The sequence below is a fragment of the Streptomyces sp. TSRI0107 genome, from assembly GCF_001905845.1.
GTDB lineage: Bacteria > Actinomycetota > Actinomycetes > Streptomycetales > Streptomycetaceae > Streptomyces.
In genome coordinates, this window is record NZ_LIVZ01000003.1 from 173,015 (window position 1) to 230,685 (window position 57,671).

General features: G+C 72.9%; 32 protein-coding genes (2 of these 32 running past the window's edge). 22 read left to right on the forward strand and 10 right to left on the reverse strand.

The window, feature by feature from the left end; translation table 11 throughout:
• Together AMK31_RS07975 and AMK31_RS07980 are read right to left on the reverse strand one after the other, a co-directional pair.
• A protein-coding gene (locus AMK31_RS07975; protein ID WP_241842577.1) for a FecCD family ABC transporter permease crosses the window boundary here: on the reverse strand, positions 1-965 show its 5' portion. Its footprint begins 70 nt before the window's first position; only the first 965 of its 1,035 coding nucleotides appear in the window; the start codon lies at positions 963-965; its stop codon lies beyond the left edge, outside the window.
• A gap of 119 nt (positions 966-1,084) precedes the next feature.
• Entirely contained in the window at positions 1,085-2,068 is a 984-nt protein-coding gene (locus tag AMK31_RS07980) for an ABC transporter substrate-binding protein (protein WP_198948448.1), read from the reverse strand.
• 92 nt (positions 2,069-2,160) lie between these two features.
• Between AMK31_RS07980 and AMK31_RS07985 the strand changes: the two genes are divergently transcribed.
• The 7 genes from AMK31_RS07985 (at position 2,161) to AMK31_RS08015 (ending at position 10,237) form a co-directional block, all read left to right on the forward strand.
• Positions 2,161-3,360, forward strand: a complete 1,200-nt coding sequence (locus AMK31_RS07985; protein ID WP_073939684.1) for a YncE family protein — start codon at positions 2,161-2,163, stop codon at positions 3,358-3,360.
• Positions 3,361-3,637: 277 nt separating this feature from the next.
• Entirely contained in the window at positions 3,638-4,999 is a 1,362-nt protein-coding gene (locus tag AMK31_RS07990) for a bifunctional o-acetylhomoserine/o-acetylserine sulfhydrylase (protein ID WP_073939685.1), read from the forward strand.
• The gene (gene metX / locus AMK31_RS07995; RefSeq protein WP_073940111.1) at positions 4,996-6,201 is read left to right on the forward strand and encodes a homoserine O-acetyltransferase MetX; all 1,206 of its coding nucleotides are present in this window, start codon (positions 4,996-4,998) and stop codon (positions 6,199-6,201) included. The genes AMK31_RS07990 and metX overlap by 4 nt, the downstream gene beginning before the upstream one ends.
• Positions 6,202-6,534: 333 nt before the next feature.
• Positions 6,535-7,359: an ABC transporter permease gene (locus AMK31_RS08000; RefSeq protein ID WP_073940112.1), complete on the forward strand. Its 825-nt coding sequence runs from the start codon at positions 6,535-6,537 to the stop codon at positions 7,357-7,359.
• Between the two features lie 36 nt (positions 7,360-7,395).
• Positions 7,396-8,448 (forward strand): taurine ABC transporter substrate-binding protein, encoded by a 1,053-nt coding sequence (locus AMK31_RS08005; RefSeq protein ID WP_073939686.1) that lies wholly within the window; start codon positions 7,396-7,398, stop codon positions 8,446-8,448.
• A complete protein-coding gene (locus AMK31_RS08010) occupies positions 8,435-9,253 on the forward strand; it encodes an ABC transporter ATP-binding protein (protein WP_073939687.1) in 819 nt (272 codons plus the stop codon). Before AMK31_RS08005 ends, AMK31_RS08010 begins: the two co-directional genes overlap by 14 nt.
• A 105-nt stretch (positions 9,254-9,358) precedes the next feature.
• On the forward strand, positions 9,359-10,237 hold the full coding sequence (locus AMK31_RS08015; protein ID WP_073939688.1) for a TauD/TfdA dioxygenase family protein: 879 nt from the start codon (positions 9,359-9,361) through the stop codon (positions 10,235-10,237).
• On the opposite strand, the gene AMK31_RS08020 is transcribed toward AMK31_RS08015, so the two are convergent.
• Positions 10,234-11,082, reverse strand: a complete 849-nt coding sequence (locus AMK31_RS08020) for a LysR family transcriptional regulator (RefSeq protein ID WP_073939689.1) — start codon at positions 11,080-11,082, stop codon at positions 10,234-10,236. The genes AMK31_RS08015 and AMK31_RS08020 overlap by 4 nt on opposite strands.
• Before the next feature lie 103 nt (positions 11,083-11,185).
• On the opposite strand from AMK31_RS08020, the gene AMK31_RS08025 reads away from it, so the two are divergent.
• Positions 11,186-11,920, forward strand: coding sequence for an SDR family oxidoreductase (locus tag AMK31_RS08025; RefSeq protein ID WP_073939690.1), 735 nt, complete (start codon positions 11,186-11,188; stop codon positions 11,918-11,920).
• Positions 11,921-11,936: 16 nt separating this feature from the next.
• Here AMK31_RS08025 and AMK31_RS08030 read toward each other — a convergent pair whose 3' ends face one another.
• Complete coding sequence (locus AMK31_RS08030) at positions 11,937-14,720, reverse strand: SpoIIE family protein phosphatase (RefSeq protein WP_079186761.1); 2,784 nt, start codon at positions 14,718-14,720, stop codon at positions 11,937-11,939.
• Positions 14,721-14,930: 210 nt separating this feature from the next.
• Here AMK31_RS08030 and AMK31_RS39050 point away from each other — a divergent pair, with 210 nt between their 5' ends.
• From AMK31_RS39050 to AMK31_RS08060, 4 genes are all read left to right on the forward strand, one after another.
• The gene (locus tag AMK31_RS39050; RefSeq protein ID WP_107468551.1) at positions 14,931-17,087 is read left to right on the forward strand and encodes a cellulase family glycosylhydrolase; all 2,157 of its coding nucleotides are present in this window, start codon (positions 14,931-14,933) and stop codon (positions 17,085-17,087) included.
• A 182-nt stretch (positions 17,088-17,269) separates the two neighbouring features.
• Complete coding sequence (locus AMK31_RS08050; protein ID WP_241842578.1) at positions 17,270-20,302, forward strand: CHAT domain-containing protein; 3,033 nt, start codon at positions 17,270-17,272, stop codon at positions 20,300-20,302.
• Between the two features lie 59 nt (positions 20,303-20,361).
• A complete protein-coding gene (locus AMK31_RS08055) occupies positions 20,362-20,730 on the forward strand; it encodes a hypothetical protein (protein WP_073939692.1) in 369 nt (122 codons plus the stop codon).
• Between the two features lie 4 nt (positions 20,731-20,734).
• The gene (locus AMK31_RS08060) at positions 20,735-21,640 is read left to right on the forward strand and encodes a hypothetical protein (RefSeq protein WP_073939693.1); all 906 of its coding nucleotides are present in this window, start codon (positions 20,735-20,737) and stop codon (positions 21,638-21,640) included.
• A gap of 49 nt (positions 21,641-21,689) precedes the next feature.
• Here AMK31_RS08060 and AMK31_RS08065 read toward each other — a convergent pair whose 3' ends face one another.
• A complete protein-coding gene (locus AMK31_RS08065) occupies positions 21,690-24,185 on the reverse strand; it encodes a SpoIIE family protein phosphatase (RefSeq protein WP_073939694.1) in 2,496 nt (831 codons plus the stop codon).
• 191 nt (positions 24,186-24,376) lie between these two features.
• Between AMK31_RS08065 and AMK31_RS08070 the strand changes: the two genes are divergently transcribed.
• Positions 24,377-24,763, forward strand: coding sequence for a hypothetical protein (locus tag AMK31_RS08070; protein WP_073939695.1), 387 nt, complete (start codon positions 24,377-24,379; stop codon positions 24,761-24,763).
• On the opposite strand, the gene AMK31_RS08075 is transcribed toward AMK31_RS08070, so the two are convergent.
• Together AMK31_RS08075 and AMK31_RS08080 are read right to left on the reverse strand one after the other, a co-directional pair.
• Positions 24,760-25,815: a hypothetical protein gene (locus AMK31_RS08075; protein WP_073939696.1), complete on the reverse strand. Its 1,056-nt coding sequence runs from the start codon at positions 25,813-25,815 to the stop codon at positions 24,760-24,762. The two genes, AMK31_RS08070 and AMK31_RS08075, sit on opposite strands and share 4 nt — an antisense overlap.
• A 58-nt stretch (positions 25,816-25,873) precedes the next feature.
• Positions 25,874-26,500, reverse strand: a complete 627-nt coding sequence (locus AMK31_RS08080) for a dihydrofolate reductase family protein (protein ID WP_073939697.1) — start codon at positions 26,498-26,500, stop codon at positions 25,874-25,876.
• A gap of 569 nt (positions 26,501-27,069) precedes the next feature.
• On the opposite strand from AMK31_RS08080, the gene AMK31_RS08085 reads away from it, so the two are divergent.
• Positions 27,070-27,753 (forward strand): hypothetical protein, encoded by a 684-nt coding sequence (locus tag AMK31_RS08085; protein WP_073939698.1) that lies wholly within the window; start codon positions 27,070-27,072, stop codon positions 27,751-27,753.
• Positions 27,754-27,763: 10 nt separating this feature from the next.
• Here the strand turns inward: AMK31_RS08085 and AMK31_RS08090 are convergent, their stop codons facing one another.
• Positions 27,764-29,320: an alpha/beta hydrolase gene (locus AMK31_RS08090; RefSeq protein WP_241842579.1), complete on the reverse strand. Its 1,557-nt coding sequence runs from the start codon at positions 29,318-29,320 to the stop codon at positions 27,764-27,766.
• A 180-nt stretch (positions 29,321-29,500) separates the two neighbouring features.
• Here AMK31_RS08090 and AMK31_RS08100 point away from each other — a divergent pair, with 180 nt between their 5' ends.
• The 8 genes from AMK31_RS08100 (at position 29,501) to AMK31_RS08135 (ending at position 36,309) form a co-directional block, all read left to right on the forward strand.
• Positions 29,501-30,526, forward strand: coding sequence for a BtrH N-terminal domain-containing protein (locus tag AMK31_RS08100; protein WP_073939700.1), 1,026 nt, complete (start codon positions 29,501-29,503; stop codon positions 30,524-30,526).
• Between the two features lie 92 nt (positions 30,527-30,618).
• Positions 30,619-31,392 carry a thioesterase II family protein gene (locus AMK31_RS08105; protein ID WP_073939701.1) on the forward strand — a complete coding sequence of 258 codons (774 nt, stop codon included), beginning with the start codon at positions 30,619-30,621 and terminating at the stop codon, positions 31,390-31,392.
• 353 nt (positions 31,393-31,745) lie between these two features.
• Positions 31,746-32,651, forward strand: coding sequence for a thiamine pyrophosphate-dependent dehydrogenase E1 component subunit alpha (locus AMK31_RS08110; RefSeq protein WP_079186762.1), 906 nt, complete (start codon positions 31,746-31,748; stop codon positions 32,649-32,651).
• Positions 32,652-32,674: 23 nt separating this feature from the next.
• Entirely contained in the window at positions 32,675-33,631 is a 957-nt protein-coding gene (locus AMK31_RS08115) for an alpha-ketoacid dehydrogenase subunit beta (protein WP_241842580.1), read from the forward strand.
• Complete coding sequence (locus AMK31_RS08120; protein ID WP_241842581.1) at positions 33,628-33,876, forward strand: lipoyl domain-containing protein; 249 nt, start codon at positions 33,628-33,630, stop codon at positions 33,874-33,876. The genes AMK31_RS08115 and AMK31_RS08120 overlap by 4 nt, the downstream gene beginning before the upstream one ends.
• 46 nt (positions 33,877-33,922) lie before the next feature.
• Entirely contained in the window at positions 33,923-34,168 is a 246-nt protein-coding gene (locus tag AMK31_RS08125; protein WP_073939703.1) for an acyl carrier protein, read from the forward strand.
• Complete coding sequence (locus AMK31_RS08130; protein ID WP_073939704.1) at positions 34,165-35,100, forward strand: ketoacyl-ACP synthase III; 936 nt, start codon at positions 34,165-34,167, stop codon at positions 35,098-35,100. The genes AMK31_RS08125 and AMK31_RS08130 overlap by 4 nt, the downstream gene beginning before the upstream one ends.
• 57 nt (positions 35,101-35,157) lie before the next feature.
• Positions 35,158-36,309 (forward strand): zinc-binding dehydrogenase, encoded by a 1,152-nt coding sequence (locus AMK31_RS08135; RefSeq protein ID WP_073939705.1) that lies wholly within the window; start codon positions 35,158-35,160, stop codon positions 36,307-36,309.
• A gap of 254 nt (positions 36,310-36,563) precedes the next feature.
• Here the strand turns inward: AMK31_RS08135 and AMK31_RS08145 are convergent, their stop codons facing one another.
• Complete coding sequence (locus AMK31_RS08145) at positions 36,564-42,740, reverse strand: type I polyketide synthase (protein ID WP_385310401.1); 6,177 nt, start codon at positions 42,738-42,740, stop codon at positions 36,564-36,566.
• Between the two features lie 48 nt (positions 42,741-42,788).
• On the reverse strand, positions 42,789-57,671 hold the 3' portion of the coding sequence (locus AMK31_RS08150) for a type I polyketide synthase (protein WP_338013033.1). It continues 5,259 nt past the right edge of the window; 14,883 of the gene's 20,142 nt are visible here — the last part of the coding sequence; its start codon lies beyond the right edge, outside the window — the gene reads right to left on this strand; the stop codon is at positions 42,789-42,791.

The following is a 57,671-nucleotide window of genomic DNA, read 5'->3' on the forward strand; positions in this document are numbered from 1 at the left end:
GGCTCGTCTCCACGAGCGCGCTTCCGCGTGGAACCCTTCGCGCCTGGGCCGCCCGACCGCATCAGAGCGACCCCGGCCGGCACCCCCAGCAAGGCCGTCCAGGCGCCGGCCGGCGTCTCCACGGGTGCCAGCGCCAGCCGGGCCGGGACGTCGGCGACCGCCACGACGACGGCACCCCAGGCGGCGGACCACGGCAGCCAGCGCACGGCCCCCGTCGCGGGGTTGAACCACCGGGCGAGGTGCGGGGCGAGGAATCCCACCCACGCGACGGGCCCGCACACAGCCGTGACAGGCGCGATCAGCAGCACGGCGATGGCGAGCGCGGCCATGCGTGCCCGCTGGGCGCGCACACCCAGCGCCTCGGCGTCCTCGTCGCCCAGCCGCATCACCGAGAGCACCGGCGCGCACAGCACGAGGGCGGGGGCCGCGACCAGCAGCCACGGCCACAGCCCCGCGACGTCGTCCCAGGTCCGGGCGGAGAGGGAGCCCAGCAGGTAACGGTAGATGAGCTGGAGGTCGAGCTGGTCGGCCATGACCATGAGGACGAGGAGCGCGGCCTGCAACGCAGCGGCGACGGCGGCGCCGGTGAGCAGCACCGCGGACGGGCCGCGTCCGAGCCCGGCGGCGAGCAGGGTCAGCCCGCCCCCGAGCGCGGCCCCGCCGATGGCCGACAGGGGCTGGACGACGGCGGGCAGCGACAGGGTCAGCACCAGTGGCGCGGCGACGCCCAGCGCGGCCCCGGACGAGACACCCAGCATCTCCGGCACCGCCAGGGGATTGCGCAGCGCCTCCTGGAGCACGAGCCCCGCCGCGCCCAGGCAAGACCCGGCGATCAAGGCCAGGACCAGCCGGGGCACGCGGAGTTCGGTGACGACGATCCCGGCGAGTGTGGTGTCCCCGTCCAGCACGGCAGCGGCGAGCCGGTGCGGTGGGACGCAGGGCGTGCCGAGGCTCAGTGCGCACACCGACGAGACGGTCAACAGCACGACGACGAGGAGTGGTTGCCACCCCCGCCCAAGAGGCGAGGGCCGCGGGACTCCGGCCGCCGGGCGATCCGCCGCGGCAAGCCGCGAGAAGGGCGCCCTCACCGCAGTGCGGCCGTGGCCTCGTCGATCACGATGCCCAGCGAACGGGTACCGCGCCCCTTGGCCCACACCTCCGGGTCCACCTCGTGGACGTCGCCGTTCCGCACTGCCGGGATCTTGCCCCAGAGCGGGTTCTCGGCCAGCTTCTCCGAGAGCTTGCCGTCCGCGTCACCGAAGCTCATCGTCTCGACGAACAGCACGTCGACGCCTTGGGCGAGGATTTCTTCGAGGCTGTAACTGCCCTCCACGCCACGGGACTTCCACGGGTAGTCGGAGAACCTGGGGAACAGGCTGGCCGTCACGTCGGCCTCCGGGGTGGCGACGCCGAAGTTCTCGTCACTGCCGTAGATGACGAGGGCGGTCTTCCCGCTCGGCGTCCGCTCGGCCTCGGCGAGCTTGGCACGGAAGGCCTTCTCCGCCCTCTCCCCCTCGGCGGTGCGGCCGGTGAGCGCGGCGACGTCGCGCAGGTACCCGACGCTGTCCTCCCACGTCTCGGGCTGCATGGCCCAGAACGTGGTGGCGCCCTTCAGGGCGGGGGCGAGCTTGCCGTGGGTGTCCCCCAGGCCGATCACCAGATCCGGCTTGTGGGACAGGATCGCCTCCACCTCCGGGGCGATGAACCCGCCGGGTATGACGTCGACCCGCCCGGCCTTCTCCTTCCCGAGGAAGCGGGGATGGGCGAGCAGCGCGCTGTTGGTGGCCGTCGGGACGATGCCGAGTTCGGTCAGGATGTCGTCGCAGAGCGCGAAGAGGCAGACGATCCTCTTCGGCTCCTTGTCGGGGGAGACCTCGACACCGTTCGTGTCGGTCAGCTCCGTCGCCGCCTTGATGGGTTCGACGGTGACCTCTGTCTTGGTGGCGGGCTTGGCGGTCTGGTCGTCACTGGCGGGCTCGTCGGCCGACGAGCCGCAGCCGGCCAGGAGGGAACCCACCACCACTGCGGTGATCCAGGTGCGGACGAATCTCGACGGTGAGCGCAGCATCGATGCCCTCGCTTCTTTCAGGGACCGGGAACGCACCGAAGATACATGATAATCGTTTTCACATTCACTTGACGGCTCCCTTGGAGGACCCCATGCCCACCGACGCCCTCGCACTGCTCGTCTCCGACCACATGGACGGCTCCGTACACGTGCTGACCGTGCCGGACGGAACCGTCACGGGACGCCTGACGGGGCGTCATCTCTCCGAGCACGCCGGGTTCCTGGCGCTGCCTGGAGGGCGGGTGGCCTGCGTCGACGACCGCCGGGGAGAACTCCTCGTCCTCGACCCCTTCGGCGACCGGCTCGTCGAATGCGCGGTCCCGGTCGCCGTGCCGGCCGAACACCTCGCCGCCGACCCCTCGGGACGCCTGCTGGCCGTGACGACCGGCCTGGGCGGGAACACCGAACCGTGGTCGGACCTGCTGACGGTCGTCGACCTGGCCACCGGAGAGGCCGCGCGCATACGCACGCGCGTCGGCGAACCGGGCGTGACGGTGCTGGGCGGAGGCGAACCGCTGGTCGTGCTGCGGCACCGGGAACCCGGGGCGCTGGCCGTCCACCGGTTCGCGGACCTCCTCGCGGCTCCGCCCGGCTGCCCCGCGGTCACCCCGCACGCGATCCTGCCGCTGCCGCACGACGGACACGGCGACGCACAATCTCCGGGCTCAGGGCAGGTGTTCGCGGCGACCGGCGAAGGAGTGCACCGGGCGCGAAGGGAGGGCGACGGGCTCGTGGCCGAGGCGGTGATTCCCTGGGAGTCGCCCGCCCGGGGCTGGTACCTGCGCCTCGACGCACACCGGCGGACGCTGTGGAGCACGCTGCGCGGTGGTGCCCCGGACCCGCTGCGCTGGCCGGAATGGACCAACCAGGCGTGGCGCCACGACCTGGAGGCGGGCCGTACGCTCCGCACGGACCTCGGGCCCGGCCTGGTCTTCCGGCTGGCACTCGCTCGGCGCCACACCGCCTTCACCCGAATCCACCCCGACGGCGACGAGCTGATCCTGCTGGGCGCCCACGACCGTGTCCGGCGCGTCCCCCTGCCCGCCATGGACGGCGCTCCCCGGCGCGGCGGCACCCCGTGGGAGGGAGTCCAGCGCCGCGCGGTGGCCGCCTCACCCAGCTCCGACTGGGTCGCCGTCACTCGCGGCGGCCACGGGGAAGTGCACATCGTCGACGCGGAGACGGGGCACGAGGCGGCCCGTCCGCGGTTGAGCACGCCGCTGCACCACGGCGGCCATGTGATGCTGCGCGGCCTGAACGACGGTGCCGAGGGCGATCCCGTGGGCCGGTGAGCTGGTGCGCGCCTGCCTCGATGTGGTTACCTGACTGCATGACCGTGCTCGTGACCCGCCGCCACGTCGACTACGTGCGTGTCACCACCACGGGCTGTTCCGCCGTGAGCTGACTTCTTCCTCCGGCGTCCGACCAGCACTTTCCCACCACACCGCGCTGACCGCTGCCCCGTCCGGGCGCCTGCTCTCAGCCTGCGGTGCGTTCGCGTTCCCGGTCGCACCTGCCGTTCCCCGAATGCCCATCGCGGGCTTCGCCGTACTCACCCAAGGGAGCACCATGAGCCAGCCCCTCGACTCCGTCACCGCCGGCCACACCGCCGAGGACGGGCCCGCCGGACCCGACACCTCCGCTTGGTCCTTCGAGACCAAGCAGATCCACGCCGGTGCCGTACCGGATCCGACGACCGGCGCCCGGGCGACGCCGATCTACCAGACGACGTCGTTCGTGTTCCGGGACACGCAGCACGCCGCCGACCTGTTCTCGCTGGCGGAGCCCGGCAACATCTACACCCGCATCCACAACCCCACCCAGGACGTCCTCGAGCAGCGCGTCGCCGCCCTGGAGGGCGGGGTGGCGGCCGTGGCGCTGTCCTCCGGGCAGGCCGCGGAGACCCTGGCGATCCTCACGCTGGCGAGCTCCGGCGACCACATCGTCTCCAGTGCGTCGCTGTACGGCGGCACGTACAACCTGTTCCGGCACACGCTGCCGAAGCTGGGCATCGAGGTGTCCTTCGTGGACGACCCCGACGACATCGAGGCCTGGCGGGCTGCCGTCCGGCCGAACACCAAGGCGCTGTTCGCCGAGACACTGGGCAATCCGCGCGGGAACGTGCTGGACGTGCGGGCGGTCGCCGACGCGGCTCACGAGGCGGGCGTCCCGCTGATCGTGGACAACACGGTCCCGACTCCCTATCTGCTGCGGCCCATCGAGCACGGCGCGGACATCGTCGTGCACTCCGCGACCAAGTTCCTGGGCGGGCACGGGACCGCGATCGCCGGTGTGGTGGTCGACGGCGGCACCTTCGACTTCGGCGCGCACGCCGAGCGGTTCCCCGACTTCACCGAGCCCGACCCCAGCTACCACGGTCTGCGGTACTGGCCGGCGCTCGGTCCTGGCGCCTTCGCCGTCAAGCTGCGGGTGCAGTTGCTGCGCGACCTCGGACCCGCCCTCTCGCCGCACTCCGCCTTCCTGCTCCTGCAGGGTGTGGAGACGCTCAGCCTGCGCATCGAACGGCACTCCGCGAACGCCCAGGCACTCGCCGAATGGCTGGAGCAGCGCGACGAGGTGGCCGCCGTGCACTACCCGGGACTGCGGTCCAGCCGCTGGTACGAGGCGGGGCGGAAGTACCTGCCGCGCGGCGCGGGTGCCGTGGTCTCCTTCGAGCTGCGGGACGGCGTCGAGGCGGGCAAGCGGTTCGTGGACGCCGTCGAGCTGTTCAGCCACCTCGCCAACATCGGCGACGTACGCAGCCTCATCATCCATCCGGCGTCCACCACCCACAGCCAGCTCGACGAGGAGCAGCTGGCGGCCACCGGCACCTCACCCGGCCTGGTGCGCCTCTCGGTCGGCATCGAGAACCTCGCCGACCTCAAGGCGGACCTGGAGGCCGGGTTCCGCGCGGCGAAGAGCGCGTCCTGAACACCGTACCGCGGCCCTCACGGGGCCCCCTCCCGCCGGCCTCCGGGGCCTGGCGGGAGGGGGACCCGCCGGGGCGTCGCCAGTGGTACGTGCGCGAGGGTCCGCTTCCGCTGGAGTCCGGTGGTGAACTGCCGGGTGTCCGGCTGGCGTTCGAGACCTGGGGGCGTCTCGCGCCTGACCGGTCGAACGCGGTGCTGGTGCTGCACGCCCTCACCGGCGACAGCCACGTGGCCGGGCCCGCCGAGCCCGGGCACCCCACGCCGGGCTGGTGGGACGGGCTCGTCGGCCCCGGGCTGGCGCTCGACACGGACCACTGGTTCGTCGTGGCCCCGAACGTGCTCGGCGGCTGCCAGGGCAGTACCGGGCCGTCCTCACCGGGCCCCTACGGCCGGCCCTGGGGCGGCGACTTCCCGTTCCTCACGCAGCGCGACCAGGTCGCGGCCGAAGCGGGGCTGGCCGACGCGCTGGGCATCGACCGCTGGGCGCTGGTCGTCGGCGGATCGATGGGCGGGATGCGGGCGCTGGAATGGGCGGTGTCGCACCCTGAACGGACGGACGCGCTTCTGCTGCTCGCCACGACGGCCGCGGCGAGCGCCGAGCAGATCGCCTGGGCGAACGTCCAGTCGCATGCCATCCGCTCCGACCCGGACTGGCAGGGCGGCCACTACCACGACACCGGCCGGGGCCCCCGGACGGGCCTCGGCCTGGCCCGGCGGCTCGCCCACGTCACCTATCGCAGCGAGCCGGAACTCCAGGTCCGCTTCGGCCGCTTCCCCCAGGGCACGGAAAACCCCTGGAACGGTGGCCGGTACCAGGTGGAGTCCTACCTCGACCATCACGCGGCCAAGCTGGTGCACCGCTTCGACGCGGGCAGCTACGTCGTGCTGGCGGAGGCCATGAACAGCCACGACATCGGTCGCGGGCGCGGTGGCGTGCGCGCCGCCCTGCGCCGGGTGACGGCCAGGACCCTCGTCGCCGGGGTCGGCTCGGATCGCCTCTACCCCCTGTACCAGCAGGCCGAGTTGGCGGTGGGCATCACCACGGCCGACGACCTGCGGGTCGTCGAGTCACCGTACGGCCACGACGGCTTCCTCATCGAGGTGCAGCAGGTCGCCACGCTCGTGCGCGAGCTGCTGCACGCTGCGCCCGACCACGTTCGACGGGCTCACACCGGGCAGCCTCACGATGATCGTTCCAATTGACGGACTCCTCTTGGTGATCAGCCTCGACTGCGGTAGAAATAAGCCATGATTCCCGAGCCCTTGGTGCGACGCCTGGTCATCGACCTGTGCCGACGCCCGGGCTCGTGTTGTTGCTGACCTGACCCTTTCCCGCACGCCCCGCCGCCCAGCGTTCCCATCCGGCGAGGGCGGTTCCCGCACCCTGTCGCAGGGTGCTCTCTCCATCTGGTTCAGCATCACTCACGCCCGGGGCCGGCCGGCCACCCATGTCTGTCGACGACAGCCGCTCGTGTCCCGGCGCCCCATGGAGGACACCCCTTGTCCGCGTCGCCTTCCCCGTCCAAGACCGAACAGATCAAGCCATCCACCGGCATCCCGCCCGCGAAGAGATCGTGGGCACGTGTACGTCATGTCGCGCTGCCGTTCGGCTCGCTCCTGCTCTTCGTCGCCCTGTGGCAGCTGGTGGCGGCGAGCGGGACGTGGAGCGAGACACTGGTTCCGCCCCCGGCCAAGGTGTGGGACGCGTTCGTCGACGTGTCCACCACCCACGACGGCGTACGGGGCTACAACGGCACCCTCCTCGTCGAGCACCTGGGCATCAGCCTGCGGCGCATCGCGATCGGAGCAGGTATCGGCATCGCGCTCGGGGTGCTGTTCGGCCTGCTCATGGGCACGGTCGGCTGGCTGCGCTCGCTGTTCGAGCCCTGGATCACCTTCCTGCGGACGCTGCCGCCGCTGGCGTACTTCTCGCTGCTCGTCATCTGGCTGGGCATCGACGAGGAGCCGAAGGTCACGCTGCTGGCGGTGGCCGCGTTCCCTCCCGTGGCGGTGTCCACCACCACGGCCGTCGCCGCCGTACCGAAGAGCCTGATCGAGGCCGCCCGCGCGCTCGGCGCGTCACGGTGGCACGTCGTCAGGGACGTCGTCGTCCCGTCCGCCCTGCCGGAGACGCTCACCGGGGTCAGGCTCGCCGTGGGCGTGGCCTACTCGTCCCTCGTCGCCGCCGAGCTGGTCAACGGTCTGCCCGGGATCGGCGGCATGGTGAAGGACGCCGCCAACTACAACAACACCCCCGTGGTGCTCGTCGGCATCATCGCCATCGGCGTCTCCGGCCTGGTCATCGACGGCCTGCTCCTCCGGCTGGAGCGCGCGGTCGTGCCGTGGCGCGGTCGCGCGTAACACCTGTTCCCCCTCTTGCACAGAAACGGCTCCGCCATGTCTCGTCTCCCCCAAGGTCCGTCCCGCCGCCTCCTGCTCGCCGGTGCCCTGGCCGCCGTCTCCGCGGCCGTCACCGGCTGCTCCTCGGACAGTGAGGCGTCGGCGTCCGGCGCCGCCAAGCGGCTGCGCATCGGCTACTTCGCTTTCCCCAGCGGCGACTTGATCGTGAAGAACAGGAAGCTCCTGGAGAAGGCGCTGCCCGACCACAAGATCTCCTGGATCAAGTTCGACTCCGGCGCCGCCGTCAACCAGGCCTTCATCGGCAAGTCCCTCGACATCGCCGCGCTCGGCTCCAGCCCGTTCGCCCGCGGGGTGTCCGGCGGCTCGCCCATTCCGTACAAGGTCGCGTGGATCCTCGACGTCGCGGGAGAGAACGAGGCCCTGGTGGCGCGCAAGGCCACCGGTGTGTCCGACGTCGCCGGGCTCAAGGGCAGGAAGATAGCCACTCCCTTCGCCTCCACCTCCCACTACAGCCTGCTGGCGGCGCTGGAGGCGGCCGGCCTGAAGCCGTCAGACGTGGAGCTCATCGACCTGCAGCCGCAGCCGATCCTCGCCGCCTGGCAGCGGGGCGACATCGACGCCGCCTACGTCTGGCTGCCCACGCTGGACGAACTCCGCGAGACCGGCACCCAGCTCACCAGCAGCAAGGAGATCGGCGCCGCGGGCAGACCGACCCTCGACCTGGCCGTCGTGTCGGACGACCTGATCGCCAGGGACCCGCGGGCGATCGACGCCTGGCGCAAGGCGGAGGCGGAGGCCCTGCGCCTGCTGAAGTCCGACCCCGAAGGCTCGGTCGAGGCCGTCGCCGCCGAACTCGGCATCAGCGCCGCGGACGCCGAGGCCCAGCTGCGGCAAGGGGTGTTCCTCACCCCGGAGCAGGTGGTTTCCGCGGACTGGCTGGGCACCGACGGCAGCCCGGGCAAGCTGCTCACGTACGTCACCGACACCGGCCGTTTCCTCGCCGACCAGAAGCAGATCGACGCCGTGCCGTCCGAGGACGCCGTCCGCAAGGCGTTCTACCTCGAGGGGCTGTCCGATGTACTCAAGTGAGACCGGCGAGGCCACGGAAGCGGTGGACGTCTCGCGCGCCGGATCCGTCCGTCTCGACGACGTCACCCACCGGTACGGCCGGGGCGGCGAGGTCTTCACCGCCGTCGGGCCCGTCGACCTGACCGTCCGGGCAGGCGAGTTCCTGGTCCTGGTGGGTGCCTCCGGCTGCGGCAAGAGCACGCTGCTGCGGCTGATCGCCGGCTTCGAACGGCCCACGCACGGCTCGGTACGGGTCTCCGGCACCGAGCCGCGGCCCGGCGAGGCGGCCGGCGTGGTGTTCCAGACACCGCGGCTCTTCCCGTGGCGAACCGTCGGGGGAAACATCGATCTGGCGCTGCGGTACGCGGGCGTCGAGCGCGCCCGACGGCCCGAGCGGCGGGCGGAGTTGCTGGCCCGGGTCGGTCTCGAGGGTACCGAGAAGCGGCGTGTCTGGGAGATCTCCGGAGGCCAGCAGCAACGCGTCGCCATCGCCCGGGCCCTCGCCGCCGAGAAACCTCTCCTCCTGCTCGACGAACCGTTCGCGGCGCTGGACGCGCTGACCAGGGAGCGGCTTCAGGAGGACGTCCGCCGGGTGACCGACCGGACCGGGCGCACGACGGTCTTCGTGACGCACTCGGCGGACGAGGCGGTCTTCCTCGGCTCCCGCATCGTGGTGCTCTCCAGAAGCCCGGGAACCGTGGCCCTGGACCTGCCGATCGGCTTGCCGCGCGGCGACGTCGACGCGGAGGAGCTGCGCGGCTCCCGCGAGTTCACCGAGCTGCGCGCGCAGGTCTCCCACGCGGTCAAGTCCGCCGCGGCGGCCTGATCCCCGTAGACCCAGAGACCGCAGACCCTCAGACCGTAGCCCCGTAGCCCCGTAGCCCCGTAGCCCCGTAGCCCCGTAGCCCCGAAGTCAAGAAAGGACACACAAGTGAGCATCCTCAGCGAGCGGCCCGCCGTGGCGGAGCTGCCGATCATCGAACTCGGCCCGCGCTTCGGTGCCGAGATCCACGGCATCGACCTGGCCCGCCTCGACGACGACGGGGTCCTCGCCCTGCGTGAAGCCCTCGTCGCGTACAAGGTGCTCTTCGTCCGCGGCCAGCACGGCCTCGACGACGACGCACAGATCGAGTTCGGCCGGCGCCTGGGCGAGGTCACCGTCGGACACCCGGTCCACGACTCCGGTGACGTGGCCCCCGAGGTGTACTCCCTGGACAGCCAGGACAACGGGTTCGCCGACGTGTGGCACACGGACGTGACGTTCGTACGGCGGCCCCCGGCCATCTCCGTCCTGCGGGCCGTGGTGCTGCCGCCCAACGGCGGCGACACCAACTGGGCCGACAGCCAGCTCGCCTACGAGTCGCTGTCGCCGGGCCTGCGGGCGTACGTCGACACGCTCACCGCCGTCCACGACGGCACCCGCGAGTTCGGCTACTACCTGGCCCAGCGCCGGCAGGGCCGCGGCAACCTGTGGGAGGGCGAGGTGTTCACCCAGCTGACGCCGGTGGAGCACCCGGTGGTGCGGGTCCACCCCGAGACCGGCCGCAAGGGCCTGTTCGTGAACCCGGGCTTCACCTCGCACATCGTGGGCGTCTCGGAGTACGAGAGCCGGGGCCTCCTCGACATCCTCTACGCCCACCTCACCAAGCCCGAGCACGTGGTACGGCACCGCTGGCAGCCGGGTGACGTCGCCCTGTGGGACAACCGCAGCACGGCCCACTACGCCAACCGCGACTACGGCGACCGGCATCGGGTCATGCACCGCATCACGCTGCGCGGGGACACTCCGGCCGGCCCGGGCACCTTCTAGAGACGTGCCGCGGTCCGGACGAGGCCGGCGACGGCTCGGGAGCGGCTGTGGGCCGGCCATGCGATGACCGTCGTCACCGTCGGCGCGTCCGGCACCGGCACGGCGACAAGGCCGTCGCGCAGATGGTCCCGGCCCGACTCGGGCACGATCGCGCAGGCGCGGCCGAGCTGGATCAGCTGGATCAGCTGGGTGTGGTCCCGCACCTGCGGGCCGGGGCCGTCCGGGTACCTGCCGTCCCGGCCGGGCCAGCGTGGCAGCGGCAGGTCGGGCAGCTCGGCGACCTCGGCCATGCGCAGGTGGGGCCGGCCGGCGAGGGGGTGGCCGGCCGGCAGGATCACGATCTGTCCCTCCGTGCGGAGTTCCTCGGTGTCGAACCCGGCCGTCGCGTCGAAGGGCCGGTGCAGCAGTGCCACGTCGGCCCGGCCGTCCCGCAGCAGCTGTTCCTGCTCGCCGATCCCGCACAGGAGCACGTCGACGGTGACCGCGTCGGGTTCGGCGGCGTAGTGGTCGAGCAGTTTCGCCAGCAGCTCGTTGGACGCGCCGGCCTTCGCGGCGAGGACCACGCCGGGGTGGCCGGTCGCGGCGAGGGCGGCGCGGCGGGTACGGCGCTCGGCGGCCTCGACCGCGTCCAGTGCCGCCCGGGCCTCCCGCAGGAGCACCGACCCGGCCTCGGTCAGGGTGACCGCGCGGCTGGTGCGTTCCAGCAGCGTGGCGTCCAGGCGCCGTTCGAGCAGGCGGATCGCCCGCGACAGCGGGGGCTGCGCGATCCCGAGCCTTTGCGCGGCCCTGCCGAAGTGCAGCTCCTCGGCGACGGCGACGAAGTACCGCAGCTCACGCGTCTCCACGCCGCCATGCTACCGGCCCCGACGGGATCGATACCCGTGCGGTATCGCCGCGCACCCGATCGGTGTTGGACCGCTCCGCCGGGGCCCGAGAAGGATGGTCCACATGAGCGAACAGACGATCGCGCTGGTGACCGGCGCGAACAAGGGCATCGGATACGAGATCGCGGCCGGGTTGGGCGGGCTCGGCTGGAGGGTCGGGGTCGGGGCCCGGAGCGAGGAACGCCGCGAGGCCGCCGTGGCGAAGCTGCGTGCGGCCGGCGTCGACGCGTTCGGCGTGCCCCTCGACGTGACCGACGACGCGAGCGTGACCGCCGCCGCCGGACTGATCGAGGACCGCGCGGGACGCCTGGACGTACTCGTCAACAACGCCGGGGTGACCGGCGGCATGCCTCAGACGCCCACCACGGTCGACCCCGAGACGGTGCGGGTGACCGTGGAGACCAATGTGATCGGCGTCATCCGCGTCACCAACGCGATGCTGCCGTTGCTGCGCCGCTCGGCGGCACCGCGGATCGTGAACATGTCGAGCGGCGTCGGCTCCCTCACCCGGCAGTCCACTCCCGGCGCCGAGACGGGGCCGATCTCCGCGGCCTACTCGCCGTCGAAGACGTTCCTCAACGCCGTCACCGTCCAGTACGCCAAGGAGTTCCGGGAACTGGGCGACACCGGCATCCTGATCAACGCCGCCTGCCCGGGCTACTGCGCGACCGACCTCAACGGTTTCCGCGGCGTCCGCACACCGGAACAGGGCGCGGCGATCGCGATCCGGCTCGCGACCCTGCCCGACGACGGCCCGACCGGCGGGTTCTTCGAAGACGCGGGGGAAGTGCCGTGGTGATCCGCGGGGCGGCTGATCACCAGGCCAGTTCGTCGATCAGCGAGATCGGGTCCGGTTCCGGGGTGCGGCCCAGTGTCTGTTCGGCCCAGATCACCTTTCCCCTCGCCGCGTAGCGGGTGCCCCAGCGGTCCGCGAACTGGGAGACGAGGAACAGGCCGCGGCCTCCCTCGTCGGTGGTGGCGGCGCGGCGCAGACGGGGTGAGGTGTTGCTGCCGTCGGAGACCTCCAGTACGAGGGTGCGGCCCAGCAGCATCCTGACGTGCACGGGCGGCGCGCCGTAGCGGATCGCGTTGGTGAGGAGTTCGCTGAGGATGAGTTCCGTGGTGAAGGACGACTCCTCCAGGCCCCATTCCTCGAGGCGGCGGCTCACCTCCGTGCGGACCTGGGAGACGGCCATCACGTCGAACGGCACGTCCCAGGCGGCGACGCGGGACGCGTCGAGCAGCCGGGTCCGGGCGACCAGCAGCGCCACGTCGTCGGTGGGGTGTCCGGGCAGCATCCTCTCCATGACGGCGTGGCAGGTCTCCTCCGGCGTCCGGTCCGGATCGGCGAGGGCCGAGCGGAGCATCCGCAGGCCCTCGTCGATGTCACGCCTGCGGTCCTCGATCAGTCCGTCGGTGAACAGCACGAGCCGGCTGCCCTCGGGCAGATCCAGCCTGCCGGCCTCGAAGGGGTGCCCGCCGACTCCCAGGGGCGGTGACTGGGGGATGTCGGGGAAGGTGACCTTGCCGTCGGGGTCGATCACGGCCGGGGCGACGTGCCCGGCGCGGGAGAAGGTGCAGTGTCCGCCGACCGGGTCGTAGATGGCGTACAGGCAGGTGGCGCCGGTGACCGGGGCGGCGTCGCTGTGGGCGCTCGACGTCTGTGTGTCCAGGAGGGTCACCATCTCGTCGAGGTGGCCGAGCAGTTCGTCCGGGGAGAGGTCAAGCGAGGAGAAGTTCAGCACCGCGGTCCGCAGCCGGCCCATGGTCACCGCGGCGTGCAGTCCGTGCCCGACGATGTCGCCGACGACCAGTGCCACCCGGAAGCCGGGCAGGGGGATCACGTCGAACCAGTCGCCGCCGACGGCGGCCTGCGCGGGCAGGTAGCGCCAGGCGATCTCCAGCGCGTCCTGGTCCGGGACGTCCTGGGGCAGCAGGCTGCGCTGCAGGGTGACGGCCATGGCGTGCTCGCGGGCGTAGCGGCGGGCGTTGTCGATCGCCACGGCGGCCCGCGCCACCAGCTCCTCGGCCACCGCGACGTCGTCCTCCTCGAAGGGAGGGGAGTCGGCGCCCCGCCAGAAGTTGACCATGCCGAGGACCACGTCCCGGGCTCGCAGGGGCACGGTGATCAGCGAGTGGATGCCGTACTCCAGCGCCTGGCGGGCCCCTTCCGGGTCCTGGGCCCGCCAGTCCTGGGCGCTGTGCAGGTCCGCCACCCGTACGGCCTTGCCGCGGTGCAGTGCCGCCACCATCGGCGTGTCGGCCACCACGAACTGGATCAGGTCCCCCACAGGCTGCAGCGGATGGCCGCTGCGGGCCTCGCTCAGCGCGGTGCGCCGCATCCGGCGCACGGCACCGGTGGGCTCCTCGCCGCGCAGGACGGAGTCGAGGAGTTCCACGGTGACGTAGTCGGCCATGCGCGGGACGGCGACCTCGGCGAGTTCCTCCGCCGTGCGCCGTATGTCGAGCGTGGTGCCGATGCGTACGCCTGCCTCGTAGAGCAGGGTCAGCCGGCCCCGCGCCACCTCGGCCTGGCCCGACAGGGCCCGCAGCTCCGTGGTGTCGCGGAAGGTGGCGACCAGGCCCGGCGCGCCGCCGTAGGGCTCGGTGAGCCGGATGTTGACCGCGAGCAGCCGCTCACCGGCGGGGATCACCTCGTCGGAGACGGGCTCGGCGGACATCAGCAGCCGGGTCAGGCGGGGGCTGAGCCCCAGGTCCTCGACGACTCGCCGGTCGGCGTCCTCGGGGAGGTCGAGCAGGCGGCGGGCCTCGTCGTTGGCGAGCATCGGGCGCCCGTCGCCGCCGACGATCAGGACGCCCTCACGCACCGCGTGCAGCACGGCGTCGTGGTGCTCGAACATCCGGGTCATCTCGGCCGGGCCCAGACCGTGCGTCTGCCGGCGCAGCCGCCTGCTGACCAGGGCCGTGCCGACGGTGGCGAGTGTGAGCGCGCCCGCGGCCGCGGCGAGCATCGTCGGGATCTGCTCGTTCAGCACCTGTCCCAGGGTGTCGAACTGGATGCCGGCGCTGACCATGCCGACCACGCGCCCGTTGCCGTCCCGCACGGGTACCACCGCGCGCACGGCGTCGGTGGGCTCGCCGTGGAACGTCTCGGTGAAGGCCTCTCCCCGGGCGGCCCGGCTCACGCCCTCCGACCTGGTGCCGATCAGCTCGGGGCGGGGGTCGGTGAGCCGCACGCCCTGCTTGTCGAGGACGGTGACGAAGTCGACGCCGGACCCTCGCCTGGTCGCCTCCGCCGCCGCCTGGAGCCGTACCGTCGGGTCCGGCGACTGCAGCGCGGCGGCCGTGCCGGGCGCGTCGGCGAACGCCACCGCCGCGGCGAGTGAACGGTTCGCGGCGCCCCGCTCGGCGCCGTACCGCCCCTGCACCACGAGGGCGGTGACCGCCACCACGACGAGCACCAGCATGATGACGATCTGCAGCAGGAAGACCTGGGCGGCGAGCGTACGGACGCTCAGGGACGGCGAGAGGTGACGTCCGGAGGAATGCCGCGCCCCCGGGCGACGGGACGAGTCGAAGGAGCCCCCTTCGCCGAACGGCGCCGCTCTCCTCCGGGACCGGCGTGAAGGACCGATCATGTCCCATTTCTAGCACTGTGCCCGCTTTACGGGCGACTGCTACGGGTTACCAAGGACCCGACCTCGCACCGGCCGCGGAACCGGCAAGCCCGACCCGTCCGGACGGTTGACAGCTTCCGAGGCGCCTGGCTTCATGAACAGCGCGCGATTTGGGAGCGCTCCCACCCTGTACGTGCTTCTCGGTCCGGCACAACCACAGAAGGGCACACAGTGGGACAGCCATCAGCACGGAGACGACCTCGCCGTCCGCTCCGGCACCTCGGAACCCTGCTCGCCGCGGTCCTGACCGCGGGCGTCCTGTCGGCGACCGGTACCGCCGCGGCCGGAGCCGCGGAACAGCCGGCTGACGCGCGCGCCGGGGCGGCCGCCGCGTCGGCGGCCCTCGCCGCCCCCGGCGACGACTGGCTGCACACCGAAGGCAACAAGATCGTCGACGCGAACGGCGACGAGGTCTGGCTCACCGGCACCAACTGGTTCGGGTTCAACGCCACCGAACGGGTCTTCCACGGCCTGTGGTCCGGCAACATCACCGAGATCACCGAGTCCATGGCCGACCGGGGCATCAACATCGTCCGCGTCCCCATCTCCACCCAGCTCCTCCTGGAGTGGAAGAACGGCCAGGCCACCGTCCCGAGCGGCGTCAACGCGTACGCGAACCCCGAGCTCGCGGGCAAGACCTCCCTGGAGGTCTTCGACCACTGGCTCGCCCTGTGCAAGCGGTACGGCATCAAGGTCATGCTGGACGTGCACAGCGCCGAGGCAGACAACTCCGGCCATGTGTACCCGGTGTGGTGGAAGGGCTCCATCACGTCCGAGGACTTCTTCACCGCCTGGGAGTGGGTGACCGCCCGCTACAGGAACGACGACACCGTCGTCGCCATGGACGTCAAGAACGAGCCGCACGGCACGGCCGGCACCACGCCACGCGCCAAGTGGGACGGCTCCACGGACCAGGACAACTTCAAGCACGTCTGCGAGACCGCCGGCAAGCGCATGCTCGCCGTCAATCCGAATCTGCTGGTGCTCTGCGAGGGCATCGAGATCCATCCCAAGGCGGGCGTCGCCTGGACGTCCACCACCGCGACCGACTACCACTCGACCTGGTGGGGCGGGAACCTGCGCGGCGTCCGCGAGCACCCCGTCGACCTCGGCGCGCAGAACGACCAGCTGGTGTACTCACCGCACGACTACGGACCGCTGGTCCACCTCCAGCCCTGGTTCACCGGCGACTGGAACCGCACCACCCTCGAACGCGACGTCTGGGACCCCAACTGGCTCTACCTCCACAAGGAGAACAAGGCGCCGCTGCTGATCGGCGAGTGGGGCGGCTTCCTCGACGGCGGCCCGAACGAGAAATGGATGACGGCCCTGCGCGACCTCATCGTCGAGCACCGCATCCACCAGACCTTCTGGTGCCTCAACCCGAACTCCGGCGACACCGGCGGCCTGCTGCTGAGCGACTGGAAGTCGTGGGACGAGGAGAAGTACGCCCTGCTCAAGCCCGCCCTGTGGCAGCACGAGGGCAAGTTCGTCAGCCTCGACCACGAGGTCCCGCTGGGCGGCCCGTCCAGCACCACGGGCATCAGCGTGAGCGACGTCCACGACGGCCCGCCGGACCCGGCGGACACGCAGGCGCCGACGGCCCCGACCGGCCTGACCGGCACCGCGAAGACGTCGACCAGCGTCTCCCTCTCCTGGACGGCGTCGACCGACGACGTCCGCGTCACCGGGTACGACGTCTTCCGGGGCACGGAGAAGGTGAACGCCGCGCCGGTGACCGGCACGGCGTACACCGACACCGGACTCTCGCCCTCCACGGCGTACGGCTACACCGTCCGGGCCCGCGACGCGGCAGGGAACGTCTCCGCCCCCTCGGCAACACTGAACGTGACCACGGAGTCGGCCGGCACTCCGTCCGGGGCGCTCAAGGTGCGGTACAAGAACGACGACGCGTCCGCCACCGACAACGCCATCCGGCCCTCGCTCCGGCTGGTCAACACCGGCGGCTCCGCACTCGACCTCACCACCGTCTCGATGCGCTACTACTTCACACGGGACGGCTCGGCCTCCGTCAGGGCCTGGTGCGACTACGCGGCCGTGGACTGCGCGCGGGTCGGGCTGCGCGTCGTTCCGCTGACCACGCCCGTCACGGGCGCGGACGCGTACCTGGAGGTCACCTTCACGGGCGGCTCACTCGCCGCGGGCGGAGACACCGGCGACATCCAGCTGAGGATGAGCAAGACAGACTGGTCGAACTTCGACGAGACGAACGACCACAGCCGGACGACGGCCACCGCGTACACCGACGCACCGGTGGTCCCCGCGTACACCGGCACCGCCCTGGCCTGGGGCGCTCCCCCGAACTGAGCCGCCGCTCCGAACCGCCGTCGGCGGCCGGCCGCGGTACGGCCGGCCGCCGACGTTTTCCTCATTTGTCCCTGTCGGCTTCGACCCATGTCGTAACGTGGCGCCACCGTCAACGATCAGGGGGGATCGGGGGGTTGATGAGGCAATTACACCCGGAGCTTCGCGCTGCCATCAGGAAGGCGATGGCCGACCCGGACGGGGCCGCGCCCTTTCTGTTCGACCGGCCGGAGAGCGTGCTGGCGCGCCGTACGCATAACAACCTGGCCGACTTCGTCCACGACGTCCGCGACGAACTGACTCCCGAACGGGCCGCCGGGACCGACGCGTTCGACGTGATCTATCTCGCCGCCTGCTATCACTTCGCGCGGTATCTGCACGTGCCGGAGGCGGAGAAGGACTGGAACCGCCACGCGTGCAACTTCCTGTTCGGCATCGTGCACGCGCTGCGTCCCGAGATCGTTCCGCAACCCCTGCGCGATCACTTCGCGGAGCAGCCGCCTCAGGTCGTGGCGCCGTACGAGATCGTGCACGCCGTGGGCACCGCACTGCTCAAGGCGAGCGTGCCGGCCGAGGACCGGGACGGGACCGCCCTCGCGATGGTGCTCTTTCTGTGGGCCCGGGACGAGGCGCGGGGCAGCGCGTCCGAACCGCCCATCACCTTCAATACCGGTACGGCCATGACGGAGCTGTCCGAGCTGACCGGTCCCGGCGGCGCCGAACTCGATCCGCAGCACCTGAGGGCCACCGGGCTGCGCTTCATGCGTGAGGCGATCACCTCGCTGCCGGCTGACGATCCGACGCGTCGGGACATGCTGGTGACCTTCATGCGGACCCAGGCCAGGTATCCAGCGGACCCGATCCCCGAGGACAGTGCGGCGGCCGAGTGGAGCCGGTACATGCGGGACGGGCGGCTGGACCGGCTCGACAAGGTCATCGAACGGCTGCGAACGGCCGTCGACGCGCCCGGGACCGGCGAGCCCGAACGCACTCTCCGACGTTTCGAACTGGGCCAGACGTTGCGGATGCGGTTCGAGATGGAGGGTGAGCTCGCCGACCTCGACGGCTCGGTCGCCGAGCTCACCGAAGCCCTCTCGGGCCCGCTCACCGACGATCACCGGGCATCGCTCCACGCCTTCCTCGGCCTGTCCCATCTCGACCGTTACGCGACTTCCGGGGACGTAGCCCATCTGGAGGCCGCCACCGAGGCCGTCCGTCATCCGTCCATCGCGCGAACCGCCGCGTCGCCCGCCCACACCCAGCGGCTCACCAATCTGGCCGCCGTGCTGACCGCACGGTTCGACGTCTACGGGGACATCGCTGAACTGGACGAGGCGGTGAGCCACCTGGAGTACGCCGTCTCAGCCACTCCCCCAGGCCAGCACGACCGTCCCGTGATGCTGATCAAGCTGGCCGTCGCGCTCTGGAAACGCGGCACGCACGCGGCGCGGGACGCGGACATCGACGCCGCCGAGTCGATCCTGAGGCAGGTGGCGGGCGAACCCTCGGACACCGGACCCAACCAGCAGCTGGCCCGCCTGGAGCTGGGGCAGCTGCTGCGGACGCGTGGGTCGAGCCGGCGTGCCGTGAGGGATCTGGCCGAGGCCGCCGCGCAGTCCCGCACCACGGCTCTGGCGCCGTCCCAGGACATACGCACCCGGCTGGCGAGCGCGGCCCAGTGGGCCGTGAGCTGTGTGGCGCTCGGGGACCTGGAGCAGGCCCGTACCGCCTTCGGAGTGGCACTCTCCGATCTCCTCCCCAAGCTGACCGGGCGGTCGCTCGGCAGAGCGTCACAGGAAGTGCGGCTGCGCGAGGCGTCCTCGCTGGCCAACGTCGCGGCGACGATGGAGATCGCGGCCGGCCGGCCCCGCGAGGCGCTGATCCGGCTGGAACAGGGACGTGGTGTGCTGCTGGCGCAGGGACTGCAGCTGCGCGGCCGGCACGACGACCTGAAGGCCGCCTCCCCGGAACTCGCCGACCGTTACGAGCGGGTCTGCGAGGAGCTGGTCGCGCCGCGGCGCGGGCCGGAGCAGCGCAGGGCGTCGGCCGCGGAGTTCGACCGGCTCGTGGCGGAGATCCGCGCTCTGCCCGGGTTCGGCCACTTCCACCGGCAGCCGGACTGGGCGCGGCTGAGGAAGGCGGCGGCTCACGGGCCCGTCGCCGTCATCAACGTCTCCTCGCTGAGCTGCGACGCCCTCTTGCTGCATCGCCGTTCCGGTCGCACGGTCGTGGAGGTGGTGCCGCTGTCCGGTGTCACCAGTAAGGACGTCGACCGCCGGGCCGACGACTTGCGGACGGCCGTGACGAAGCTGGTGACGCCGGGCACCACGAGCGGCGAGAAGTACGCGCAGGACCAGGTGCTGAAGCGGACGCTGCGGTGGCTGGGTGAGGAGATCGTGGGGCCGGTCCTCAGCCGGCTGGGCCTCGACCGTCCGGTGGGGCCCGGTGAGGCCCTGCCCAGGCTCTGGTGGTGCCCGACCGGCGCCCTCTCGCTGCTGCCGCTGCACGCGGCGTTACTGGAAGGGACCGGGCGGCCGGGTTCCGTGTATGCCCACGACCGGGTGGTGTCCTCCTACGCCCCCACGCTCGGCGCGCTGCTGCACGCCCGTGAGACGCCCGCTCCCGAGGCCGGCCGGACGTCCCTCGCCGCGGTCGCCGTGGACGCCGGAGACACGTACCCGCGGCTCGCGGCGCTCGACGACGAGCTGACCGCGACGAGGCAGCTGTCCGGCCCCCGGACCGAGCTGCGGGACGCGGACGCCACGCCGGAGGCGGTGCTGGCCGCACTGCGTACGCACACCCACGCCCACCTGGCCTGCCATGGCGTACGGGACCCGGACGCCCCCTCACGGAGCAGGCTGCTCCTGCACGGCGGTGACCTGACGCTGCGTGAGCTCGCGGCCGAGCGGCTGCGGAACGCCGAGTTCGCCTACCTGTCCGCCTGCCACAGCGCCGCGCCGGGCAAGGAACTGGCCGACGAGATCATCTCCGTCGCGTCCGCCTTCCAGTTGTGCGGTTACCGGCAGGTGATCGGCAGTCTGTGGACCGTGGAGGACGCCATGGGCCCGCTCCTCGCCCACGAGGTCTACCGGCTCATGGACGCGCCGGGCACCCCCGATGTCGCGCACGCGCTGCACAGGGCGATCGGCAAGCTGCGCGAGCACGAACGCTACAACGAGCCGTTCTTCTGGGCATCGGTCGTCCACAGCGGGCCCTAGCGACTGACGTGTGGTCATGCGCATTGCTCTGCAAGGCAGTTCTTAGGCAGGAGAGGTCGATGAGCGACGATCGCAGGATGCGTGCCGAGTTCTGCTCGGCGCTGCCCTGGCTGGTGGAGGACATGGCGGCGCAGGGCACTCTCGCCGGACTCCAGGACGCCATGCGCGCCGTCCTGGCGGAGACCCCCGTACGGCAGGCGATCGCGGGACTGGACATCCCGCCGCACGTCTTCGAGGAGGCGGGCCCGGTGCGCGGGGAGGAGCCCGGGGACGTGGCCTTCGGGCCGGAAGCGCGTGCCTCCGGGGAGAGGTACCGGTGCCCCGACGGGTGGTGCGGTCTCAACCTGGTGCGAACCCCGGGTGGTGAGCTTCCGGCCGGTGGGCGCTGCTGGCTGCGCGACCGGCCGCTGCGCGTCGTCGAGGCGTGAGCCGGTGGCTCCGGTCCTCGACAGCCTCGGCCAGAAGCTGGCCGAGAAGTGGCTCTCCGCGATGGCGGTTCCCGGCCTGCTCTTCGTCGTGGCGGCGGCGACCGGGGCGGTGCTCGGTCACGAGTCCGCGCTCGACCGGTCCGTTCTCTTCGAGCGGTTCGACAAGTGGGCGACGGAGGCCGGGAAGTGGTCCACCCTGGGTCAACTCGCCTTCTTCTCGGCGATCGTCCTCGCCTCCGTGGCCGTGGGCACCTTGGTACGGGTCTGCGCCGACGGCGTGGAGCGGATCTGGGCCGGCGACTGGCCGGGCATGGCTCGTCCGCTCGCCAAGCGGCTGACCGATCGGCGGCTCATGCAGTGGGAGGGGATCGAGGAGGAGATCGCGGAGCTGCGCGGCCGGCATCCGGCGCACCGGCGCGACGAGCCGGTCCGGCGGGACCTCGACGAGCGCGCGGCCCGACGCGACCGCATCGCACTCGCCCCGCCGTGCAGGCCCACCTTCACCGGGGACCGCATGGCTGGGATCGAGACCCGGCTCCGCAACCAGTACGGGATCGACCTCGCCTCCTGCTGGACACGGCTGTGGGTGGTCCTGCCCGAGGACGTCAGAACCGAACTGCGCACCTCGCGGGCCCGCTTCGACTCGGCCGTGGCCGGCTCGGTGTGGGCCGGCTGCTACGCCCTGCTGGGCTGTGTCTGGTGGCCCGCGGCCCTGGCCGCCGTGGTGACCGGGCTGGTGTCCTGGCGCCGGGGCCGACGCGCGGTGACGGTCCACGCCGAGCTCGTGGAATCCACCGTCGACGTGTATCTGGGGCGGCTCGTCGAGGAACTCGGCGTCGACGCGTCCGGCAGCCCGCCCGATCCCCGGGTGGGGGCGGCCTTGAACCGTGTGGCGCGCAAGGCCGGCTGAGACGTGATGGCGCTCCGTGGAGCGGCCCGTGCGGCGGCGACGCGAACGATCAGCCACCGTCCCGGCGGGTGTACTGGGTGAGGAGGAGCGCGATGTCGTCGTTGCGGTCGGCGGAGTGCAGGGCGTTGTGCAGGAGGGTGTCGGCGAGGTCGTCCAGGGATCCGGCGCCCGCGTGGGCGAGGCTGGTGCGCACTTGGTCGATGCCGATGGTGATGTCCGAGTCGCGGGCCTCGACCAGTCCGTCGGTGTAGAGGGCGAGGATGCAGCCGGGTGACAGTCTCAGCCGGGACTCCGGGAAGTCGGCGGAGCGGTCGATGCCGAGGAGCGGGCCGCCCGGCACCTCCAGGATCTCGGTACCGCCTTCCGGCCGTCGCAGCAGGGGCGGGCAATGTCCGGCGCGGACCACGTGGGCGGTGGCCGCGTCGGTGTCGAGCAGGACGTAGCAGCAGCTGGCGAGTTGGCCGGGGTCGAGATCGATGAGCACCCGGTTGGTCCCGGCCAGCACCTCCGGGGGCCGCTGCCCGGCGGTGGCGAACGCTCTTACGGCGCTGCGCAGTTGGCCCATGGTGGCCGCGGCGGAGACGTTGTGCCCCTCGACGTCGCCGATGACCAGGGCGAGGCCCTGGTCGGTGGGGATGGCGTCGTACCAGTCGCCGCCGATGTCCATCCAGTCCGTGCCGGGCAGGTAGCGGCCGGTGACCTGGACGCCGGGCCGGGTGGGCAGCAGGTGCGGGAGGAGCGCGTTCTGCAGGCCCAGGGCCAGGGCGGACTTGGCGTCGTACAGCTGGGCCCGCTCCAGTGCCTGGGCGATCAGACCGCTGAGCGCGGTCAGCATGCTGCGTTCCTCATCGGTGAAGGAGTGCGCGTGGTCGAAACCGAGGACGCAGACTCCCACCGGCCGGCTGGAGGCGATCAGCGGCAGGAACACCACCGAGTGGGAGGCCGCCTCGAGTTCGGGACAGGTCCGCGCGAACTCTTCGGGGGACTCGATGAACAGCGGTGTGCCGCCGGTCAGTGCCCCCGTCACCGGTCCGCCGACGTGCTGCAGTGGCGCGGCCTCGAACCGGTCCAGGAAGCTCTCGCGATAGCCGCGCTGCACCAGCAGGTGAAGGCGCCGCTCACGCACCGAGTAGATCACCACGCGCTGCCCGCCGACGGCAGGCAGCAGCTGGTCGGCGACCACCTCGCCCACCTCCTGCGTGGTGACCGCCTCGGCCAGCGCGCCGCTCATCTGCAGGACGCGGTACAGGGCGCCGGGGCGCGTCGGCGCGCGGCTCGCGGCGGCGGGGGCGGGCGAGGCCGTGGGGTCGGTGGCCGCCTGGCGGGGTTCCGCCGCCCGGGCCACCCATCCGGTCATCCCTTGGCCGTCCGGGCGCAGGGAGAACTCCAGCCACCCGTCCGGGCCCCGGGCGAGGAAGGAGAGGGGCTGCTGGGAGACCTGGGCGGCGCGGAAGCGGTCCTCACAGGCGGGATCGGACAGCCCGGGCAGGACCTCCCACGGGTGGCGGCCCATCAGGTTGGCCCGGCTGATGTGGACCAGCCGCACCAGGCGGTGGTTGGCGTAGGTGATCCGCCCGTCCCGGTCCAGGCCGAAGAATCCGTCCGAGAGTCGTTCCAGGGAGGCGCCGGCGGCCATGCCGGTGCCGAGCTCGATGACGCCGCCCACCAGATGGCTGCGCGCCTCCTGGCCGGCGCCGGGCTCGGGCACCCGGCCCCACAGCTCGACGGTGCGGTGCCCGCCGCCCGGCTCCGGGACGCGCAGGCACCGGGCCAGGACCCGGCCCTCCCGTGCGGCGGTGCGTGCGATGGCGTGGAAGGCGGGGCGGTCGCCGCGGTGTACCCGTGCGGCCAGCGTGTCCGCCCGTCCGTCGTACTCGTCGGGGGTGAGTCCGAAGGCGGCGCAGACCGTGTCGTCCGCGGTGAGGGCCCCGGTGGCGAGGTCCCAGTCGAACAGGCCCACCCGTACCGCCGCGGCGGCCGGGACCGCCACCTGCAGCGGGCCCTCGTCCGCGGCACGCCCTGGCTCGGGGCCGGCGGCCCGCAGACGGACCAGTTCCGCTCCCAGGCGGCCGGCCGTGGCCCGCAGCTGGCGCCGCCTGGCCTGCGACAACCCGTGCCCGCCCGCCCTGGCGGCCCAGACCACGGCCATGGCGCCGAGCCTCTCCCGCCCGGCCGCGACCGGTACGGAGGCCGATCCGAAGGGGTAGGGCACGGCGACGGCGAGCTGGGGGAATCTCCGCACGGTCGACTCGGCGTCCGGCAGGTGGACCGTACGCCCGGTACGGAACGCCTCCGCCACCGGGATGGCGCTGCCGACCGGGATGCGGCGCCATCCGCCCAGCAGCGACGGCGGCATCCCGGCCGCCGCGGTCAGTACCAGCGTGTTGCCCTCGGGAGAGGCGAGGAACACGCTCCCGGCATGGGCCCCGGTGACCTCCACCGCCTTCAGGACCGCGTCCACCAGCGCATCGTCACGTTCCGCCGCCGCTTCGATGCTCGTCGTACCGAAGGGGCGCGCATCCGAGGTGGTGTCGGTGGACGCCATGCTGACCCCGATTACCTGCACTGGTGGCGCGGCATACCCATCGAGGGCATTCGCTGCAATTCTCGTACGGAACGGATCTCGATGGAACCCGGCGGCACCGCACCCGGGCGCCCGCCCGAGGCCCGCCCGCGCCGTCTGCGGGTACCTACACTGGAAGCAGTGCGTAGGGTGCCCGGTCCGGGAGGTGCGCCATGGCCCGCAGCCACCGTTTCCACCTCGACCGGGACGGGCATTCGGTCACGGTCCAGACGGGCCCGCCGTCCGGCATGATCGAGCTCCTGGTCGACGGCAAAGTGGTGGCCGCACGGCCACGGCTCAAGGACGTCACCGCGCTGGCCGCCGAGCTGCCCGGTGATCCACCGCAACCGTTCACCGTGTACGTCGGCCAGTCGGACAAGGCCGGGGTCGTCCCGGCCTGCCTGTGGGAGGTGGGTGGCCACCGCAGGCCCATCCCCTACGCGCCGCTCGGCGCGCGGCGATCGTCGTCCCTGCCCGACGACGCCGGGCCCCACCCTCTGCGGTGGCTGCGCCGAGCCGCACGCCGGCGGCTGCGGCACCTCGGCGTACGCCATCGTTAGCCGGTCGGGAGACCCAGCCCGTAGTAGGTGACGTGGTAGCCGTCCACGTACTCGGCCTCCCCGCCGACGATCAGGTCGGTCGGATTCCTGACCCCCACCGCCTTGGCCGTGGCGACCAGCATCTCCGCGAGGGCGCGGCCCTTCGGTTCGCCGGGTCCGCCCCCGTCCACGCGCCACACGGGGTCGTCGTCGCTGAAGATCGACGCCGTGTTCGGGTGCTCGGCGACCGTGCCCCAGCCGAGTGCGGCCGGATCGATGCCGTCCGGGGCGAAGCAGCCGATGGCCAGCCGGTCGCCGCACGACACGTCGAACAGGATGGGTGCGCCGTCGTCGGTGCGTCCGTAGAACGGCATTCCGATGCTGATGCCGAGGGCGGTGGTCTCGGCGGGCAGCGCGTCCAGGAAATCGCCCAGCGACCGGGTGACGGTCTCCCAGCTGCGGGCGGTCCAGCCGCCGGGGAAGCCGAGGCCGGCGTTGGCCGCGGCGCGGTTGCTGCCGAAGTAGCCGCTGATGGCGTGCTCTTCGCCGATGCCCTGACGCCAGAACCAGTTCTCCGCCGGGTCGGTGGGCTGCAGGACCAGCTCCGGCCCTGTCTTCCCCGCGCGCAGTTCCAGGGTGTCCGGCCTGCCGCGCCAGCGCAGGAAGGGCGCGCCCCAGATCTGCCCGCTGTCGTAGAAGGGGCCCATGTCGCCGTGCGAACCCATGATGGACGGCTTGCCCAGCGCCTCGGTCAGTTCCACCTTGGCGGCGTGGAACGCGGCGGCCTGGGCCGCCGCGTCCGGCGCGGCGGTCGCCAGCGGGACCGCGAGTTCCACGAACGACTCGCCGTCGACGTAACGCTCTTCGAACTCGGCGACCGGGCGGAGGCGGGCGTCACCCGAGGGCCGGCCCGTCAGGACGGGATCCCGCGGCGCCCCGCTCCAGGACCAGCCGAGCCCGGCCACCAGGGCGCTGACCCCGTCCGGTGTCCAGCCGCCGGTGTCGGCCGCGACGAGTCGCCGGGCGAGATCCGCGACGGATTCTGTTTCGGTGCTTCCCCGTTGTTCGTTCATGTGATCATCGTTCCGCATTCGCGGGCGGGCTGTCGCGGCGGGGTGGGGGCGCGCCCGCCTAGGACGGCGTGATCCGGTACGTGAGGTGGGTGACCTGCGGGGAGTCGACCACCCGCGTGGGTGCGAGGCCGATGTCGGGCGAGACACCGTCGAGCAGCCGAACGCCCGTGCCGAGCACGAGGGGTACGAGGTGGATGTGGAGTTCGTCCAGGAGTCGCGCGTCGAGGAACTGCCGTACGGTGTCGGCGCCGCCGGAGATCTGGACGTCCTTGTCCCCTGCCTCCTCCGCGGCCTTGCGGGCCTGGGCCAGCGCGCTGTCGATCCCCTCGGTCACGAAGGTGAAGGTGGTGCCGCCCTGCTTGGCCACGGGCTCCCGTGGGGTGTGGGTGAGGACGAAGACCGGCGCGCGGAAGGGCGGCGGGTCGGGCCAGCCGACCTCTCCTTCGGCGAACATGTGCCGCCCCATGATGTAGGCGCCGGTGCGGGCGAAGTTCTCCTGGACGACGTCGTCGTCCTGGTTGGTCCGTCCGCCGGCGATGCTCTGGCGGGCGCGCCAGGTCTCGACGCCGTAGAGCCATTCGTGGAGGCGGGTTCCGCCGTCGCCGAGAGGATTGCCGGGGCGGGAATTGGGACCGGCGACGAAGCCGTCCAGGGACACGCTGAGAGTGGCGAAGACCTTGCTCATGCATTCTCCTCGGTGGTGAGGACGTCCGTGGCGGTGAAGAAGTCTGTCAGAACGGGGGCGGGAACCTCGGGTCGAACTCGGCTCCTGGCCGGAATTGGTTCCCATCGGCGGCAACGGATTCGCCGTCCTAGGAATTGGGCACGTCTGGACACGCCCTCCATCACCGGGCCCACACTGGCTCGCCCTGTGCCGTGACCAGTTCGCCGTCCGGCTGCGGCCCGGCGGTGACGCCCGGGCCTGCGTCGTCGAGGCGGCCGGCGGTGGACTCGCGTCCTGTGCGCTGGCCTTTCCGAGGCGCTCGGTTTCAGGCACGAACCCGCGCTCATGCGCATGACCCGATTTCCCGACGCCGGTGGTGGGAACAGTTGAGCGCTTCGACGGTGGGCCGGAACACTTTCGGGTTGCGGCTCGGTTGATCCGTGCTGTTCCGTACTGATCCGCACTATCGCCGCACCTCACGGCGTGGGAGCATGTTCGGCCAACTGGCCGACAGTGCATCGTTGGATTCGCTCGGCTCTTCCGGGCCGGGCAGGCGCACTTCGGTTGTGAGCGAGGAAGGGTTCACCCATATGTCCGATGACACAACGGCCCCGAGCGACCTGGCGGCGCAGTACGCGGCCCGGATCGCCGACGACCTCCAGAGCAACGTCAAGGAGCAGGAGCGCGTCAGCGCGGAGATCGAGGTCCTGCAGAGCCAACTGGCCAAGCTGCGGCACGACCACACCGTCCTGGTGACCATGCAGCAGGCGCTCGGCCTTCCTCCCTCGTCCGGTGAGACCGCGACGGCGGTCGGCACGGCGGCCGGTACGGCGGCAGTTCCCGCTCCCCGCAAGAAGAACCCCGCGTCCGGCAAGGCCAAGCAGACGCGGGCGAAGAAGACCGCCGCCGCGTCCCGCGGTACGAAGCCCGGCAGGCAAGCGACCGGCAAGGGGACGGCCACCCGCAGGAGCGCGGCCGCCGGCAAGGGCGCCGCCTCCGGCAAGACGGCGGACGAGCCCACGCTGGTCGCCCTCGTGCGCGGTCATCTCACCGAGACGAAGGAACCCCGCTCAGCCGCGGAGGTCGCCGCCGCGCTCGAGCAGGCCCACCCCGAGCGCAGCATCAAGACCACCGTCGTGCGCACCGCCCTCGAAGGGCTCGTGGCCAAGAGCCAGGCGCAGCGGAGCAAGCAAGGAAACTCCGTCTTCTACTCGGCTCCCGACGCGCCCGTGGAGGAGCCTCAGCCGCAGGCCCCCGCCGATCAGGCCGACTAGGACGGTCCGGTCATCGACCCTGAGGAGCGAGGGAGACGCCTCGCTCCTCAGGGTCGATGGCGGAGGCCGACGCGGGCCCGGCGCAGCGGCTGCCGGGGCTCGGCAGCTTCAGGTCCGTGAGGTAGTCGTCGACCGCGTCGCGCGTGCAGTCGCTGCGGCCGTAGACGCTGTGGCCCGCGCCCTCGTAGGGAAGCAGGACGGTCGTGCCGCGGGTCTGCCGGTGCACGTTGGCCGCCCAGGCGTAGTGGTTCGCCGGGTCGTGCCGCGAGTGCAGCATGAGGATCTTGGGTGCCTCGGTGATGCGCAGACGGTGCTGCGGGTTGTTCACCTCGTCGGGCCAGCCGACGCATCCGGCGACCGCCTCGTGCACGCGGGTCGAGCCGCGCATGTGCGGTGCTGCGCGGAGCTCCGCTGCGGTCAGGGCGGCGTACTCCCGGTAGTTCCTCGGTCGGAAGCGCCAGTCCTGGCAGAACACGGCGTGGAACGGTTGCGCGGAGGTCGGCCCGGCGGAGGACTCCGGTTCGCCGGGTTGCGGCACGGTCGGTTCCTGGGCGTCGAGACGCGCCAAGTAAGCGGCCAGCTCGGCCCGGTTCGGGCCGTAGAAGCTCTTGAAGCCGAACAGCGATATGTCGTTCGCGGTGAGACGGTCCTCCCAGGCGTCCGGGTCGCGTAGCTCCCCGCGGTCCGCCCTGGCGAGCAGGTCGTCCCACAGGGCCGTCACGTCCCGGCCGTGCAGTGCGCAGGAGCGGGTGGAGTCACACCAGCGTACGAACTGGTGGAAGGAGTCCTCCGCGGTGGCCGCCGAGGAGACCATGAACTGCCGTGTGCCGAGGCTGTGGTCGATGTTCGCGGTGAGGGCCATGGACCGGAGCCGGTCGCCGAAGAGTTCCGCGTATTGCTGGCCGATCAGCGTGCCGTAGGAGTGACCGAAGTAGTTGATCTTCTTCTCGCCGAGGGCGGTGCGGATCGCGTCCATGTCCCGGACGACGCTCGCGGTGTCGGCGTGGTCGAAGATCGGGCCGCTGTGGCGGCGGCAGTCCGCGCGTAACGCACGGTTGTACTCGGCGAGTCGATCGAACTCCGCCTGGTCGCGGGGGTACGCGGACGGCCGCTGGTTCACCAGCTCCGTCGAGCACTTCACCGGCTGGCTGCTTCCGATCCCCCGCGGATCGAACCCGACGATGTCGAACCGTGCCAGGATGTCCGCGCTGAAGTGCTCGGGGGCGCGCCGCACGGCGAAGTTGACGCCCGACTCGCCCGGCCCGCCGGGGTTGACCAGCAGGACACCGACCCGGTGTTCCGCATCGGCCGCCTTGCGGCGCGCCACCGCGAGGTCGAACTTCTCGCCCGCCGGGTGTGCCCAGTCCACGGGCAGGCGCAGGGTCCCGCATTCAGCGGAGGTGTCCTGCGGGCAGGGTTTCCAGTCGACGGTCCGTGGTGTCGTCAGGTTTCCGTCACGGGGACCGGAATCCGCCGTCTCGGCACCGTGCGCGGGCACGGCGGCCAGCACACCGAGTGCCAGCACACCTGCGAACGCTCTGGAGATCAGATGCATGGAGTGCCTCATGGAGTGCCTTCCTGCCGTGTCCTTGGACTGCGGCACCATGGGGGTCGGGTGGCCGCAGATCGACCGTGGCAGTGAGCCGAGCGGGGCCGCAAGCGTGGAGGGCGGGAATCAGGGAGAGCACCGGGGCGAGGGTGAGGATGCGTCAGGGTTGTCTACGGGTGGTGCCTGAGGGGTTGTGACATGAGACAGGTGAGGGACATCGATACCCGCGGTGCGCAGCACTGCGAGACAAGCGCGCTCGGGGTGCTGCTGCGGCACCAAGGACTCGATCTGTCCGAGCCGATGCTGTTCGGCCTCGGTTCCGGTCTGTCGTTCGTCTACTGGGACAGCAAGAACATGCCGTTCCCGTTCCTCGGGGGGCGGGTCAAGCCTTTCGAACTCACCAGGAACCTGGCCGCCAGGCTCGGGCTGGAGCTCCTGGTCCAGGAGACCACCTCTCCCCGCAAGGCATGGGAGAACGTGGCGGCCGCCGTCGACGCCGGCCGTCCCGTCGGACTGCAGCTCGACAGCTACCACCTGGACTACTTCCGGACGAAGGTGCACTTCGGCGGTCATGTCGTCGCCCTGTACGGATACGACGACGACAACGCCTACCTGGTGGACACCGACCAGCAGGGCGGAGCGGTGTCCACCAGCCTGACCGGCCTCGCCGAGGCCAGAGCCGCGCGCGGCCCGATGACAGCCAAGCACCGGTCCTTCACCCTCACCGTTCCGACGCACGCGCCCTCTCCGCGGGACACGATCGTTCCCGCCATCACCGCCTGCGCGGACGCCTTCCTGGAGCCGCCCATCGCCAACCTGGGCCACCGCGGCATCGACAAGGCCGGCAAGCTGGTGCGCACATGGCTCCGGCGCGCCGACGACCCGCGACGGGACCTGGGCCAGGCCGCCCTCCTGATGGAGAAGGCCGGCACCGGAGGGGCCCTGTTCCGGAATCTGTACCGTGACTTCCTCGCCGAATGCGTCCAGCTCCTCGACAGCGACGATCTGCGCACCGGACACCGGCTGTACAGCGAGGCCGCCACGATGTGGACGGAAGTCGCCGCCCTGATCGCGAAGGCCGGTGAGTCGGGCGACGCGCAGTGCCTCGAACAGGCGGGCGCCGTCCTGAGCGAGCTGTCCCGCGTGGAGCGCGAGGCCATGCGGGCGCTCAGACGCCTGGGCACGACACGAGCGGACACGCATTCGAAAAATGTGGATCACTAGTTCGCCGGACCAGTACGGTGGATCAACACCTCACCCCCGAGCCTTCCGCGTGCTCCGCGCGCTTGATCCGCACCACAGAACCAAGGAGTCACATGACCGCGGCCGACAGTTCCCCCAGCTCCGCGTGGATACGGCGGTACTCGCCCGCACCCGACGCGCCGGTCCGGCTGGTGTGCCTGCCGCACGCGGGGGGTTCGGCGCCCTTCTACGCCGGGCTGGCCAAGGAGCTGGGCCCGGGGATCGACACGCTCGCCGTGCAGTACCCGGGCCGGATGGACCGTCGGCACGAGCGGTTGCTGACGCGTGTGGACGACCTCGCGGCGGGCCTGGTCGCGGAGTTGGTGCCGTGGAGTGATCGCGGGCTCGCCGTGTTCGGGCACAGCCTGGGGGCGGTACTCGGGTTCGAGGTGGCGCGGCGGCTGGAGGCCATGGGCCGCCCTCCGGTCGCGCTGTTCGTGTCAGGGCGGGGTGCCCCGTCGCGCCACCGGCGGGAGTTCGACGGGCGCCCGGACGACCGGACGCTGATCGAGCAGATGCGCCGGCTCGGCGGCACCGACCCGCGTGTCTTCGACAACGAGGAACTGGTGCAGCTCGCGCTGCCGGTGATCCGCGCGGACTACGAGGTCGTGGAGAGCTACCGGTACCGGCCGGGTCCGCCGCTGAGCTGCCCCGTGATCGCATTGAACGGTGAGGACGACCCGAAGGTCCCGGCGGGCGACGCCGACGCCTGGGCCGAACACACCACCGGCGCCTTCGAGACGTTCACCATGCCGGGCGGGCACTTCTATCTGATGGACCGCCAGACCGAGGTGACCGGCATCATCGCCGACCGGCTGGCGCGGCTGACCGAGGCCGAACGGGTCTGAGGGACCTGCGGATCATCGGGCGACCCTGACTGTGTCGCCTGAGACGGTTTCGGTAGTGTGCGGTACAGCGCGGGTGCGAGTCGCCCGTGCGACGGGGGAGGAATCTGCGTGACCGTTCAGTGCATGGTGTCGGGCCCGGCCGTACCGCCGTCGGCGGGCCGTGTGTCCGCGAGGCCGCCCAGACAGCCGTAACGCTTCTTCGAAGCTGTCCGCACCACGACCGAACACCAGTGCCGTGATCCGGCACGCGTTCTCCATCCCCCTTTTCGCGGGTCCGATCGTGGCAGCGGCCGAGGCCACCCACTGACCGGCATCCACACCAAGGACACAAGGGACACGGGGGTTCGAATGTGATGACCACAAAACCGCTATCCGAGCGGGGACTGGACGACGGCACACGCCGGTCCCTGCTGCGCCACATGCTGGTGGCACGGGGCGTCGACGAGGAGGCCCGGCAGCTCCAGAAACAGGGAGCGCTCGATCTCTGGCTGTCGTGTCAGGGCCAGGAGGCCGCGCAGGTGGGGTCCGCCCTGGCGGTGGGACCGGAGCCGGCGATCTTCCCCAGCTACCGTGAACACGCGGTGGCCCTGCTCCGGGGCGTCGCCCCGGACGAACTGCTCGCCCAGTGGGCCGGCCGGACGTTCTGCGGCTGGGATCCCTGGCAGCAGCGCTTCTTCCCCTACACGCTGGTGCTGGCGGCGCAGACGCTGCACGGTGTCGGCTACTCCCTCGGTCAACGGCTGCAGGGACGGGAGGACTTCGTCGTCGTCTACGTCGGCGACGGCGCCACCAGCGAGGGCGACATGTCCGAGGCGATGAACCTGGCCGCCGTCGAGTCCGCGTCGGTGCTGTTCGTCTGCCAGAACAACGGCTGGGCCATCTCCAAGCCGGCCGGCGAGCAGATGCGCACCTCCGTCGCCGAGCGGGCCCGGGGCTTCGGCATCGAGTCGGCCAGGCTGTCCGGGCAGGACCCGGAGGCCGTCTTCGCCGCCTGCCACGAGGCCGCCCGGCACGTACGCGAGTCCAAGTCCCCGTATCTGGTGGAGATTTCGGTGGGCCGGATCCACGGCCATTCGACCTCCGACGCCCAGGAGCTGTACCGCAGCCGGGACGACATCGCGAGCACCCGGGAGTCGGATCCGGTGACCGCCTACGCGGACCGGCTGACCGGCGAGGGGGTGGTGGACGCCGCCTGGCGGGAGTCCGTCGACGCGGAGGTCCGGGAGCTGCGGAACCAGCTGATGAAGAGGTATGCGTGATGGCCCCGGGACGACCCGCCAGCATGGCGGAGACGATCAACGCGACCCTCGCCGACCTGATGGAGCAGGACCCGCGGGTGCTGCTGCTCGGCGAGGACATCGGACGGCTGGGCGGGGTGTTCCGGGTGACCCGGGGCCTCCAGGAGCGGTTCGGCAGGGACCGGGTGCGTGACTCGCTGCTGGCGGAGTCCACCATCGTCGGCCAGGCGGTCGGGATGGCGATCAGCGGGCTGGTGCCGGTGTGCGAGATCCAGTTCGACGGGTTCGTGTACCCGGCGGTGAACCAGCTGGTCACCCAGGCGGCCCGGATCGGCAACCGCTGGAACGGGCAGGTCAGTCCGAGTCTGGTGGTGCGTATCCCGTCCGGTGGCGGCATCCGCGGCGTCGAGCACCACAGCGAGTCCAACGAGGCGCTGTTCGCGCGTGCCCCCGGCATCTCGGTGGCGTATCCGTCCACGGGTGAGGACGCCGACCAGATCCTGCGGTACGCGGTGGGGCTGGGCTCCCCCGTGGTGATGCACGAGCCGATCCGGCTCTACTGGCGCAGGACGGCGCCCGTGCGCAGCGACGTGCCGGCGAAGTCGCCGACGGCGGCCCGGATCGTCCGGCCGGGCACCGACGTGACCGTGGTGACCTTCGGCGCCGTCACCAACGAGGTCCTTCAGGCGGCGCACGCGCTCGGCGACACGGTGGACGTGGAGGTGGTGGACCTGCGCTGGGTCGCGCCGATCGACATGGACACCGTCCTGGAGTCCGTGGCCCGGACCGGGCGGCTGCTGATCGTGCACGAGGCGACGAAGTTCGCCGGGATCGGCGCGGAGGTCGCCGCCGCGGTGGCCGAGCACGGCTTCGACTCGCTGCGCTGCCCGGTCCGGCGGCTGGCGCCCGACCGCCGCGCGTATCCCCCGGCGGACTTCGAGAACGACTATCTGATCGGCGTGCGAGAGATCACGGACGAGGTTCTGGTGATGATGAAGTGAGCGTTGAGCACATCGACATGCACGTCCCGAGCTTCGGGCACGGCCTCGCCGAGGCCCTGCTCGTCGAGTGGGTCGCCGAGGTCGGGGACCACGTCGAGCGGGGGGACGTGATCGCGGTGATGGAGACCGACAAGGCGAGCACCGAGGTCCTGGCGGAGCGGGGCGGACGCGTCGCCGCCCGGTCCGCGGCGGCCGGCACCATCCTCAAGTCCGGCGACGTGCTGTACCAGCTGGCGGCCGAGTAGCCGCCGCCGTGATTTCCGAGCACCCATGTTCTCCGAGGAGAGAGAAATGAACGACATCGAACGCCGGATCGCCGACATCATGCTCACCAAGCTGCGGCAGCGGGACCCGTCGCTGGGTTACGACGACCTCGAGCGGCCGGTGGGCGACCTGGACCTGGACTCCCTCGACATCGTCGAGCTGACCCAGCTGCTGGAGCGGGAGCTGCAGGTCAAGGCCGATCTGCGGGAGACCGCGGGCTTCGGTCTGCTCCAGGACTTCACCGCCTACTTCGTGAAGCTGGCCGAGCGGTGACGAGCGCGGGCATCGTCGACATCGCCACCGCGAAGCCGGGCCGGACGATCGACAACTCGCACTTCGACGCGATCGGCCTGACCGACGAGTGGATCAGGCGCCGCAGCGGGATCGCCTCCCGCGGCTGGCTCGACGACGACGTCTCGCTGGTGGACGTGGCGGCGGAGGCCTGCGCTCCGGTCGTGGGCCGGATGGCCGACCCGGCGTCCGTCGGAGCGCTCGTCGTGGTCAGCACGTCCGTACGGCAGCGGGTCCCGGGCATCGCCCAGAAGGTGGCGGAGCTGGCCGGGCTGCCGTCGTCGGTCATGGCCTTCGACATGAACGCGGCGTGCTGCGGGTTCGTGTACGGGATGGTCACGGGGCTGTCCCTGTGTGAGGCCGGGCAGGCGTCGTCGGTGCTGGTGTGCTCGGTGGAGGCCATGTCGCGGCTGGTGGACCGGAGCGACCGGCAGACCGCCTGCCTGTTCGCCGACGGGGCCGCCGCCGTACTGCTGGAGCGGCGGCCGGAGTTCGCGCCGTTCCGGCATGTCGCGGGCAGCGACGGTTCCGGTGAGGGACTGATGCGGGAGACCGATGCCGGCGGGATCCATCTCGACGGGGTGCAGGTGTACGACCGTGCGGTGCGCCGGATGTCGGAGTCGGCGCGGTACCTCGCCGAGCGGGACCCGGCGCCGACGGTGCTGGTCGGTCATCAGGCCAACGGCCGCATCCTGGAGCAGGTCCGCACGTTCACCGCCGACCTCGGCGTGCCCTTCGTGAACCGCATCGCCCACTTCGGCAACACCTCGTCGGCGTCGATCCCGCTCGCGTTCGCCGACGAGCTGGGTGCGGGCTCGCTGCCCGCCGAGGGCCGGCTGGGGGCCGTCGCGTACGGCGCGGGCGAGGCCTGGGGCGGCGTGTCGGTGAGCTACCGGATACCGGCGGCCCGGTAGCCGGGCACGAGAATTCCTCGATCTTGGGAGGTTGTCATCTACTCGCCTGAAGCCTGGGTGCTTCGCTCCGGTTCGCTCGTCGGCACGCTCGACGGCGGCCCGGGCGGCGCTCTGCAACGGGACCTTTTCACCTTCGGCCCGCTGGAGGAGGGTGAGGCCCTGGTGGAGCCGATCCTCGGCTCCTGGGAGGCCAACATCGATCACGCGCTGGCCCGTTCGCCGATCGATGTGTGCAGCAGCCGCGGCGAGGACGCGGTGGTCCTCGGCAATCTGGGGGTGGTCCGCGTCCTCAAGGTGAACGCGGGCGGCCGGGACGTGCGGGTCCGCGAGGGCGACCTGTGCCTGCTGCTGCCGTTCGGCGTGTGCGACCCCTACGGCTACGCCGAACTCGCCTACGCCTACGACGCCCCGAACACCATCGGTCTGCTGACCAAGCGGTCCAAGATGGACACGCGGGTGCTGCTGCCGATCCCGGCCGACACCGCCTACTCGCTGCCCCAGTGGGCCACCTACGGCCGGTACTTCACGGCGTGGGACAACTGGCAGAAGGCGTACGGCTGCTGGCGGACGCAGATCGCCGACGACGACCCGGCCGGGCACCTGGTGTTCGGCTGGGGCGGCGGGGTGGCGTTCGCCGAACTGATGCTGGCCAAGCGTGCCGGGTTCCGGGTGGCGATGACGGCGGGCTCGGACGAGCGGATCGCCTTCCTGCGCGAGCACGGCATCGTCCCGGTGGACCGCCGGCTCTACCCGGACCTGTCCCTGCCGCCCCGCCAGGCGCGGGCGGACCGGGACCGGCAGGCCCGCCGCCGGCAGTCGGTCGACGCCTTCCTGGGCCTGGTCGACGAGTTGAGCGACGGCAAGGGCGTCGCGGTCTTCGTGGACAACATCGGTGAGCCGCTGTACGACGTCACCGTGAAGTCCCTCGCCCGGCAGGGCGTGGTCACCACGTGCGGCTGGAAGGCGGGCATGCGGCTGTCCCATCTGCGGGGCGCAGAGTGCATCAGCCGGCACATCCATGTGAACACGCACGTGTGGCGGCTGCCGGACTCGCCGGAGATCCGGGACTTCCAGGAGTCCAGCGGCTGGATGGCGCCGGAGGGGTCGACGGTGGTCTACGACTTCGACGAGGTGCCGAAGCTGGCCGACGACTACGCGGAGGGCCGGATCGGGTCCTACTTCCCGCTGTACAGCGTGAACCCGGTCTAGGCTCTGTCGTTTGGATCAGCCCGGCTGTGAGGGACGGTGCGTCCCGGCCGAGTCGAGCGGGGTCTGGTGCGTGCAGCCGCAAGGCGGAGGAGGGAGTCGACGCGGCGCGTCGGCGACTGACGACAACGCGGCAGATGTGCGTGCCAGACCCTGCGACGCCGGGATGATCCAAACGACGGGGCCTAGCCCCGAACCGGGACCGAAAAGGCCCCGCCCGGCGTCTCACGGACGCCGGGCGGGGCCTTCTCACGTTGTCAGGGCCGGGTGCGGGCGAGCCAGTCGACGACCGGGCGGGCCGTCGCGGCGGCCTGTGCCTCCATCATCGACCAGTGGTTCCCCGGCACCTCGACGGCCGTGTGCGGCAGTTGCCAGAACGCCTGCGGGGCGGGGGTTCCGTTTGCGTCGCCGGGAGCTATGCGTTCTCCGGCGCGGACGAACAGGGTGGGTGCCGTGATCTCGGCCGGTTCCCAGTCCGCGAAGAGCCGGAAGTAGCCGCCCATGGCGGTCAGCCGGGTGAAGTCCACCCCGTCCACCAGCCCTTCCCGGTCGAACATGCTGTCCATGAAGACCGAGGCGAAGCCGTCGACGACGTCGTTGCCGGGCAGATAGGTGTCCAGCAGCACCACGCCGGCGGGCTGGACGCCGGTGCTCTCCAGCCGCGCGGCCACGGCGTGCGCGAGCCAGCCGCCGGAGGAGTGCCCGACCAGCACCACCGGTCCCCCGTCGGCCAGCTCCAGGGCCGCGTCCGCCTGGGCGGCGACGGCCGCCTCGACCGACCGCGGCAGTGCCTCTCCGTCGGCGAAGCCGGTCGGCACCAGCACCGACACGTCCCGGACGTCGTGGAAGGCCGTAGCGAACCGCGCGTACTGGTGGGCGCTGGACAGCGCCACCGGGGCGGCGAAGCAGACGAGCGCGGGCCCCTGGGGTCCGTGGCTGAGCCGCGCCGGCTTCGGGGCGTGCCGGGAGGCGTCCGCCGTGGTGAAGGCGGGGCGGATCCGGGAGGCCGCCATCAGCAGTTCCACGCCGTCCTTGTACTGCTCGGCCTCGCACGCCTGCCGGAACAGCGCCTCCACGGAGCCTTCTGGGGAGGAGGTGCGGCCGGCCGCCGGGCGGGCCTGCGGTGCGGCTTCGGCATCGGTGGCCGTCGCCAGCAGCTCCCGCAGGTGGGCGGCGACCGCGGCGGGCGTCGGATGGTCGAAGATCAGCGTGGCCGGCAGCTGGACGCCGCCTGCGGCGGTGAGCCGGTTGCGCAGTTCGATGGCGCCCAGGGAGTCGAAGCCCATGTCCGTGAACGGCTGGTCCGCGTCGATCACCGTGCCGGAGGAGTGGCCGAGCACGGCGGCGACGTGGTCGCGTACCGCCGTGCCGAGGTACTGCTCCCGCTCGGCCTCCGGCAGTTCCGCGAGCGTCTGCCGCAGACGGCCGGTCTCGGCGGCCGTGGGCCGGGCGCGGCGCGCCGGGGCCCGCACCAGGTCCCGCAGCAGCGGGGGCAGCAGGTCGCCCGACGACTGCCCGCCGAGCCCGCTGGGGTCGAGCCGGACGGGCACGAGTGTGGCGTGCTCGCCACGGCCGGCCGCGTCGAGGACCGCCAGGCCCTCCTGGTCCGACAGCGCGCCGAGGCCCGCCCGCCGCAGCCGCTGCAACTCGGCCTCGCCGAGCCCTTCGGTCATGCCGCTGAGCCGCGCCCACATGCCCCACGCCAGGGAGACCGCGGGCCGGCCGCTCGCCCGCCGGTGCTCGGCGAGCGTGTCCAGGAAGGCGTTGGCGGCGGCGTAGTTGCCCTGTCCGGCGCCGCCCAGGGTGCCCGCCAGCGAGGAGAACAGCACGAACAGGGAGAGGTCCGCGTCGGCGGTCAGCTCGTGCAGGTTCCAGGCGCCGTCCACCTTGGGCCGCAGCACCGAGGCCAGCCGCTGCGGGGTCTGCGAGCCGATCACACCGTCCGCGACCACGCCCGCCGTGTGCACCACTCCGGTCAGCGGGTGCTCGTCCGGTACGGCGGCGAGCACCTTCGCCAGTGCGTCGCGGTCGGCGACGTCGACGGCGGCGACGGTCACGGACGCGCCCAGTCCGCGCAGTTCCGCGGCCAGTTCGGCGGCTCCGGGGGCGTCCTCGCCCCGCCTGCTGGTGAGCAGCAGCCGCGGTACGCCGTGTTCGGTCACGAGGTGCCGGGCCACGAGGGCGCCGAGCGCTCCGGTGCCTCCGGTGACGAGGACGGTGCCGTGCGCGCGTGTGCCCGCGTCGGCCGGGGCGGTCACCGCCGCGCGGGCCAGCCGGGCCGCCGACACCACGCCCTGACGGATGATCAGCTGCGGTTCGTCGGTGCCGAGGGCGGCGGGCACCGCGGCGGCGGACTCCTGCGCGGTGTCCACGTCCAGCAGGACGATACGGCCGGGGTGCTCGGCCTGCGCGGAGCGCACCAGCCCCCACACGGTCGCCGCCGCCGGATCCGCCACGGGCGGTGCGGCCGCGCCCCGCGTGACGATCACCAGCCGGGCCGAGGCGAACCGTCCGTCCGCCAGCCAGTTCTGGAGCAGCCCGAGGACGTCCCCGGCCAGCCGGTGCGCACGCTCCACCGGCGTCTCGTCGCCCGCCGGTTCGGGTACGCCGACCAGCACGAGCTCGGGGGTGACGGCACCGGGCTCCCGCAGGGACTCCGCCAGCGCCGGCAGGTCCCGGTGCCGGTCCACGGTGCCGCCCGCGTTCTCGAACGCCGGGCCCAGGAGGGTGTCGGGGCCCAGCAGCGCGCACCGCACGGGGCGGGCCCGTCCCGCCGTGAGCGGCGTCCAGTCCAACCGGAACAGGGAGCGCTGGTAGGCGCCTGCCCGCATCTGTTCGACGCCGACCGGCCGCAGCACCAGCGAGTCAACGGACGCCACCGGATCCCCGGAGGGGTCGACGGCGGCGAACGACACCGCGTCGGGCCCGGCCGGGGCCAGCCGTACCCGCAGGGTGGCCGCGCCCGCCCGGTGCAGCCGCACCCCGTTCCAGGAGAACGGCAGCCGCCCCTGGCCGTCGTCGGCGAGCAGGCCGCCCAGGTTCAGTCCGTGCATGGCCGCGTCCAGCAGGGCCGGGTGCAGCCCGAAGCCCTCGGCGGAGTCCCGCACCGCCTGCGGCGCGGCCACCTCCGCGTACACCTCGTCGCCGAGCTGCCAGGCCGCCCGCAGTCCCTGGAACGCGGGCCCGTACTCCAGCCCGCCGTCGGCGAGCCGCTGGTACAGCCCGTCCACCGGCAGCGGCTCGGAGCCGGCCGGCGGCCACTCCCCCGGCGTCCACGGGAAGGCGGCGTCGGACGTCGCGCCGAGCACACCCTCCGCGTTGAGCGTCCACTCGCCCTCGCCGTCGGCGCCCGCCGCCCGCGAGTACATCCGCAGGGGCCGGGAGCCGCGCTCGTCCGGCGCGCCGACGACCGCCTGGAGGGTGACCGCGCCCTGCTCCGGTAGGACCAGCGGAGCCCGCAGCGTCAGCTCGCTCAGCTCACCGCAGCCCAGCCCCTCCCCGGCCCGCAGCGCCACGTCCACCAGGGCCGTACCGGGCAGCAGCACCGCACCGGCCACGGTGTGGTCGGCCAGCCAGGGGTGGGCGTCGGCCGAGAGCCGTCCGGTGTACAGCGCGCCGCCGCTGTCCGGGAGTTCCACCGCCGCGCCGAGCAGCGGGTGGTCCGTCGTCCCCAGTCCGGCGAACTCGACGTCCCCGGCCGGGAGTCCGTCGTCGAGCCAGTACCGCTCGCGCTGGAAGGCGTATGTGGGCACGTCGACCGTCCTGGCCCCGCGGCCCGCGAAGAACGCCGGCCAGTCGACCGGCACGCCGCGGACGTGGGCCTGGGCGACGGCCGTGGTCAGGGTCTGCGCCTCGGCACGGTCCGCGCGGAGCGCGGGTACGAACAGGCCGTCGGAGGCGGCCTGGCCCATCGCGGACAGGACGCCGTCCGGGCCCAGCTCGACGAGCGTGCGGACACCCAGCTCGTCGAGTGTCCTGACCCCGTCCGCGAAACGGACGGCCTCGAGGACGTGGCGCACCCAGTAGTCGGGGGTGCACAGCTCGTCGGCGGTGGCCGTCGTACCGGTCAGGTTCGAGACGAGGGGGATGCGCGGCGCGTCGTAGGTGAGCTTGTCGGCGACCGCGCGGAACTCGGCCAGCATCGGCTCCATGCGCGGGGAGTGGAAGGCGTGGGAGACCGTCAGGCGCTTGGTCTTGCGGCCCTGCTCGGCGAAACGGGCAGCGATCTCCAGCACTTCGGACTCGTCACCCGAAATCACCACGGACGACGGACCGTTGATGGCCGCGATCGACACGGCGTCACCGGTCAGCGCCTCGGCGACCTCGGCCTCCGTCGCCTGTACGGCCACCATCGCCCCGCCGGACGGAAGCGCCTGCATCAGACGGCCACGCGCCGCGACCAGCGTGCACGCGTCCTCCAGCGACCACACGCCCGCCACATGCGCGGCGGCCAGCTCGCCGATCGAGTGGCCGAGCAGGACGTCCGGGGTCAGGCCCCAGGACTCCAGCAGCCGGAACAGCGCCACTTCGAGGGCGAACAGTGCCGCCTGCGTGTAAACGGTCTGGTCCAGCGCAGCCGCGTCCTCGAAGACCACGTCCTTGAGCGGCCGGTCCAACTCCGCGTCGAACCGCGCGCACACCGCGTCGAACGCCTCCGCGAACACCGGGAACGCCGCATACAGCTCACGGCCCATCCCGACCCGCTGCGCTCCCTGCCCCGTGAACAGGAACGCGGACTTGCCGCGGCGGGAGACCGTGCCTCGTACGACGCCCGGCGCGTCCCCGCCCTCGGCGAGGGCGGTCAGGCCGGCGGCGAGGGCGTCCCGGTCCGCGGCGACGACGGCGGCGCGGTGGTCCATGAGGGTGCGGGAGGTCACCAGGGACAGGCCGATGTCCTGCGGCGCGCCGTCCGGGTGGGTGTCGAGGTGGGTGCGCAGCCGGCGGGCCTGGGCGCGCAGGGCGTCCTCGGACCTGGCGGTGAGCACCCAGGGCACCGTGGTGGTGCGGACGGTGGGCTCCGGGGTCTCGGCCGGGTCCGCAGGCTCCGCGGCGGGGGCCTGCTCCACGATGGCGTGCGCGTTGGTGCCGCTGATGCCGAAGGAGGACACGGCGGCGCGGCGCGGGCGGCCGGTCCGGGGCCAGTCGCGTGGCTCGGTCAGCAGTTCCACCGCGCCCGCGGACCAGTCCACCTGGGGTGAGGGCTCGTCCACGTGCAGGGTGCGCGGCAGTTCGCCGTGCCGCATCGCCATGACCATCTTGATGACGCCGGCGACACCGGCGGCGGCCTGGGTGTGCCCGATGTTCGTCTTGATGGAGCCCAGCCACAGCGGCCGGTCCTCGGGCCGGCCCTGGCCGTAGGTGGCCAGCAGGGCCTGGGCCTCGATGGGGTCGCCGAGCCGGGTGCCGGTGCCGTGCGCCTCCACCGCGTCGATCTCGTCGGCGGCAAGCCGGGCGTCGGCGAGGGCCTGGCGGATGACGCGCTGCTGCGAGGGGCCGTTGGGGGCGGTCATGCCGTTGGAGGCGCCGTCCTGGTTGACGGCGGTGCCGCGTACGACGGCGAGGACCGGACGGCCGTTGCGCCGGGCGTCGGAGAGCCGCTCCAGCAGCAGCATGCCGACGCCCTCGCCGAGGCCGGTGCCGTCGGCGGCGGCCGCGAAGGCCTTCACCCGGCCGTCGGGGGCGAGGCCCCGCTGCCGGGAGAACTCCAGCAGGGTGACCGGGGAGGCCATCACGGAGACACCGCCGGCCAGGGCCATGGTGCACTCCCCGGAGCGCAGCGCCTGGACGGCGAGGTGGAGGGCGACCAGGGAGGACGAGCAGGCCGTGTCGAGGGTGACGGCGGGGCCTTCGAGCCCGTAGGTGTACGCGAGCCGGCCGGAGGCGATGCTGCCGGAGTTGCCGTTGCCGATGTAGCCGGCGACGTCGTCGGGCACGGCGCGCAGCCGGGCGGCGTAGTCGTGGTACATCACCCCGGCGAACACGCCGGTGCGGCTGCCCTTCAGCGCGGACGGGGCGATGCCGGCCCGTTCGAACGCCTCCCAGGAGGTCTCCAGGAGCAGGCGGTGCTGGGGGTCGGTGGCCAGTGCCTCGCGCGGGGAGATGCCGAACGGGGCGGGGTCGAAGTCCCCGGCGTCGTACAGGAAGGCGCCTTCGCGGGTGTAGGCGGTGCCGATGCGGTCCGGGTCGGGGTCGTAGAGGCCGTCGACGTCCCAGCCGCGGTCCCTGGGGAGGCCGGACACGGTGTCGGTGCCCTCGGAGACCAGTCGCCACAGGTCCTCCGGGGACATGACGCCGCCGGGGTAGCGGCAGGCCATGCCCACGATGGCGATCGGCTCCTGGCTGCCGGCCTCCAGCTCGCGCACGCGCAGCTTCGCCTCCTGGAGGTCGGCGGTCACACGGCGGAGATAGCTGAGGAGCTTTTCCTCATTCATCACGTACTCGTCGCTCCTCGCGGATCGTCGTCAAAGGTGTGGGGCATCTCGTCACAGCTCCCCGAGCTCGCCGTCGATGAAGTCGAACAGTTCGTCGGCGGTGGCGGTCTCCAGGCTGCGCGCGGGCTCCGCGGGCTCCGGCTCGGTGCGGAAGCGGCTCCACTTGGCGAGCAGCGTCTGGAGGCGCACGGTGACCTCCTCGTAGGCGGTGTCGTCCGGGGCGACCTCGGCGAGGGCGTCCGGGGTGATCGCGGAGAGGGCCGACTCCATCCGGGCGAGCTCGGCGAGCAGCGGTGCCGTCGCCGTGGGCTCCTCCAGGTCCAGGTCGGCCAGGAGGTGGGCCGCGAGCCGGCTGGGGTTGGGGTGGTCGAAGACCACCGTGGCGGTGAGCCGCAGTCCGGTGACCTGGTTGAGCCGGTTGCGCAGTTCGACGGCGGTCAGCGAGTCGAAGCCGAGTTCGCTGAAGGCCTGGTCGGGTTCGACGGCGTCCGCGGAGGTGTGTCCGAGGACGTCGGCGACCTGGCCGCGGACCACGTCGAGCAGCACGCGGACGCGGTCCTCGGCCGGCACGCCCAGCAGCCGCTCGCGCAGCGCGCCGCCGTCCGCGTCGGTCCGCTCCTGCGCGGCGCGCCGGGCCGGGCCGCGGACCAGGTCGCGCAGCAGCGGCGGTACGGCGCCCCCGCCGGCGCCCGGCGCGAGGTCGAGGCGGGTCGGCACCAGCAGGGCCTCGTCCAGGGCGTCCGCGAGGTCCAGCAGGGCCAGACCCTCGGGTGCCGACAGGCCGGTCATGCCGGAGCGGGCCATGCGGCGGACGTCGACGTCGCCGATGGTGTCCGCCATGCCACTGTTGACGCCGGCCTCGTCGGCCCACAGTCCCCAGGCGAGGGAGGTGGCCGCCAGCCCGTGGGCGCGGCGGTGGTGGGCGAGGGCGTCCAGGTAGGCGTTGGCGGCCGCGTAGTTGCCCTGGCCGGGGCCGCCGAAGACGCCGGCCGCCGAGGAGAACAGGACGAACGCCGACAGCTCCAGGTCCCGGGTGAGGGTGTGGAGGTGCCAGGCGGCGTCCACCTTGGGGCGCAGCACGCGGTCCACCCGTTCGGGGGTGAGGGAGCCGATCACGCCGTCGTCGAGCACGCCGGCCGCGTGGACGACGGCGGTGAGCGGGTGCTCGGCGGGGATGCCGGCGAGCAGTGCGGCCAGCGCGTCCCGGTCGGCGGTGTCGCAGGCGGCGATGGTCACGCGGGCGCCCAGCGCGGTGAGTTCCGCCGCGAGTTCGGCGGCGCCGTCGGCGGAACGGCCGCGCCTGCTGGTGAGCAGCAGGTGGCGGACGCCGCGGGCGGTCACCAGGTGGCGGGCGACCAGGCTGCCGAGGGCGCCGGTGCCGCCGGTGATCAGGACGGTGCCGTCGGGGCGGGCGGCGAGGCCGGTGGCGGTGGCGCCGGTCGCGCCGCCGCTGCCGGTCTCCGTGCCGGACCCGGCCGGGTCCGGCTGTGCGGCGGTGACCCGGGTGAGGCGGGCGGCGTGCGCGGTGCCGTCGCGCAGGGCGAGTTCTGGTTCGCCGGTGGCGACGGCCGCGGGCAGGGCCCGCCAGGACGGTTCCCGGTCGTCCAGGTCGACGAGCACGAACCGGTCCGGGTTCTCGGTCTGGGCCGACCGGATCAGTCCCCACACGGCGGCGCCGGCGAGGTCGGGCACGGTGTCCTCGGGGTGTGCGGCGACGGCGCCCCGGGTGACCACGACCAGCCTGGCGGTGGCGAGGCGCGGGTCGGACAGCCAGGACTGGGCGAGTCCCAGCACGGCGTGCGCGGCGCTGTGGACGGCGTCCGGTGCCTGCCCGTCCCCCTCTTCGGCCGACCGCGACGCACCGGCGCCGACCAGCACCACCTCCGGCACGGGGGCGCCCGCGCCGACGGCTTCGGCGAGCGCGTCCAGGCCGGGGTAGGAACCGGGCTGGTTGCCCACCGCCTTCAGGTTCTCGGCGAGGCGCAGTTCGTCGGAGCCGAGGACCGCCCAGGAGCCCGGCGCCACGGCCGGACGGGCGGACGGCTCGGGCAGGGCCGCCCAGTTCACCCGGAACAGCTTGTCGTGGTGCCCGGCGCGGGCGCCCGCGAACGTGTCGGCCGTCACCGGGCGCAGCACCAGCGACTCCACGGAGGCGACCGGTGCGCCGGAGGCGTCGGCGACGGTGAGGGACACGCTGTCCTGACCGGCCGGCGACAGCCGGACGCGCAGGGCTCCGGCGCCGGTCGCGTACAGGGACACCCCGGCCCAGGAGAACGGCAGCCGGATGCTGTCCTCGTCGGCGAGGAGTCCGCCGGGGCCGATCGCGTGCAGGGCGGCGTCGAGCAGCGCCGGGTGCAGCCCGAAGCGGCCGGCGTCGGCGCCGGTGCCCTGGTCGAGCGCCACCTCGGCGAGGACGTCGTCGCCGTCCTGCCAGACGGCCCGCAGGCCCTGGAAGGCAGGGCCGTAGTCGACGCCGTCGACGGCCAGCCGCTCGTACAGGCCGTCCACGGGGACGGGTACGGCACCGGCGGGCGGCCAGACGCCCGTCCCGGCGGGGGCGGGCGCGGCGCCGGCGGCGAGGAGGCCGGTGGCGTGGCGGAGCCAGGGTTCGCCGGGCGCGGTGTCCTGGTCGCCCGCGGGGCGGGAGTGGACGGTCAGCGGACGGCGGCCCGCGGCATCGGCCTCCCCGACGGTCAGCCGCACCTGGACGGCGCCGCGCTCGGGCAGCACCAGCGGTGCCTCGATGGTCAGCTCGTCCAGCCGGTCGCAGCCGACGTGGTCGCCGGCACGGACGGCCAGCTCGACGAAGGCCGTGCCGGGGACCAGCACCACTCCGGCGACGGCGTGGTCGGCGAGCCAGGGGTGGGTGTCGAGCGACAGCCGGCCGGTGAACAGCAGGCCGCCGGAGTCGGGCAGTTCCACCGTGGCGCCGAGCAGCGGATGGTCGGCGGCGGCGAGTCCGGCCGCGGTGACGTCACCGGCGGTCGCGGGCGGCAGCTGCGGCCAGTACGACTGGTGCTGGAAGGCGTAGGTGGGCAGGGTCACCCGGCGGGCGCCCCGGTCCGCGAAGGCCGGCGCCCAGTCGACGGGCAGGCCCGCGACGTGCGCCTCGCCGAGGGAGGCGAGGAACCGGTCGAGGCCGCCCTCGCGGCGGCGGATCGTGCCGATCACGGTCACGTCGCCGTCGATCTGCTGCACCGCGACCGTAAGCATCGGGTGCGGGGCGCTCTCCAGGAACGTGCGGTACCCGTCCGCCAGGAGCCGGCGCACGACCGGTTCGAACAGCACGGTGCCGCGCATGTTGCGGTACCAGTACTCGGCGGTCAGTTCGGCGGTGTCGACGGGTTCGCCGGTCACGGTCGAGTAGAACGGGATGTCCGTCGACCGGGCGGTGACCGGGGCGAGCTGTTCCAGCAGGGGTTCGCGCAGCGGCTCTACCTGGGGGCAGTGGCTGGGCACGGAGGCGGGGATGACCCGCACCCGGATGCCGTCCGCCTCACATTCGGCGACGAGTTCGGCCAGTGCCTGCTCGTCGCCGGCGATGGTGACCGCCTTGGGTCCGTTGACGCCGGCGACGGACAGGGCACGGTCCCAGCGGGCGACGCGGCGGGCCGCCTCGTCCGCGGAGATCATCACGGAGGCGACGCCGCCCCGGCCGGCCAGGCGCTCGGCCAGCATGCGGCTGCGCAGCGCGACCACGCGGGCCGCGTCGTCCAGCGACAGCGCGCCGACGAAGCAGGCGGCGGCGATCTCGCCCTGCGAGTAGCCGACCACCGCCGACGGCCGCACGCCGTGCGCCCGCCACAGCTCGGCCAGCGACACCATCACCGCGAACAGCACCGGCTGCACGACGTCGACCCGGCCGAGGTCCGGCGCCCCGGGCACGCCGCGCAGGACGTCCATCAGGGACCAGTCGAGGTACGGGGCGAACGCGGCGGCGCACTCGGTCATCCGCTCGGCGAACACCGGGGAGGAGTCGAGCAGTTCGAGGCCCATGCCGAGCCACTGGGTGCCCTGGCCGGGGAAGACGAACACCGGGCCGTTGCGGGTCGCGGCCGTCAGGCCGCCCCGGACCACGCCGGGCACCTCCCGGCCGTCGGCGAGGGCGGCGAGCCGTTCCAGGAACTCGGCCGGTTCGGCGCCGACGACGACCGCTCGGTGGTCGAACACGGTACGGCCGGTGAGCAGCGAGTGGCCCACGTCCAGCGGACGCAGCTCCGGGTGCCGCTCCAGGTGGGCGCGCAGCCGGACGGCCTGGTCGCGCAGGCCCGCCGCGGTCTTCGCGGACAGCGGCCACGGCACGACCGGCGCCGGGTCCTGGTCCCGCCCGCCGTCGGAAGGACGGGCGTCAGAGGGACGACCGTCGGAGGGACGACCGTCAACGGTACGGCCGTCGGCGGGGCGGCGGTCGGCGGGGGCCGGCTCCTCCAGGATGACGTGCGCGTTGGTGCCGCTGACGCCGAAGGAGGACACCGCCGCCCGGCGCGGCCGGTCCACGGCGGGCCAGTCGCGGGCCTCGGTGAGCAGTTCCACCGCCCCGGACTCCCAGTCGACCTGCGAGGTGGGCCGGCCGACGTGCAGGGTGCGCGGCAGCTCTCCGTGCCGCAGCGCCATCACCATCTTGATGATTCCGGCGGCGCCGGCGGCGGCCTGCGCGTGGCCGATGTTGGACTTGATGGAGCCGAGGTACAGCGGTTCGGCGTCCGCCTCGCGCCGCCCGTAGGTGGCGAGCAGCGCCTGCGCCTCGATCGGGTCGCCCAGCTTGGTGCCGGTGCCGTGCGCCTCGACCGCGTCGACGTCCGTCACGGACAGTCCGGCGTGGTCGAGCGCCTGGCGGATCACCCGCTGCTGGGCCGGCCCGTTGGGGGCGGTCAGGCCGTTGGAGGCGCCGTCCTGGTTGACGGCGCTGCCACGGACGACGGCCAGCACCGGGTGGCCGTTGCGGCGGGCGTCGGAGAGCCGCTCGACGAGCAGCATGCCGACGCCCTCGCCCCAGCCGGTGCCGTCGGCGTCGTCCGAGAAGGACTTGCTGCGCCCGTCCGGGGAGAGCGCGCGCTGCCGGGAGAACTCGACGAAGGTACGCGGGGTGGACATGACGGTCACTCCGCCGGCCAGGGCCATGGAGCACTCGCCCGAGCGCAGCGCCTGGGCGGCCAGGTGCAGGGTGACCAGCGACGACGAGCAGGCGGTGTCGATGGTGACCGCCGGGCCCTCGAGGCCGAGGGTGTACGACACCCGGCCGGAGGCGACACTTCCGGAGCTGCCGGCTCCGCCGACGTCGCCCTCGGTGTCCTCGTCGGACGCCTGCGCGACGAGCACGCCGTAGTCGTGGTACATCACGCCGGCGAACACGCCTGTGCGGCTGCCCTTGAGGGTCGTCGGGTCGATGCCCGCGTGTTCGATGGCCTCCCAGGAGGTCTCCAGCAGCAGCCGCTGGTGCGGGTCCATCACCAGGGCCTCGCGCGGGCTGATGCCGAAGAACGCCGGGTCGAACTTGGCGGCGTCGTAGAGGAAGCCGCCCTCGTTGGTGTACGAGGTGCCGGGGCGGGACAGCTCCGGGTCGTACAGCGACTCGACGTCCCAGCCGCGGTCGGCGGGGAAGACGTTCACGCCGTCGGTGCCGGTGGCCACCAGCTGCCACAGCTCGTCCGGGGAGGTCACGCCGCCCGGGTAGCGGCAGGCCATGCCGATGATCGCGATGGGCTCGTCGACGGCCGCGGCCGGCCCGCCGGTGGGCTGGGTGATCTCCGGTTCCGTGCCGACGAGTTCGTCGCGCAGCAGCCTGGCCAGCGCCAGCGGGGTCGGGTAGTCGAACACCAGGGTCGCGGGCAGCCGCAGCCCGGAGGCCTTGGTGAGCCGGTTGCGCAGCTCCACGGCGGTCAGCGAGTCGAACCCGGCGTCACGGAACGCCTGGTCGGGCTCCACGGCGTCGGCGGAGGTGTGGCCCAGAACCGCGGCCACATGGGTGCAGACCAGTTCCAGCAGTTGCCGCTCCTGCTCCGCCGGGTCGAGTCCGGCGAGCCTCCGGGTGAGGGCGGAGCCGGTGGCCGGCTCGTCGGCGGCGAGCCGGCGCCGGGCGGGCCCGCGCACCAGGCCCCGCAGCAGGGCCGGGACCTCGGAGGTGTCCGGGGCGGCGCCCGTGGTGCCGAGGTCGAGGTGCATGGGCACCAGGACGGGCTCGTCGACGCCGGCCGCGCGGTCGAACAGCGCGGTGCCCTGCCGGGCGGACAGCGGGTACAGGCCCGAGCGGGCCATCCGCTGCCGGTCGGTGTCGGTCAGCGCGTCCGCCATGCCGCCGGCCTCGTCCCACGGACCCCAGGCCAGGGACCGGCCGGGCAGGCCGGAGGCGGTACGGAGCCGGGCGAGCCCGTCCAGGAAGGCGTTGGCCGCCGCGTAGTTGGCCTGGCCGGCGCCGCCCATGACGCCCGCCACGGACGAGAACAGCACGAAGAACGCGAGGTCCGCGTCACGGGTCAGCTCGTGCAGGTTCCAGGCGCCGTCCACCTTGGGGCGCAGCACGTCCGTCATCCGCTGCGGAGTGAGCGCGCCGACCACCCCGTCGTCGGTGATGCCGGCGGCGTGCACCACGCCGGTCAGCGGGTGCTCGGCCGGTATCGCGGCCAGCACCTCGGCCAGCGCGTCCCGGTCCGCCACGTCCACGGCGGCGACCCGCACGAAGGCGCCCAGCTCGGTCAGTTCGGCGACCAGTTCGGCCACGCCCGGCGTGGCCTCGCCGCGGCGGCTCGTCAGCAGCAGCCGCCGTACGCCGCGCTCGGTCACCAGGTGCCGGGCGAGCACCGCGCCGAGGGCGCCGGTACCGCCGGTCACCAGGACGGTGCCGTCGGTCTCGGGCGCGGCCGGGGCGGTGCCGGCGGGGGCCGTCACCCGGGCCAGCCTCGGCACGACGACCGTGTCCTCGCGGACGGCCAGCTGGGGCTCGTCCGCGTCCAGCGCCCCGGTCAGCGACCCGGCGGGGACGGTGCCCTCGTCCAGGTCGAGGAGGACGAGACGGCCGGGGTTCTCGGACTGCGCCGAGCGCACCAGACCCCACACCGCCGCGCCCGCCAGGTCGGATACCCCGTCACCGGCGGCGCCCCGGGTGACCAGGACCAGCCGCGAGGAGGTGAACCGCGCGTCGGCGAGCCACGACTGCACCAGGGTCAGCGCGGAAAGCGCCGCCCGGTGCACGCCTTGGGCTGTGTCACCCAGGTCACGGGAGTCTCCCGAGACGCAGGCGAACACCAGCTCGGGAACCGGCCCGTCCAGCGCGGCCAGGTCCGGACGGACGTCCAGACCGGGCCCGTCCGGGTCGAACGCGGCGGCGAGGCCGAACACGTCGTCGCCGACGACCGCCCAGGAACGAGCGGCGTCCCGGTCGGCCTGCCGCCGCTCGGGCAGCGACACCCAGTCGACCCGGAACAGGGACTCCCGGCCACCGCCCCGAGCCGTCTCCAGCTGACCGGCGTGCACCGGCCGCAGGGACAGCGTGTCGACGCTCGCCACCGGGACGCCGGCCCGGTCGGTGACCGTCAGAGCCACCGTGTCCGCGCCGGCCCGGGACAGCCGTACCCGGACCGCCCGCGCGCCCGCGGCGTGCAGGCCGACACCCGACCAGGCGAAGGGCAGCCGCGCCTGGCCGGTCCCCTCGACCAGATCGCCCAGCCCGACCGCGTGCAGCGCCGCGTCCAGCAGCGCCGGATGCAGCCCGAACTCCCCGGCCGCGTCCGCGACCCCGTCGTCCAGGGCGACCTCGGCGAACACCTCGCCGGGCCGCGTCCACACCGCGCGTACGCCCTGGAACGCGGGCCCGTACTCCAGCCCCGCGGCGGCGAACGCGTCGTACAGCCCCTCGATCGCCACCGGAGCGGCGTCCGCCGGCGGCCACGCGCCCGACTCGGCCGACGGCACCGGCCCGGCCGGCGCCAGCCGTCCACTGGCGTGCCGGGTCCAGGCCTGGCCCGCCGTACGGGAGTGGATGCTCAGTGCCCGTGCACCGGAACCGTCCGGTCCGCCGACCGCCAACTGCACCTGCACCGCGCCCCGTTCGGGCAGCAGCAGCGGCGCCTCCAGGGTCAGCTCCTCCAGATGCCCGCAGTCGACCTGGTCACCGGCCCGGATGGCCAGCTCCACGAAGGCGGTGCCGGGCAGCAGCACCGAACCCATGACGGAGTGGTCCGCGAGCCACGGATGCGTGTCCAGCGACAGCCGGCCGGTGAACAGCAGCCCACCGGTGGCAGGCGTCTCCACGGCGGCACCCAGCAGCGGATGATCCGCGGCACTCATGCCCGCCAGCTCGACGTTGCTCGCCGAGACACCGACCTCCAGCCAGTACCGCTGGTGCTGGAAGGCATACGTCGGCAGCTCCACTCGCCGCGCACCGCGCCCCGCGAAGAACGCCGCCCAGTCGATGGCGACACCCTCGACATGAGCCCGCGCCACGGCGGAGGCCAGCGTGTGCGCCTCGGGGCGGTCGGCGCGCAGGGTCGGCACGAAGAGCGCCGCGTCGATGCTGTCCTGGCCCATGGCGGAGAGGACACCGTCCGGGCCGAGCTCGATCAGCGTGCGGACGCCCTGCTCGGCCAGGCTCTTGACCCCGTCCGCGAAACGGACGGCCTCACGGACGTGCCGCACCCAGTAGTCCGGGGTGCACAGCTCGTCGGCGGAAGCCGGGCGGCCGGTCACGTCCGAGATGATCGCGATGCGCGGCGCGTTGTACGACAGTCCCTCCGCGACGCTGCGGAACTCCGCCAGCATCGGCTCCATACGCGGGGAGTGGAAGGCGTGGGAGACCGTCAGACGCTTGGTCTTGCGGCCCTGCTCGGAGAATCGGGCAGCGATCTCCAGGACTGCGTCCTCGTCACCGGAAATCACCACGGACGACGGGCCGTTGATGGCCGCGATCGACACCGCGTCGCCAGTCAGCGCCTCGGCGACCTCGGCCTCGGTCGCCTGGACCGCCACCATGGCACCGCCCTCAGGCAGCGCCTGCATCAGACGCCCGCGTGCCGCAACCAGCGTGCACGCGTCCTCCAACGACCACACACCCGCCACATACGCGGCGGCCAACTCACCGATCGAGTGACCCAGCAGCACATCCGGGCTCAGGCACCACGACTCCACCAGCCGGAAGAGAGCAACCTCCAGCGCGAACAGACCAGCCTGCGTGTACACCGTCTGGTCCAACGCAGCCGCGTCCTCGAAGATCACCTCCCGCAGCGGCCGGTCCAACTCCGCGTCGAACCGGGCGCACACCGCGTCGAACGCCTCCGCGAACACCGGGAACGCCGCATACAGCTCACGCCCCATCCCGACCCGCTGGGCGCCCTGTCCCGTGAACAGGAACCCGACGCGTCCGTCCTCGCCGGCGACGCCGTCGAACAACGCCGACGAACTCCCGTCCTCCGTCAGCGACTTCAGCGAGGCGAGGAGTTCGTCCCGGTCCGAGGCGACCACGGCGGCCCGGTGTTCCAGGGCCATCCGGGAGGTGGAGAGGGTCAGTGCCACGTCGTGCGGCCGCAGTTCGGGCCGGTCGAGCAGGTGGGCGTGCAGGCGTGCGGCCTGGGCGCGCAGGGCCGTGGCGGTCTTGCCGGACAGGATCCAGGGGATCGCCGGGGTGTCGACGGTGACAGTGTCCGGCTCGTCGGCGGGCTCCGTCGGCGGTGCCTGCTCCAGGACGACGTGGGCGTTGGTGCCGCTGATGCCGAAGGAGGAGACGCCGGCGCGGCGCGGACGGTCGAGGGCCGGCCAGTCCCGGGCCTCGGTGAGCAGTTCCACAGCGCCCGCGGACCAGTCCACCTGGTGGGTCGGCTCGTCCACATGCAGGGTGCGCGGCAGCACACCGTGCCGCATCGCCATCACCATCTTGATGACACCGGCGACACCGGCCGCGGCCTGGGCGTGTCCGATGTTGGACTTCACCGAGCCCAGCCACAGCGGCCGGTCCTCCGACCGGTCCTGGCCGTAGGTCGCCAGCAGTGCCTGCGCCTCGATGGGGTCACCCAGCGTCGTGCCCGTACCGTGCGCCTCGACGGCGTCCACGTCGGCGGTCGTCAGCCGCGCGTTGGCGAGGGCCTGGCGGATCACCCGCTGCTGCGAGGGGCCGTTCGGCGCCGTGAGGCCGTTGGACGCGCCGTCCTGGTTGACCGCGCTGCCCCGTACGACCGCCAGTACCCGGTGACCGTTGCGTTCGGCGTCCGACAGCCGCTCGACCAGGAGGACGCCGACGCCTTCACCCCAGCCGGTGCCGTCGGCGGTGTCCGCGAAGGACTTGCAGCGGCCGTCGGCGGCGAGGCCGCGCTGCCGGGAGAACTGGACGAAGGTGCCCGCGGTCGGCATGACCGTGACACCGCCGGCGAGGGCGAGGGTGCACTCCCCCGAGCGCAGCGCCTGCACCGCCAGGTGCAGGGCGACGAGGGAGGACGAACAGGCGGTGTCGACGGTGACCGCCGGGCCCTCCAGGCCGAAGGTGTACGCCACGCGGCCGGAGACCACGCTGGCCGAGGCGCCGGTCATGGCGTAGCCCTCGACGCTCTCCGCGGCGGTGTCGAAGCCGGCGCCGTAGCCCTGGTAGCCGCATCCGGCGAACACGCCGGTGCTGCTGCCGCGCAGACCGGCGGGGTTGATCCCGGCGTTCTCGAAGACCTCCCAGGAGGCCTCCAGGAGCAGCCGCTGCTGCGGGTCCATCGCCAGCGCCTCGCGCGGGCTGATGCCGAACAGGCCGGGGTCGAAGTCGCCCGCCTGGTAGAGGAAGCCGCCTTCGCGGACGTACGAGGTGCCGGGCCGGTCGGGGTCCGGGTCGTACAGCTTCTCCAGGTCCCAGCCGCGGTCGGCGGGGAACTCCCCGATGCCGTCCACGCCGTCGGCGACCAGCCGCCACAGTTCCTCCGGGGAGGACACGCCGCCGGGGTAGCGGCAGGCCATGCCGACGATCGCGATCGGCTCGTCGGTCGCCCCGACCGCGACGGCGGGCGCGTCGGACGCGTCGGACGCGGAGTCCGCGCCGACGCCGCGCAGTTCGCGGCCCAGGTGCTCGGCCAGGACGGCCGCGGTGGGGAAGTCGTACACGAGGGTCGACGGCAGGGTGAGGCCGGTCGCGGTGTTCAGCTGGTTGCGGAACTCGACGGCGGTCAGCGAGTCGAAGCCCAGCTCCTTGAACGGGCGCTCGGCCGCCACGTCGTCGGGCGAGGCGTGCCCCAGCACCCCGGCCACCTCGGTGCGGACCAGTTCCAGCAGCGCCCGTCCGCGTTCGGCCTCGGAGAGGCCGCGCAGGCGGCGGGCGAGCGCGGAGTCCGCGAGGTCCGCGTCCTGCGGGCGTTCCGCGTCCAGCACCTCGCGGACGGCCGGCAGGTCGCCGATGAGCGGCCGGGGCCGGGCGACGGCGAAGCCGGGCAGGAACTGCTCCCACACCACGTCCGCGATGGTCAGCGCGGTGTCGTCGGCGTCCATGGCCTGCTGGAGCGCGGCGATGGCCGACTCCGGTGCCAGCGGCAGCAGACCGCCTCGGCGCAGCTGTGCCTCGCCGGTGACGTCCGCCGCCGCGAGGCCGACCTCGGCCCAGGGGCCCCAGGCGAGCGCGGTGGCGGGCAGCCCGGCGTCGCGGCGCTCCTGGGCGAGGGCGTCGAGGTAGGCGTTGGCGGCGGCGTAGGCGCCCTGGCCGCCGCTGCCCCAGATACCGGAGACGGACGAGAACAGGACGAACGCGTCCAGCGGGGTGTCGCGCAGCAGTTCGTCGAGGTGGCGGGCGCCGGCGACCTTGCCCGTCACGACCCGCGCGAACTCGTCGGCGTCCATGTCGGCGAGGGGGGTGTACTGGCCGACGCCGGCGGCGTGCACCACGGCCCGCACCGGGCGGTCCGCGGGCTGTGCGGCGAGCAGGTCGGCCAGCGCCTGCCGGTCCGCGACATCGCAGGCGGCGACCGTCACCTCGACACCGAGTCCGGTCAGCTCACGGCGCAGTTCCCCGGCGCCGGGGGCGTCGAGGCCCCGGCGGCTGGTGAGGATCAGGTGCTCGGCGCCGTTGCGGGCGAGCCAGCGGGCGACCTCGGCGCCCAGCGCACCGGTGCCGCCGGTCACCAGCGCGGTGCCTCGCGGCCGCCATGTGGCCCCCTCCGCCGTACGACGGGGGGCGTGCGTGAGCCGTCGTACGAACACGCCTGACGCGCGCACGGCGAGCTGGTCCTCGTCGCCGCTGCCGGCCAGCACCCCGAGCAGCCGCCGCAGCGCCTGCTCGTCGGCCGTCTCCGGTACGTCGACCAGGCCGCCCCACCGGTCGGGGTGCTCCAGCCCCACCACCCGGCCGAGGCCCCAGGCCTGCGCCTGTGCGGCACGCGTCAGCCGGTCGGACCGGCCCACCGACACCGCGCCCCGGGTCAGACACCACAGCGGTGCCGTGACTTCGGCGTCGCCGAGCGCCCGTACGAGTTCCAGGGTGGACCACAGGCCCGCGGTCACCGCGGGGTGCTGCGGGCGGGCGGTCTCGTCCAGCGCGAGGAACGACAGCACGCCGGCGACGGAACCCTCCGCCGCGAGCAGTTCGGAAAGGCGTCGGGCCAGCGCCGCGCGGTCGGCGTCCGCCGCGCCGACGGGGAGCACGACGGTCCGAGCGCCGTGCCCGTCCATCGCGGACAGGGTGGCCCCGACCCACTCGTCGCTCCGCCGGTCCTCGGGCACCACCGCGAGCCAGGTCCCGGTCGGCGCCGCGGTGGCGGCCTCCGCGACCGGCTTCCACGTGACCCGGTAACGCCACGAGTCGACCACCGACTCGGTGCGGTGCCGCTTGCGCCAGGCCGACAGGACCGGCAGGACCGCGCTGAGCGAGTCCCGCTCGGCCGTACCGACCTGCAAGGTCTCGGCGACCCTCGCCACATCGGCCCGCTCCACGGCGTCCCAGAACGCCTGGTCCACCGGATCGACCCGGTCACCGGCCCCCGCCGGCTCCGACACCGTCCAGTACAGCTCCCGCTGGAAGGCATACGTCGGCAGCTCGACCGGCCGAGTGCCCCAACCCGTGTAGAACCGCGCCCAGTCGACGGGCACGCCGCGCACATGGGCCTGGGCGACCGCCGCGACCAGCGTCCGCGCCTCGGCGCGGTCCGCGCGGAGGGCGGGGACGAACAGGCCGTCGGAGCTCGCCTGGCCCATGGCGGAGAGAACACCGTCCGGGCCGAGTTCGATCAGGGTACGGATGCCCTGCTCGGCGAGGGTCTTCACCCCGTCCGCGAAACGGACCGCCTCGCGGACGTGCCGCACCCAGTAGTCCGGGGTGCACAGCTCCTCGGCGGTGGCCGTCCCACCGGTCACGTTCGATACGACGGGGATGCGGGGGGCGTTGTACGACAGCCCCTCCGCTACCCTGCGGAACTCCGCCAGCATCGGCTCCATGCGAGGCGAGTGGAAGGCGTGGGAGACCGTCAGACGCTTGGTCTTGCGACCCCGCTCGGAGAAACGAGCAGCGATCTCCAGGACTGCGTCCTCGTCACCGGAAATCACCACGGACGACGGGCCGTTGATGGCAGCGATCGACACCGCGTCGCCGGTCAGCGCCTCGGCCACCTCGGCCTCGGTCGCCTGCACGGCCACCATGGCACCACCGGATGGCAACGCCTGCATCAGACGACCACGCGCGGCGACCAAGGAGCAGGCGTCCTCCAGCGACCAGACGCCCGCCACATACGCGGCAGCCAACTCACCGATCGAGTGACCCAGCAGCACGTCCGGGCTCAGGCCCCACGACTCCAGCAACCGGAACAGCGCCACTTCGAGGGCGAACAGAGCCGCCTGCGTGTAGACAGTCTGGTCCAGCGCTGCCGCGTCCTCGAAGATCACCTCCCGCAGCGGCCGGTCCAACTCCGCGTCGAACCGGGCGCACACCGCGTCGAACGCCTCCGCGAACACCGGGAAGGCGCCGTACAGCTCACGCCCCATCCCGACCCGCTGGGCGCCCTGTCCCGTGAACAGGAACCCGACGCGTCCGCCGTCGGTGACGGACCCCTGTACGAGGCCCGGCAGCCGCTCGCCCTCGGCCAGCGCCGTGAGCCCGGCGAGGAGTTCGTCGCGGTCTCCGGCGACGAGGCCGGCGCGGTGTTCCAGTGCCGCCCGGGAGGTCGCGAGGGCGTGGCCCACGTCGGCGAGGGTGTCGGTGGGACGGGCCTCCAGCCAGTCCTTCAGTCGCCGCGCCTGGCCGCGCAGTGCGGCGTCGCTGCGGCCGGACAGCACCCAGGGCACGACCGGCGACGCCACGACCGGGGTTTCCGGTGCGGTCGTGGTGGTGTCGGGGGCCTGCTCGATGATGGTGTGCGCGTTGGTGCCGCTGATGCCGAACGAGGACACGGCGGCCCGCCGGGGGCGTCCGGTCTCCGGCCACTCGCGTGCCTCGGTCAGCAGCTCTACCGCGCCCGCGGTCCAGTCGACCTGCTGGGACGGCTCGTCCACGTGCAGGGTCCGCGGCAGTACGCCGTGCCGTATGGCCATGACCATCTTGATGATGCCTGCGACACCGGCGGCGGCCTGGGTGTGGCCGATGTTCGACTTGATGGAGCCGAGCCACAGCGGCCGGTCCTCGGGCCGGTCCTGGCCGTAGGTGGCGAGGAGGGCCTGTGCCTCGATGGGGTCGCCGAGGGTGGTGCCGGTGCCGTGGGCCTCGACGGCGTCGACGTCCGACGTCGTCAGCCGGGCACCGGCGAGGGCCTGGCGGATCACCCGCTGCTGCGAGGGGCCGTTCGGCGCGGTCAGGCCGTTGGACGCGCCGTCCTGGTTGACGGCGCTGCCGCGCACCACGGCCAGTACGCGGTGGCCGTTGCGCTGGGCGTCCGACAGCCGCTCCACGAGGAGCATGCCGACGCCTTCGCCCCAGCCGGTGCCGTCGGCGGCGTCGGCGAAGGACTTGCAGCGGCCGTCGGCGGCGAGGCCGCGCTGCCGGGAGAACTCCACGAACGT

Excerpts from the sequence above, each read along its gene's own strand:
- AMK31_RS07980 (WP_198948448.1), bottom strand. The coding sequence starts at position 2,068 with ATGCTGCGCTCACCGTCGAGATTCGTCCGCACCTGGATCACCGCAGTG.
- AMK31_RS07985 (WP_073939684.1), top strand. The coding sequence starts at position 2,161 with ATGCCCACCGACGCCCTCGCACTGCTCGTCTCCGACCACATGGACGGC.
- AMK31_RS07990 (WP_073939685.1), top strand. The coding sequence starts at position 3,638 with ATGAGCCAGCCCCTCGACTCCGTCACCGCCGGCCACACCGCCGAGGAC.
- AMK31_RS08005 (WP_073939686.1), top strand. The coding sequence starts at position 7,396 with ATGTCTCGTCTCCCCCAAGGTCCGTCCCGCCGCCTCCTGCTCGCCGGT.
- AMK31_RS08010 (WP_073939687.1), top strand. The coding sequence starts at position 8,435 with ATGTACTCAAGTGAGACCGGCGAGGCCACGGAAGCGGTGGACGTCTCG.
- AMK31_RS08025 (WP_073939690.1), top strand. The coding sequence starts at position 11,186 with ATGAGCGAACAGACGATCGCGCTGGTGACCGGCGCGAACAAGGGCATC.
- AMK31_RS08030 (WP_079186761.1), bottom strand. The coding sequence starts at position 14,720 with ATGATCGGTCCTTCACGCCGGTCCCGGAGGAGAGCGGCGCCGTTCGGC.
- AMK31_RS08050 (WP_241842578.1), top strand. The coding sequence starts at position 17,270 with ATGGCCGACCCGGACGGGGCCGCGCCCTTTCTGTTCGACCGGCCGGAG.
- AMK31_RS08055 (WP_073939692.1), top strand. The coding sequence starts at position 20,362 with ATGAGCGACGATCGCAGGATGCGTGCCGAGTTCTGCTCGGCGCTGCCC.
- AMK31_RS08065 (WP_073939694.1), bottom strand. The coding sequence starts at position 24,185 with ATGGCGTCCACCGACACCACCTCGGATGCGCGCCCCTTCGGTACGACG.
- AMK31_RS08070 (WP_073939695.1), top strand. The coding sequence starts at position 24,377 with ATGGCCCGCAGCCACCGTTTCCACCTCGACCGGGACGGGCATTCGGTC.
- AMK31_RS08075 (WP_073939696.1), bottom strand. The coding sequence starts at position 25,815 with ATGAACGAACAACGGGGAAGCACCGAAACAGAATCCGTCGCGGATCTC.
- AMK31_RS08080 (WP_073939697.1), bottom strand. The coding sequence starts at position 26,500 with ATGAGCAAGGTCTTCGCCACTCTCAGCGTGTCCCTGGACGGCTTCGTC.
- AMK31_RS08085 (WP_073939698.1), top strand. The coding sequence starts at position 27,070 with ATGTCCGATGACACAACGGCCCCGAGCGACCTGGCGGCGCAGTACGCG.
- AMK31_RS08090 (WP_241842579.1), bottom strand. The coding sequence starts at position 29,320 with ATGAGGCACTCCATGCATCTGATCTCCAGAGCGTTCGCAGGTGTGCTG.
- AMK31_RS08100 (WP_073939700.1), top strand. The coding sequence starts at position 29,501 with ATGAGACAGGTGAGGGACATCGATACCCGCGGTGCGCAGCACTGCGAG.
- AMK31_RS08105 (WP_073939701.1), top strand. The coding sequence starts at position 30,619 with ATGACCGCGGCCGACAGTTCCCCCAGCTCCGCGTGGATACGGCGGTAC.
- AMK31_RS08110 (WP_079186762.1), top strand. The coding sequence starts at position 31,746 with ATGACCACAAAACCGCTATCCGAGCGGGGACTGGACGACGGCACACGC.
- AMK31_RS08115 (WP_241842580.1), top strand. The coding sequence starts at position 32,675 with ATGGCGGAGACGATCAACGCGACCCTCGCCGACCTGATGGAGCAGGAC.
- AMK31_RS08125 (WP_073939703.1), top strand. The coding sequence starts at position 33,923 with ATGAACGACATCGAACGCCGGATCGCCGACATCATGCTCACCAAGCTG.